This window comes from Streptomyces sp. NPDC024555 (assembly GCF_055559335.1).
This window is the reverse complement of the sequence record NZ_JBVHKV010000020.1, coordinates 56,192-111,735: the sequence shown is the minus strand read 5'-3', so window position 1 is coordinate 111,735 and position 55,544 is coordinate 56,192. Positions and strand designations below refer to the sequence as shown.

Genomic DNA, 55,544 nt, shown 5'->3' with positions numbered 1-55,544 from the left:
GTGCGGGGTGGTGGTACCGGCGCCCAGAACGGTGCTGTACAGGTTGAGGAGTTGTTCGCGCTCGCCGAGGCGGCGTCCGCCGACCTCGGTGGTGGCCAGCCGGGAGACGATGTCGTCGCCGGGTGTGTGCCGTTTCGCGTCGATCGCGGCGCGGAAGCAGCGGAACAGGTGGTGGTGGGCGTCGGCGAGCACGGTCTCCGGGGGGTCGCCGCGGGAGACCAGCGGGTCGGAGGGGGCGATGCTGGCGGTGGTCCAGCGGGCCAGGTCGTCCCAGTGCTCGGGCAGGATGCCGATGACCTCGCCGAAGGCCAGGGCGGAGAGGCGCTGGAGGTCCCCGGCGACGTCGTGGGTTCCGCCGGCCAGCCAGGGCGCGACGAGTGCGCGGATCCGGCGGCGGATCACGGGTTCGGCCGCGCGGGCGGCGGGGGCGGACAGCAGGGGGGCGACGGCGGCGCGGATCTCGGTGTGGTCGGGCGGGTCCATCAGCGTGATGGTCAGGCCTCCGGCGGAGTCGCCGCCGGCGCCCACCGAGTCGAGGATCGTGCCGTACTCGGAGCTGAACGTCTCGTGGTCGCGGAGGATCTCGCGGACCTCCTGGTGGCCGGTGACGCTCCAGTAGCCGGGGAAGTCGCCCTCGGGGGCGGTCCACACGACCGGGTTCTCCTGCCGCAGGCCGGCCCACACCCCGTGCAGTGAACCGTCGACATAGGTCCGGGGGTCCGCCATCGACGTGAAAGGGCAGCCGCCGGACGTCCCGGCCGGGGCGTCGGCCACCAAGGCGTCGGCCGCCGGGGCGTCGGCGAGGTCGAGGCGCATGGCTCAGCCCTCCGTGCCCGCGCCGGCGCGGCTCTCCAGCAGCGCGGAGAGTTCGGCGACGGTGGGGCCGCGGAAGAAGTCCCGCGGCCGGACGCCGTGTCCGGCCTCGGCGAGCACGGCCAGCAGGTCCACGGTGCGCAGGGAGTCTCCGCCGAGCCGGAAGAAGTCGTCGTCGACGCCGACCCGGTCGATGCCGAGGACATCGGCGAAGGCACCGGCCAGCGTGGACTGCAGCGCGTTCTCCGGTGCCCGGAACTCGCCGACGTCCAGGGCGTCCCGGCTGGCCCACGGGGCGTCCAGGGCGCCGCGGTCGAACTTGCCGTTGCGGTCCAGCGGCATCGTGTCGAGGATCTCGACCACTCCGGGGACCAGGTGCGGCGGCAGCCGGTCGCCGAGCCACTGGCGGACGCCGCCGGGTGTGACCGTCCGGCCGGGTGTCGCGGAGACGTAGCCCACCAGGCGGTTCCCGCCGGGGGCGGGGACGGCCAGGGCCACTCCGGCGGCGATGTCGGGGTGCTGGTTGAGGCAGGTCTCGATCTCTCCCAGTTCGACGCGGAAGCCGCGGATCTTCACCTGGCGGTCCGCGCGGCCGTGGAAGGTGAACTCCCCGTCGGGGCGGCGGGCGGAGAGGTCGCCGGTGCGGTAGACGCGCTCCCCGGTGCCGGCGGGGTCGGGCACGAAGCGCAGGGCGGTCCGGCCGGGTGCGCCGAAGTAGCCGCGGGCCAGTCCGGCGCCGGAGAGGCAGAGTTCGCCGGTCCCGCCGTCCTCGACGGCTTCCAGACCGGGGCCCAGCACCCGCATGCCCATGCCGGTGAGCGGGGTGCCGAGCGGGACGGCGTCGTGGTCGGCGTGGGGGTCCACGGTGTGCAGGGAGGCGAAGACGGTGGTCTCGGTGGGGCCGTAGGCGGCCAGGACGCGGGTACGGGCCGCGATCGCCCGCACGTGCTGCGGGGACAGCACGTCGCCGCCGGTGAGGATCGTGCCGGCCATGGCCAGGCCCTCGGGGTCGTGGTCGGCCATGGCGTGGAACAGTCCGGTGGTCAGGAACAGCCAGTCGGGGCGCCGCTCGCGCAGATGGCCGCCGAGGCGTTCCACGGTGACCGGGCCGGACGGCACCACGTCGACGGTGGCGCCGCGGCACAGGGTCACCCAGATCTCGAAGACCGAGGCGTCGAAGGCGGTCGGCGCGAGGTGGGCGACGCGCTGCCCCGGACGGACGGCCAGCCGTGCGTCGTCGCCGGCCAGGGCCAGCACGTCCGCGTGGGTGACGGCCACGCCCTTGGGTTCGCCGGTGGAGCCGGAGGTGAACACCAGGTACATCAGCTGTCCGCCGTGGCCGGCCCGGTGGGCGGCCGGTGCGGCGGGCGCGTGGCCGCGGACCGGGACGACGGGCACGCCCCGGTCCGGGAAGGCGCCGGTGTCGGGGCCGGCCGTCACGACGGCGGAGAGACCGGCCCCGGACGCGATGCGCTCCAGCGCCTCCGCCGGGTAGGACGGGTCGAGCGGCACATAGGCCGCCTGAGCCTTCAGCGCGGCGAGGGCGGCGATCACGAAGTCGGCGCCGCGCGAGCAGTGCACGCCGACCCGTTCCTCCCGGCCGATGCCGGTTCTGAGCAGGGCGGCGGCCAGGGCGTCGGCCGCCGCGTCGAGTTCGGCGTAGGTGACCGGTCCTCCGTCGTACAGGGCCACCGCACCGGGGGTGCGTGCCGCACGGAGCGCCACGGCACCGTGCACGGTGCCGGCCTGCGCCGGGGTGACGGTCCGTGAGCCGCCGTCCGGGGTCGGCAGGGCGGCGGGGAGAGGGGAGACGGCGGTCGTCAAGGGCGTCATTTCTCGATCACGCTCCGATTCGTCCGGTTGTGGTGTGCCAGTGTTCGAGGGCGATCTGGGCGAGGATGTCCGCGACGCGGCGCGCGGGCGGCGCGAGCTGCCGGTCCCTGCCCACCAGATGGATGTAGAGGCGGTCGGTCAGCGGGCGCCAGCTGGCCGACGCGGGGTTCCCGCCGGTCATCAGCACGTGCAGCGGGCCGCCGTGGTGGACGGGCCGGTGTCCGGCGCACACCGTGTGGTTCTCGGTGAACCGGCTCAGTCCGTCGGCCAGCGAGGCCGGGGTGGGCGCTCCGTCGCCGAGGGCGTCCGCGAGCATGCGCAGCAGGGCGGTCTCGTCCTGTTCGGCCAGATCGCGGGCGGTCCAGGGCGGCGGGGCGCCGAGTTCGGCGGCGTACCGGCGCAGCAGTGTCTCCCGGCCGGGGGCGGGGGGCTGGAAGGGTTCGGTGTCGATGACGGCCACCGGTGCGAGTTCCCGGGTGCCGGAGGCGGCCAGCCGGGCCATCTCCTGGGCGACGAGACCCGCGCATCCCCGGCCGGCGAACAGGGTCGCCGCCGTGAGGACGGAGCGGGGCAGGGAGCGCAGCGACTCGGCGGCGAGCCGGGTCACGTCCCGGCCCGGGGGCCCGGCGAGCCGCAGTTCCATCACCTGGAACTCCGGGGGGAGTTGGGCGGCGAGCGAGTCACCGGCGTCCGGTGATCCGTCGAGGCCGGGTGCGATCACGACGGTGGGCGCGCCGGTACGGATGCGGGCGAGCGCGGTCCGCACGGCGGGGGCGGGTCCGGGGGCGCGGCGTCGGCCGAAGGCGGCGCCGGTGAGGATGTCGAGGGGGGTGTCGGGCTGCCGGGTGACGTCCTCGGCGAGCCGTGTGTACGCGTCGGCCATCGCGGTCACCGTGGCGGTGTCCAGGGCGGCGGGGTCGTAACACCAGGCGAGGCGGAGGCCGTCGTCGTCGGCGGTGGCCCGCATCCACAGGTCGTACGGGGCGGGGGCGTCGTCGAGGGGGACGGGCTCGGCGTCCAGGCCGCGGAAGCCGGGCGGGCGGTGCAGCGGGTAGCGCATGCTGAAGGCGGCCGGTGCGCGGTGCCCGCCGGTGCCGAGGGCGAGCCGGTAGGGCAGTTCCTGGTGGGCGAAGTCCTGTTTGGCCGCCTCGTTGGCGGCGAGGGCGGCGGCGGCGAATCCGGTGCCGGGGGTGAGCGGGAAGGGCACGGGGAGCATGCCGTTGAGGCGTCCGACGGTGTCCTGGAGTCCGGGCAGGAGCCGGGTGCCGGCCGCGGGGACGCCGACGATCGTGCGGTCGGTGCCGAGTTGCGTGCCGGTGGTCCAGGCGAGGAGCACCAGGAGGTTCAGCCAGTCGGCGGTGCCGAGTGCCTTGCCGAGTGCGGTGAAGGCGTCCGCGACGGGGCGGGCGATGCGGCGTTCGACGACGGCGCTGCGGCCGGGTGCTCCGGCGTCGGCGGGGGCGGGCACGGGGAACGCGAGGCCGGTGGGGGCCCCGTCGAGGCGCTGCCGCCAGTGGGCGGTGTGGGCGTCCCACCGGCCCTCGGCCTGCCGCCGTCCGAGCATCCGGACGGCCTCGCGGATGCCGTTGGGTGCCGGGCCGGGCGGCGGGCCGCCGGTCTCGGCGGTGTAGGCCTCGCCCAGTTCCCGCAGCAGGATCTGCCAGGACCATTCGTCGACCCACAGCGGATGGGCGGCGAGCAGCAGCAGATGCTCCCCGGCCGACTGGCGGACCAGGGCGGCGCGCAGTCCCGGTTCGGCGTCCGGCCCGGCGGTGGCGACCAGGGTGCGGGCGGCGTCGGCGAGCCGTCCCGGGTCCACCGGGCCGGAGCGGACGAGGGCGGTGCGGGGTGTGTGCGACAGGGCCAGTTCGGGGCGGCCCCGGCCGGAGACGCGCACGGTGCAGCGCAGCCCCTCGTGGCGCGCCACGAGCAGGTCGAGCGCCCGTTCGAGGGCGGTTTCGTCGAGCGGCCCGGTCAGCCGGAGCCCGACGGTGGAGAGGTCGCCGACGGCGGCGCCCCACATCTCCTCCTGGGCGGCGGTGAGCGGCGGGAGGCCGGGGGCCGCCGTGACCGTACGGAGGTCCTCAGCGGTCATGGCCGGCTCCCACGGTCTCCAGGGCGGCGGCCAGGGAGTGGGCGACACCGGCGACGGTGGAGTCCGCGATGAAGTCGCCCACGGGCAGTTCCACACCGAAGATCCCGGGCGCGGTGGTCAGCATCCTGATGGCTTCCAGGCTGTTGCCGCCGAGTCCGAAGTAGTCGTCGTCGGGTGCGGAGGGCTCGCGGCCCAGGGCGGGGGCGAACAGTTCGCGGGCGACCCGCTGTTCCAGTTCGCTGAAGCCGCCGCCGGCCCCGGTGCCGTCCTCCGGCCGGGTCTCGGAGAGCCGTTCGGTGAGGGCCTGCCGGTCGACCTTGTCGGTGAGCGTACGGGGCATGGCGTCCAGGACCAGGATGCGTTCGGGCACCATCCAGGTCGGGAACCAGGCGGCGAGGGCCCGTCTGACCGCGTCCGCCGAGACGTCCCGGCCGGTGACGACGGCGGCCAGCAGCTCCCGGCCGTCGACCCGGAAGACGTCCACGAGGGCCTGGCGGACCGCCGGGTCGCGGCGCAGGACGTTCTCGATCTCGCCGGGCTCGATGCGCACCCCGTTGACCTTGATCTGCCGGTCGCGGCGGGACAGGTAGAGCAGGGTGCCGTCCGCCTCCCTGCGGACCATGTCGCCGGTGCGGTACATCCGTCCGCCGGGTTCGCGGGAGGCGGGGTCGGGGACGAAGACGAGGGCGGTGGCGGAGGGCGCGCCCCGGTAGCCGCGGCCCACGACGGGCCCGCCGACGCACAGTTCGCCGGCCGCGCCCGCGGGGGCGGGGTCGAGCCGGCCGTCGAGGACCCGCACGTCGGCCTCGCCGATCCCGTGGCCGAGCGGCACCCGGGGCGCGCCGGCCGTGCCGTCGGGGCCGGGGAGGCAGGCGGTCGCGGCGACGGTGGCCTCGGTGGGTCCGTAGCCGTGCCAGAAGGCCAGACGGCGGCTCCACCGGTCGGCGAGCGCGCCGGAGCAGGGCTCGCCGCCGGAGAAGACGAGGCGCAGTCCGGGGACGTCCTCGGGGTCCATCAGTTCCAGGACGCTGGGCGGGATGTCGGCGACGGTGACGCCGTGGTCCCGGATCATCCGGGTGAGGGAGAGGACGTCGGCGCGCTCCTCGCGTCCCGCGACGACCAGTTCGGCACCGGCGGCCAGGGCGGTGAAGACCTCGAAGACGGAGGTGTCGAACGCGAACGAGGAGAACTGGAGCACCCGGTCGTCCGGGGTGATCTCGAAGAGGTCGCGGATCGAGGTGACGAAGGAGGCGACCGAGCCCTGCTCGATCATGACGCCCTTGGGCTCTCCGGTGCTGCCCGAGGTGTGCAGCACGTAGAGCAGTTGCCGCGGGTGGGCGGCGCGCGGTGCGAAGGCGGGGGCGGTCCCCGGTGGCGGGACGTGGACCGGGGCCGCGCCGTCCAGCGTCTCGCGGACGCCCGCGCGGTCCAGCGCGGTGTCGCCGCGCTCGCGGGAGGCCGGGTCGACGGGGACGTACGCGGCGCCCGCGAGGAGCACGGCCAGGACCGCGACGACGGTCCCGGCCGTGCGCTCGGCCAGGACGCCGACCCGGTCCTCGGGGCCGATGCCCCGGGCCGTCAGGCGCTGGGCCCCGGCCTGTGCCGAGGCCCAGAGGTCCCGGTAGGTGAGGACGGTGCCGTACCGGTCCCGTACCGCGACCCGGTCGGGGTGGGCGGCCAGGCCGCTCCGCAGGAGGCCGGGCAGGTCACGGTCGCCGGCCGCGGCCGGGTCCTGGTTCGTGGTCATGTCAGCCGCCGTTCTCCGCGGACTCCAGCCAGCGGCGGACGCTGGCCGGCCGCATGTCGGTCCAGACCCGGTCGATGTGGGCGAGGCAGTCGCCGCGCAGTCCCCGGAATCCGGCGGGCTCCCAGCCCGCCGGTATCTCCCGGCCCTCCGGCCAGATCGAGTACTGCTCCTCGTCGTTGCGCACGACGTCGAAGGAGAGGTCGTCGCGGTCGAAGACGCTGACGTCGAACTGCTCCTGGCCGGACTGTTCCTGACCGGCCGTCATGGACGTGGTCATCAGGCCTCCCCGGCGTCGTCGCCGAACATGGCGGACATGGTCTCGTGGCTCTGCTCCCGGTCGAGGTCGGCGAGGCCGCCCCAGCAGGTGTTGAGGATGGTGCGGGTGACGTCCCGGGTGAGCGGGGTGGTGCGGTGCAGGGTCGTGTCGCTGCGCAGGAGGTAGATGTCGCCGGTGCGGAAGGTCCAGGTCTTCGGCTCGGTGGCGGCGAGCCACTTCTCGACCTGCGGGTCCTGCTTGTTCCAGTGGCTGTGGGGCACGGTCTGGAGGGCTCCGCCGGCCTCGTGCTCCGGGACGTCGAACAGCCAGATGAGGGTGAACGGGAAGTCGCCCCAGTGCCAGCCGTGGGTGTCGCCGGCACGGTGCTGGCGGGTGATGACGTACTGCTCGTCGTCCCACGGGCAGTCGATGACCTCCTCGCCGGCGATCCGGCCGAGGAACTCCTTGAGCGCCGGGGAGCGGTAGATCTCGGGGATCAGCGTGGCCCCCCGGTGGATGCTTCCGCGGTTGACGGTGCTCATCGCCCGCAGGGTGTTGCCGGTCGCCGGGATCTCGATGTCGATGCGGCGGGCCGCGGAGACCAGCTCGTCGACCTCGGCACTCAGGGACTGGAACAGGTCGTCCGGCACCAGGCCGGTCAGAAGGGCGAAGCCGTCCTCGGCGAACGACCGGGTCAGCTCGGCGGTCTTCGCGGGGCTGAAGCGCTGCGCGAGGTGCGCGCCGATCCGGGCGTCGAGGGAGACGGTTTCAAGGGTCTCGGAGGTCACTGCGGTTCTCCAATCGGGAGGACCTGTGCGGTCCGTGGGCGGTGAAGGGTGGAACGGTGGTGGTCGGTGGGGCGCGGGCCCGGGGGGGGCCGGCCGGTGCGCTGCGGGCCGGAGCCGTGGGCGCCGGCCGGTGCGGGGCGCGGCCCGGTCGGTCAGACCCGGGCGAGGGCCGACGCGCCGGCGGTCGTGGGCGGGGCGGCGCCCGCGGCGGTCGCCGCGTCGCCCAGGAGCCGGGTGGCGAAGCCGGGCAGCAGGCCCAGTTCGTGGAGTCCGCCGATCCGGTCGGCGAGCTCCTCCGGGGTGTCGCCGGCCACGGTGAGCCGGCTGGTGGCGTAGACGCCGAGTTCCCGCACGATCAGCTGGGGCCCCGGGTTCGGGACCTCGACCACATGTCTGAGGGCGGGCAGCGCCCCGGGCGGCGCGGGTGCGTCGTACCAGGAGAAGACGGGTTCGGCGGCGGCCAGCGCGGCCATCCGCAGGGTGCCGGACACCCGGGGGTTGATCTCCAGGACGTGCGGTTCGCCGTCGTCCCCGACGAGGTACTCCACTTCGAGGAAGCCGTCGGCCCCCAGGTCCCGGGCGAGACGGGCGGCGGTGCCGGTCAGGTGCCGGGCGAGGCCGGGTCCGACGGCGGTCGGCCCGCACAGCCGGGTGCGCCGCCACGGCGGCACCAGCTCCCTGCTGGTGGGGCCCTTCCACACGGGGGGCAGGGCGGTGACGCCGCCCGGCCCGGCGAAGACGTTGACGGAGTACTCGACGCCCTCGCGGTACAGCTCCCCGTACTCGTCGTCGGCCGGCCGCTCGGTGGTGAGCCCGAGGCGGATGCCCTGGCTCTGGGTGCCCGTACGCCGTTTCCAGACCGCCTCGGTCTCGGCGGCCGGCCAGCCCGGAACGCTGTGGCCGGGGGCGCTCCAGGCGGGTGTGGCCACCTCGTTGCGGTGCAGGAACGCCTTCATCTCGACCTTGTCGAGGGCCAGGGCGACCGCGTCGGCCGACTGGCAGCGGACGGCACGGCCGGCCCGCCGCAGCTCCGCGGCCCAGCGGACGTCCCTCGCCAGCGTGTCGTGGTCGGAGACGAACACGAGCCCGGCCCCGTCCGGGACGTCCCGGACCGTGTCGAAGCCGGCGTCCTTCCCGGCCACGACGAGCCGCGGGGCGGTGAGGTCCGCCGCGCAGAAGTGGGGCAGCCAGGCCGCCACACTCTCACCAGAGATCACATAGACCTGGGACTGCATCCGGTCATCCCCGTTCTGCGGTGCCGGCGTGCCGGAACGCCGGGTGCTGCGCGGCGGTGAGGGCCGCCGCCTGACAGAACGGAGCCTGGACAAGGCGTCTACGACTGATCTATCGCGGCCGCGGCCCGTCGTAGAACGCGCATAGAGACCCTCCCGAAGCTCGTGCCCGCAGCAAGCCGCCGCTGACGTTCCAGGAGCTGAGATGAGCGTCGACTCGATCGCCTATGCCGAGCTGTACGTCCAGGACCACGCAGAAACCGTTGCCTACTTCACCTCCGCGATGGACTTCACGCCCACTGCGGCCGCCTTCGCCGAGCCTGGCCGCGCCGCCCGTACGTCGACCCTGCTCACCAGCGGGTCGGCCCGGCTGGTGATCACCTCCCCCAGCCATCCCGCGGACCATGTCGCCGCCCATCTGGCCCGTCACGGCGAGGGGGTCGCGGACATCGCCTTCGGCTGCGCCGATGTGACGGCCGCGCACCGGCGCGCGGTCGCGGCCGGTGCGACGTCGCTGTTCCCGCCGTCCCGCTCGGGCGGTTTCGCCCGGGTCGGCGGGTTCGGCTGCGTGCGCCACACCCTGGTGGCCTCCGCCGCCGGCGCCATGCCGCCCGGTGTCTGGACCGCTCTCCCGTCGGACGGGGAACGCGGCAGGGTGCGGGCCCTGGACCATGTGGCGGTCTGCCTCGACGCGGGGACCATCCGGACCACCGCCGACTTCTACGACCGGGCGTTCGGCCTGGAGCGGTTCTTCTCCGAGTACATCGAGGTCGGTGACCAGGCCATGGAGTCCGTGGTGGTCCGCGATCCGGCGGGCGCCGTCACGTTCACGCTGCTCCAGCCCGACACCTCGCGGGCCGCCGGCCAGATCGACGCGTTCCTCACGGCGAACGGCGGTCCCGGCGTCCAGCACCTGGCGTTCCTCGTGGACGACGTGGTCGCCTCGGTCCGCTCCTTCACCGGCCGCGGCACCCACTTCCTGACCACACCGGACCCCTATTACGACCGCATCGCCGAACAGAAGGCCGCGCCCGAGGCGCTGATCGAGGACCTCCGCTCCACGCACGTCCTGATCGACCAGGACGAATGGGGCCACCTCCTGCAGATCTTCACCCGCTCCCCGCACCGCGACGGCGGTCTGTTCTACGAGCTGATCCAGCGCGAGCAGGCCCGCGGTTTCGGCGGCGGCAACATCCGGGCCCTGTACGAGGCCGTCCTGCGCGCCCAGCCGGCCCTGGCGGAGAGCCGGTGACCAGCGCGACGCAGCCCGCGGCCGCACCCTCCCCGGCCGGGGCACCGCCCCCGGCCGCCGTGCGGCCCAGGACCGCGGCCGGGTACCGCGAGGCCGCCCGCGCGGTCCTTCCGGCCGACGTCTGGGACTTCCTCGAAGGCGGGGCGGACGAGGAGGAGACGCTGCGGAGCAACACCGAGGCGTTCCACCGGGTCCGTCTGCGCCCCCGGATGCTCACCGGAACCACCGTCTGCGACACCTCGGTGACGGTGCTCGGGCAGAGCTGGCCGGTCCCCGTCGGGGTGGCCCCCACGGCCCACCACGCCCTGTTCCACGAGGCGGGCGAGAGCGCCGTCGTCTCCGGCGCGGCCTCGCTCGGGCTGCCGGTCGTCGTCAGCAGCCTGGCCGGGGCGGCCCTGGAGGAACTGCGCGCGCTGACCGCCGCGCCCCTGTGGTTCCAGCTGTATCCGCTGCGCGACCCCCGAGACACCGAGGCGCTGGTGCGCCGCGCGGAGTCGGCGGGGTGCGACGCCCTGGTCGTCACCGTGGACGCGCCCCGGCTGGGCCGCCGTCACCGGGACCTGGCCAACGGCTTCCGGGTGCCCCCGCACATCCGCCCGGCCAATCTGCCGGGGAGCCCGGACACCTCCGACCCCGCCGGGCACGCCCTGACCGCGTTCCGCCCCGGGGCCGACTGGTCGCTGCTGCGGGAGCTGCGCCGGCTGACCGTGCTGCCGCTCGTCGTCAAGGGCGTACTGACCGCCGAGGACACCGAACTGGCGGCCCGTCACGGCGCCGACGCGATCGTGGTCTCCAACCACGGCGGCCGGCAGCTCGACGGGGCGCCCGCCACGCTCGACGTCCTGCCCGAGGTCGTCGACGCGGCGGCCGGCCGGTTCCCGGTGCTCCTCGACGGCGGCGTCCGCCGGGGACGGGACGTCGCCGCCGCGCTCGCCCTGGGCGCGGACGCCGTCCTGGTGGGCCGCCCGGTCCTCGAAGCGCTGGCCGTGGGCGGACGGGAAGGCGTACGGGACCTGCTGACGCTGCTCTCCGAGGAGTTCGAGAACACCCTGTTCCTGTCCGGCCGCCCCCGGGCCGCCGCCCTCACCCCGGACCTGCTGGCACCCCCGTACCGCCCGGTCCGGCAGCCGGCGGGCCCCGCAGTTCCGGCTTCCGCTTCCGCCCCGGTCCCGGTCCCGGCTCCGGCCCCGGTCTCCGGGGGCGAGAAGGTGATCGACGCGGGGGACCTCCACCGCAGCCTGGGCGATCCGGTGCTGCGCACGATGACCTTCCTGAACGAGATCACCCAACGCCACCCGGACGCCGTCTCCTTCGCCCCCGGGCGTCCCCGTACCGAACTCCTCGACACCGGTCAGGTCCTCGACGACATCCGCCGCTATCTGGACGACGTCGAACGGCAGCACGGCCCGGAGCACCGGCGGCGCACCCTCCTCCAGTACGGTCCCAGCTCCGGTTTCATCCGCGAGCACATCGCGCGGATGCTCGCCGTGGAGGAGGGGCTGACCGTCGACCCGGACTCGGTGGTGGTGACGGTCGGCTGCCAGGAGGCCCTGTTCCTCACCCTGCGCGCCCTGTTCGCCTCGCCCCGGGACGTCCTGCTGCTCCCCGAGCCCTGCTACGTCGGGGCGACCGGCGCGGCCCGGCTGCTCGATCTGAACGTGGCCGCCGTCCCCGACGGCCCCCCGGAGGGCCTCGCCGCACGCGTCGCCGCCGTGGCCGCGGCCCAACGGGACCGGGGCATGCGCCCGGTGGCCTGCTACGTGGTGCCCGACGCCGCCAACCCGCAGGGCACCACCCTCGGCCTGGGCACCCGGCGGCAGTTGCTGGACACCGCCGCGGAACACGATCTGCTCCTCCTGGAGGACACCCCCTACCGGCCCTTCACCCTGAGCGACCACGTGCCGACGCTCAAGGCCCTGGACCGCGACCGCCGTGTCGTCCGGCTCGGCACCTTCGCCAAGTCCGCGTTCCCCGGCGCCCGTCTGGGCTACGCCGTCGCCGACCAGCGGGTGGACGACGGCACCGGCGGCCATCCGCTGGCCGACGACCTGGCGGCCGTCAAGAGCATGATCACCGTCAACTCGTCCGCGCTCAGCCAGGCCGCGGTGGGCGGTCTGCTGCTGCGGACCGGCCATGACCTCCACACCGCCAACGCCCGCAGCCGGAGCAGCTATCACGCCGCGCTGCGCCGCGCCCTGGAGACCCTGGAACGGCTCTTCCCCGCCGGGCACCGGGAGGCGTGCGGGGTGTCCTGGAACCGGCCCGACGGGGGGTTCTTCCTCACCCTCACCGTGCCGTTCGCCGCGGACGACGCCCTGCTGGAGCTGTCCGCCGAGCAGTACGGAGTGATCTGGACGCCCATGCGGTACTTCGCCGTCGATCCGTCCGCCCCCGGCACGCTCCCGGTGCGGGACCGCACCCTGCGGCTGTCGTGCAGCGCCCTGGAACCCGAGCAGGTCGAGGAGGGGCTGGAACGTCTCGCCCGGCTGATCGGCGATCGGACGGCCGGGCGGTCCCGGGTTCCGGACCGGGTCCGGGTGACGGGAGGAGCCGCCCGTGCCCACCGCTGACCCGCAGCCCCCGCCGCTCCTGCCGGACCTGGTTGCCGCCTGGGGGGAACGCGCCCCCGGCGCCCACGCCGTACGGATGGGGGACGACGTGCTCGGCTACGCCGCTCTGGACGGGCTCGCCCGGCGGGTGGCGGCCGGTCTGCTCGCCCTCGGCGTCCGTCCGGAGGACCGGGTGGCCGTGCTGGCCGAGCGCGGTGTGCTCACCCCCGCCCTGTTCCTGGGCCTGTGGCGGGCCGGCTGCGTCCTGGTCCCCCTCTCCCCGTCGCACCCCGCCGAACGCACCCGCCGGGTGCTGGCCGACAGCGCTCCCCGGCTCCTGGTCGCGGAGCACGCGCCGGAGCAGGCCGGGGCCCTGCCCGTGGTCACGCCCGCGGAGCTGCTGCGCGCGGATCCGCCCGCGGGCGACCTGCCCCGGCTCCATCCGGACCAGCTCGCCTATCTCCTCTACACCTCCGGATCGACCGGCAGCCCCAAGGGGGTGGCGGTCGCGCACCGTTCGCTGGCCCACTGTCTGACCGCCGCGGCCGCCGACACCGGCATCGGCCCCGGCGACCGGCTGCTGGCGGTGACCGGGTGGACGTTCGACATCGCCTTCCTGGAGACCTTCCTGCCGCTGGTGTCGGGTGCGGAGACCGTCCTGGCCGACTCCGGCACCGCTGCGGACGGCCGCCGTCTGGCCGCGCTCCTGGACTCCGCGCGCCCCACGTTCCTGCACGCCACCCCCGCGCTGTGGGAGATGCTGTTCCTGGCGCGCTGGGCGGGCGATCCGCTGATGCACGCGCTGTGCGGCGGCGATGTCGTCGCTCCCCGGCTGGCCGCCCGGCTGACCGCGTGCACCGCGTCGGTCCGGCACCTCTACGGCCCCACCGAGACGACCATGTTCGTCCTGTCCCGGACGCTGACCACCGGACCGCAGCCGTCGGTCCTGTCCGCCGGCACGCCCCTTCCCGGCGTGACCGCGACCGTCGCCGGCGGGGACACCGGTGAGGTCCCGCAAGGAGTGACCGGGGAACTGTGGGTGGGCGGCACAGCCGTGTCACGGGGCTACTTCGGCCGGCCCTCCGCCACCGCCGCCCGTTTCGTGCCCGACCCGCGCGCCCCGGGCGGACGGCTCTACCGCACCGGCGACCTGGCCCGACGGCGGCCCGACGGCGACATCGAACTGCACGGCCGCCGGGACGTTCAGGTCAAGATCCGCGGGCACCGCATCGAGCCCGGCGAGGTCGAGCACGTCCTCACCCGGCACCCGGGCCTCTCCGCCGCCTGTGTGGTGCCGGTCGACGCCCGGGGGGAGACCGTGGCCCTGACCGCCTTCCTGTGCGTCCGGTCCGCGCAGGATCCCTCCCGGCTGATCGCCGAGGTCCGGGAGCGGGCCTCGGCCTGTCTGCCCGAGGTGATGCGCCCCGCCGATTACGCCGTCCTGCCCGGACTCCCGCTCACCGTCAACGGGAAGGTCGACCGCGCGCTGCTGCGGAGCCTGGCCGCCACCCGGCGGCCCTCCCCGGCCGCGCCCGCGACCGGCCCCGGCACCGTACCGGCCCCGGTTCTGCTGCCGGAGCGGACCCGTCTCGTGCGGGAGGGCCACGCCGGTCTGCCGGCCGCCGTCTTCCTGGCGGACGGCCCCGAGGAGGAGCGGGACCTGCGTGACTGGATCGCGTCCGTCGAACCCGGACGGGCCGTCTGGCTGGCCGGAACGTACGGGGCGGGCGCGGCCGGGAGCGACGAACGGTACGAGGCGACCGCGGCCGGGAGCCCCGAACCCTACGGGGCGGGCGCGGCCGAGGACTTCGAACGGTACGGGGCGACCACGGCCCGAAACCCCGAACCGAACGGGGCGAGTGCAGCCCGGGACCTCGGACCGAACGGGGCGAGTGCAGCCCGGGACCTCGGACCGAACGGGGCGACCGCAGCCCGGGACCCCGAACCGTCGGGGCCGTCCGGTCCGTTCGTTCTGGCCGGGCTGCGCGGCGGAGCCGCCGAGGCCCTGCGGATCGCCGGGCGGGCCTACACCCACCACGGACAGCGGCTGCCGGTGGTGGCCGTCGACCCCACCGGGCACGGGGCCGCCGCGCCCCCGCCCGGTCTCGTCCACCGGATCCACCTCGCCGGTCCCGGCGACACCCCGGCGGTGCTCCCCGCCGCCCGGCCTCGGCGGACGCTGACGCTCCGCCACGACGGGACCGGCCGTCCGTCCGCCGACACCGCCCGCCGTCTCGCCGCCCTGGTCTCCGCCCTCGGCTGACCGCCCCGCCCCGCCCGCTGTCGGACCCGCCCCGGAAAGGAGGCCGCCTCCATGCCCACCGTCCTCGCGCCCGTGCATCTGGAACTGCCTACCGACCGCTCCCCGCTCGACCCCTTCCGGCCGGGGCGGTGGACGGTGCCACTGCCCTGGCCGGCCGCACCGCATCCGGACGGTGTGCCGGCACCGGCCGCGACCGCCCTGCTGACCGCGCTGCTGAGTGAACTGACCGGCGCGGACACGTTCCTGCTCACCGGCCCCCGCCCGACGGACCCCGGCAGGCCCGCGACGCTGCACCGCTTCCGGGCGCCCCGGGGCGAACGCCTCTCCGGTCTGACCGCGCGGGCCGAACAGTCCCTGCGCGAACCGGTGCCCGGCCTCCTCGCGGACGGCCCGGGGAACCCGCTCGGAGACCGGCCCGCCGGAACGGCCGTGGCCGGCGTGGCGTGCGGGGCCGGCGCGGATCCGCTCGCGGAGGCGGATCTCGGACTCCTCGCCCAGGACGGCCGCTGGGTTCTCTTCGCCTCCGCCGACCTGTGGAACCGGGACACCGCCCGCCGGTTCGCCGCCCGGCTCACCGACCTGCACGACGCCCTCGCCGAACCGCACGGCGACGGGCCCGCCTCCTGGCGGTCGGTGGCCTCGCTGGTCGCGGCCGTCGCGGCGCGCACCCCGTACGCCCCCGCCGCCGAACAGGACGGGAGGGTCCTCACGTACGGCGAACTGCGCGCCCGTTCCTCGTCGCTGGCCGGGCGGCTGCGGGCGGCGGGCGTGGGGCCGGAGTCCCTGGTCGCCCTGCGCCTCGCCCCCTCGCCCGATCTGCTGGTCGCGCTGCTCGGGGTGCTGGAGGCGGGGGCCGCGTTCATGCCCCTGGACCCGCGCAGCCCCCGGGACCGCACCCAGGCCGTGCTGGACGCCTCCGGGGCCCGGGTCCTGCTGTCCGACGACGGCCAGGACACCGCGGAGGAGCCGGTGTTCACCGGTCTGCGCCTGCCGGTGGACGCCGGTGTGCCCGGTGGTGCGCCCGCCGCTCCGCGTACCGTCCACCCGGGCCAGCTGGCGTGTGTCTTCCACACCTCCGGCACGACCGGCGGCCCCAAGGGCGTGATGTTCACCCAGCGCGAGCTGGCCGGATTCGCGCTCGCCATGGCGGAGGCGTTCCGGCTGGGCCCCGACGACCGGATCCTCCAGCTCGCCCCGGCCGGGTTCGACGTGCTGCTCGAAGAGGTCCTGCCGGTCCTGGTGACGGGCGGCACCGTGGTCCTGTCCGGCACGCCGGTGCTGGAGAGCGGCGCCGACCTCGCCGACCATGTGGAGCGCCACCGGGTGACCGGCTTCGAACTGACCGCCCCCTACTGGCAGGAGTGGGTGGCCACCCTGACCCGCGAAGGCCGCCGGGTTCCCTCCTGCGTGCGCTTCGTCGCCATGGGCGGCGAGCGCGTCCTGCCCCAGCACGTCACCGCCTGGCGGAGCTTCGGCGTTCCGCTCGTCCATGTGTACGGGCTCACCGAGGCCACCTGCACCACCACCACGTACCGTCTCGAACCGGACGCCTCCCCGGACGTCCCGACTCCTCCGCTCGGCGCGCCGCTCCCCGGTCTCGCGGTCCACGTCCTGGACGCCGGTGCCCGTCCCGTCGCCCCGGGCGCCACCGGCGAGCTGTACGTCCAGGGCGGGCTGGCCCGCGGCTACCTCGGCCGCCCCGGCGCCACCGCCGCACGGTTCGTGCCCTCCCCGTACGGTCCTCCGGGCTCCCGCTGCTACCGCACCGGGGACCTGGTCCGCACCACGGGCGACCGGGTCCTCGAATACCGGGGCCGCACCGACCAGCAGGTGAAGATCCGCGGCTTCCGCATCGAACTCGCCGAGGTGCAGGCGGGCCTGGCCCGCCATCCCGCCGTCGGCCAGTGCGTCGTCGTCGTACGCGAGGACCGGCCCGGCGACAAGCGGCTCGTCGCCTATCTGGTCACGGCCGACGGTGTGCCGGTGCCCGACGCGCGCGAACTGCGTGCCCACGCCGCGGGCGTGCTGCCCGACTACATGGTGCCCTCCGCGTTCGTGGTGCTGCCCGCGCTCCCTCTCACCGTCAACGGCAAGTTCGACCGCGCCGCCCTTCCCGCGCCGGGTGCCGCCCGTGCCGGGACCCCGCCGCCGCCCGAGCCGGCGTCCGGCCAGGAGCGGGCGGTGGCCGCGCTCCTCGCGGACGTCCTCGGTGTCGACGCGGTCGGTCCGGACGACGACTTCTTCGACCTGGGCGGCCACTCCCTGCTCGCCATCCGGCTCCTGGCCCGGATCCGCGCCGACTTCGGCACCGACCTCGCCCTGCGCGGCTTCTTCCAGGACCCCACCGCCCGGGGCCTGGCCCAGAGCCTCGCCCTCGGGCAGTCCCGCGACGACGACTTCGGTGTGCTCCTGCCCCTGCGCCCCGCCGGAACGGACACCCCGCTGTTCTGCGTCCACCCGGTCACCGGGCTCGGCTGGTGCTACGCGGGGCTCGCCCGCCACCTCGATCCGGCCACGCCGCTGTACGCGCTCCAGGCCCGCGGCATCACCGCGCCCGGCCGTCAGCCCCTCGATCTCGACGAACTCGTCGACGACTACCTCGCCGAGATCCGCGCCGTGCAGCCCCACGGCCCCTACCGGCTGCTCGGCTGGTCCCTGGGCGGCAACATCGCCCACGCCACGGCCGTACGGCTGCGCCGCACCGGCGAACAGGTCGAACTCCTGGCCCTGCTGGACTCCTTCCCGGCCCACACCTGGGACAGCACCGCGGCCCCCGGGGCCCGCGAACAGGACGACGACCTCTACGACACCGTCCTCGCCGAGTTCGGCGTCGACCCGCGGTCCGGCGACACCGCCCCGGCCACCGGTGTGGACCCGGACGTGATCGCCGCCCTGGCCACGACGGCGGAACGCAACGTCCGCCTCGTGCGCCAGGCCCGGCCCCACCGGTTCGACGGGCCGGTCCTCCTGTTCACCGCCACACGGAGCGACTGGCAGGGGCTGCGCAGCCCCGCCCTGTGGGACGGCCTGCTCCGCGGCCCCGTCACCGTGCACCGGGTCGACTGCACGCACGAGGACATGACGGGCCCGGCCCCCCTCGCCCTGGTCGGCGAGGTGCTCCGCGGCCACCCGGCCGCGCAGACCCCCTGAAGGCCCGGAACGGACACGAGAAAGGCTCGCCCCCATGCTCACCCAAGCCCCACAGGCCGTCGTGCCCGCCCCCGGGCGCACCAGAACGCTCGAACTGCGTGACGGCGAGGCCACCGCGGTCCACGCCCTCGCGGAGCGCACGGCCCGCGTGCACCGGTCCGTCGACGACCCGGTCTTCCTCCGCGAGGTCAATGTCATCGCGCACGAACTCCCCCGGCGTCTGAGGTCCTTCCTCAACCAGGCGCGCCTCGACGACACCGGGCACGCGGTGGTGGTCTCCGGCCACCACGTCGACCATGCCGCGATCGGCCCCACCCCCGCCCACTGGAGCGAGACCGACACGCCCCGTACGCGTACCCACGCCTTCCTGCTGATGCTGGAGGCCGCGCTGCTCGGCGACGTCATCGGCTGGGCCACGCAGCAGGACGGACGGCTCGTCACCGATGTCCTGCCCACCCCCGGGCAGGAGGACAGCCAGATCAGCTCCAGCAGCCACGCCGCGCTCGGCTGGCACACGGAGGACGCCTTCTCGCCCTCGCGCGGCGACCGCATCGGGCTCTACTGCCTCCGCAATCCCGACGCCACCCCCACCACGGTCTCCTACCCAGCGCCCGAGGCGGTCGACGGAAGGGTGCGCGACATCCTGCGCCAGCCGCGCTTCGTCATCGAACCCGACCCCTCGCACGGCCTGCGCGGCCGGGCCCCCGCGCCCTCCCCGGTGGCCCTGCTCACCGGCCCCTGGGACGCGCCCGTGCTGCGCATCGACCGCGATTTCACCTCCGCCCTCCCCGGCGACGACGAGGCCGCCGCCGCCCTGCGGGAGCTGATCGCGCACCTGGACGCCAATCTGTACGAGCTTCCGCTCCGGCCGGGTGACGTCTGCTTCGTCGACAACCGGAACGTGGTCCACGGCCGTTCCCCCTTCCGGCCCCGTTACGACGGCACGGACCGCTGGCTCAAGCGCGTCAACCTGGTGGCGGACCTGCGGCGGACCCGGCCCGAACGCTCCAGCTCCACGACCCGGACGGTGGGACGATGAAGAACGCCCTGGGAGCGATCGCCCCCGCCCTGCTGGAGGACTGGTTCCGCGACCGCTACTTCGCCGCCACCACGGACATCTCCAGTTCGGGTGTGGAGAACTGGACGCTGGGGCAGCTCCGCGCGCTGCTGGACATCCCCACCGCCGACCTGGACGCCATCGCGTTCCGGGACAGCCCCTCCTGCGGCCACGAGGAGCTGACCTCCGCGATCCGGGACCGCTACCCGGCCCTTCCGGGGCACCGGATCATGGTCACGCACGGATCCAGCGAAGCCCTCTTCCTCGCCCTGGCGGCGCTGTTGCGCCCCGGCGACGAGGTCGTCGTCCCCGCCCCCGCCTACCAGTCCCTGGTCTCCACGGTGGAGGCCCTGGGTGCCCGCCCCGTGCCGTGGGAGCTGTCCCCGGACCACGGATTCGTCCCCGACCTGGACCGGCTGGCCCGCCTCCTGGGCCCCCGGACCCGGCTCGTCGTCGCCAACTTCCCGCACAATCCGACCGGGGCCACGCTCACCCGGTCCGCGTACGACGACTTCCTCGGCCTGATGGCCGGTCACCCCGCCCATCTCCTCTGGGACGGGGCGCTGGCCGAGCTGGGCCACGACGGCGAGCGGCTGCCCGACCCCGCCGGGATCCTCGAACGCTGTGTGTCCACGGGCACCTACTCCAAGGCCTTCGGCCTCCCCGGGCTGCGCATCGGCTGGTGCGCGGCCCCGGCCGCCACCGTCCGCGACATGGTCCGGCTGCGCGACTACACCACGCTCAACTCCTCCCCCGTCAACGAGTTCCTGGCCGCGCGGGTGATGCGCCACGCCGACACGGTCCTGGCCCCCCGGCTGCGCACCGTGCGCAGGAACCGCGAGCTGCTCATGGCGTGGGCCCGGGAGCACCCCCGGCTCGTCGACTGCCCGCCGCCCGCCGGCGGTGTCACCGCCTTCCCGGCGATCCGGACGGTGACCGACACCCGCGCCCTGTGCGAGCACCTCGCCGCCGAGCGCGGCGTCCTCGCCGTCCCGGGCGACTGCTTCGGCCACCCCGACCGCGTCCGCATCGGCTTCGGCGGCCCCACCGACGAATTGACCACCGGACTCGACGCCCTCACCACCGCCCTCACGGACCTGCTCGCCGCCGCCTGAACCGCCCTCGGCCGCCGTCCCCGGGCCGGGGTCGACGGCCGGGGTCGGCGGCCGGGGTCGGCGGCCGGGGTCGGCGGCCGGGGTCGGCGGCCGGGTGTGCCGTCAGAGCCTCAGCTCCCCCACGATCTGCCCCTGGAGCGCGCCCACCGGCCGGAATCCCAGCCGCCGGTAGAACCCCTCCGGACCGTCGTCGCCGGGGAGCCACAGGACGGTGATGCGGTCCCGTCCCCGCCGCCGGGCCTCCTCGCACACGGCCTCGACCGCGAACCGGCCGCATCCCGATCCCTGCGCCCCGTCGGCGATGTTGAGCCGCCATATCCCGCACCGGAACGCGTCGACCGGGCTGTCCGGGCTGAAGCTCGCCATGACGAACCCGACGAGTTCCCTCCCCCGGAAGACCAGCCGGGGCCAGGCCGCCTCCCCGTGCACATAGGCGTCGGCGAGCGACCGCACGACGGGTGCGACCAGGTGTTCCTGGCCGTCCGTCACCTTCATCGCACAGGCGGCGTCGACGGTGTGGGGGGTGACCTTCTCCAGGCGCAGTGGTGAATTCATGCCGGCGAGCGTAGGAGCGCCTTCTCTCGGGGCTCTATGCCGCCGCTGCCGGGAGCGGACGAACGGGTGCGGTCGCGTGGTCAGTGACGGGGCAGGGCCGGTTCGCCGTCGGTGGCCTGCGGAGGTACGGGGTCGGCCGCCGCACGGCGTGACGTCGGCAGGTCCCGGGCGCGCCGGACCGGCGAGAAGAACAGGATCAGCGCGGCGAGCGGCACCCCCGCCGTCGTGACGGCCATGGCGGTGCGGAGGCCGAGCGTGGTGCCGAGCACACCGCCGAGCAGTGCTCCGAGGGGGATCGTTCCGTAGCTGAGGAAGGCGGTGCTCGCGGTGAGGCGGCCGAGGAGGTCCGGCGGACAGTAGCGCTGCTGGAAGCTCGCCTTGGTGATGTTGCCGGCGACGACGCCCGCGACGACGCTGAAGCCACCGACGACGAAGAGCAGGGTGCCGGGGCCTTCGGTGGTGAGCGGGATGAGCAGGCCGAGCGTCGGGAGCACCAGCTCGAAGAGGAGTGTGGCCCGCGCCGTGCCGATCCGGTCCGCGACCGCGCGTGCGGCACAGGCCCCGGCCACGCCTCCGGCGCTGGTCGCGGCGACGAGTGCGCCGACCGCCCCGGGCGTCAGGCCGACGGTCCGGACGAGAAAGACGACCTGGATCGACTGGTAGCCCATGAGAGCCAGGTTGGAGGCGGCTCCGAAGAGGGTGAACGTGCGGAACCAGGGGTCGCCGGCGATCAGCCGCAGGCCCTCGCGGACGTCGTCGGCCAGTGAGGCGGACCGGCGTCCGGCCGCGGTGGCGCGCGGCTCGCGGTGCCGGATGCCCGCGAGGCACAGGAGGGAGACGAGGAAGGTGGCGGCGTTGGCGAACATCCCGTTCACCGCGCCCGCCAGCTGGGCGATCAGGCCGCCGGAGCCGAGTCCGGCGATCTGCGCGGCGGAGGCGCTGCCGTGCAGTTTGGCGTTGCCTTCGGGCTGGTCGCGGGCCTCCAGGATGCTGGGGAGGTAGGCGCTGTAGGCGGTCTGGAAGAACACCGCCGCCGTGCCCGCCAGCAGCGCGACGGCGAGCAGCAGTCCGATGCTCAGCCGGCCGGACCACGCGGTGACCGGGAGGGCGGCGAAGAGGACGAGGGAGACCGCGGCGGAGGCGAGCATGACGGGTCTGCGCGGCAGCCGGTCCACCCAGGCGCCGGCCGGGAGGCCGATGATCAGCCAGGGGGCCCAGGCGGCGGCGCTCAGCAGGCCGACCTCGAACGTGCCGGCGTGCAGGGTGGAGACGGCGGCCAGCGGCATCGCCACCCCGGTGACGGACGCGCCGAATTTGCCGGCCGTCTCACCGCACCACAGCAGACGGAAGTCACGGTGGCGGCGGAGGAGGCCGCCGCGCGGTCCGTGGCTCATGCGGAGCCACGTTCCCTGCGGGGGAAGGACTGGAGCTGCACCACGACGGGGAGCGCGTCCGGGTCGGGCTCGGCGTCCGGGGCGGGCGTGTGACGGACGACGACGGCCATCAGCTCCGCGTTGAGCGCCTCCAGCTGCCGCGGGGTCATCCGCAGGTCGCTCCAGTCCGAGACGGTGCCGGCGTTGCGCCAGGTGTCGTCCCAGTCCTCGGCGACGTAGTTCACGACCCGGCTGAAGTGGTGCTGGAGCAGTTCGTGGAGGTAGACCGACAGCGCGCCCCGGGTATCGGGATCGTCGCGGAAGTCGGCGGTGTTCAGCTCGTTCGAGACGTCGACCCTCTTCCACCAGCGCTCGCGTTTCGTTCCCCGTCCGGTCTCCTCCTCGATGAAGCCGTGCTCGGCGAGGTGGCGCAGGTGCCAGCTGATGGTGCCGGTGTTCTCCCCGAGGCGTTCGGCGAGCCGGGTGGCGGTGGCGGGACCGTCCAGGCTGAGCAGTTCGAAGATGTTCATCCTCAGCGGGTGGGCCAGCCCCCGCAGGCTTCGCGCGTCGAGGCGCCGGGTGGGCTTGGCGGACGGTGGCGTGCGTGCGGGTTCGTCGGACATACCGACACCCTAAGATGCAGAGACTCCTCTGCATAGGAATCTCTGCAGAGAAATCTCTGCATGATGTCCGCGCGACCGCACCGCCGCCCGTGCAGCCGCCCGGCGCCGGGCGGCGGTACTCCGTACCGAAGGTGGGTAGAGGGCTGTCGGCCGCGGAGCACGGTGCCTGCGGTTCCGGAGGACCGCCCGAGGGGGAACCGTGGCGCTGTCGGACCAATTGCCCGCACTGATCGGTGTGGTCGTCGGGTCTCTCGGCTCGTACGCGACGCAGAGTCTGACCGAGCGCCGCAAGTGGCGGCGTCAGCGGGACGAGCGGTGGGACGAGAAGCGCTTCGAGACGTACGGCCGGTACGCCAATGCCCTCAAGGCGCAGTTGCGCATCGCTCAGCGCATCGGTGCCGCGGTCGGCTTCTCCGACGTGGCCGATCCGCTGGAGCCGGCGGAGGGTCTGCCGCTGCTCGCCGAGGCGGAGTCGCAGCGGGCGACGGAGTGGGAGTCCGTCCTGCTCGTCGGCGACGCGGCCACCATCGCGGCCGCGCGCCGCTGGCACGAGTCGGTCTGGACGGTCGAACTCCTCATACGGGAGGGGCCGGTCGACGCGGGGATGTGGACCAGGGCCCACCAGCTGGCGAGCGCGGCGCGCGACGGCTTCTATCTGAGCGCGCGGAAGGACCTCGGCATCAACGGGGCTCCGCCGCCCTCGGGGCAGTGGCCGCGGCAGTGGCGGGCCGAGCTGTCGGGGTGAACGCGTCCCGGCGGCCGGCCCGCGGGCGGGATCTGCGCGTCAGCGGGTCACCAGGCCGCCACGACGCGGTAGCTCCGCTTGGCCTCGGGGAGGTTGCTCTGGGCCAGGGTGCCGCTGGCCCAGGCGCCGCCGGTGCAGTCGGCGCCGGCGTAGAGGAGCACGGACGCCGCGCCGTTGGCGATCTGGATCGAGCGGACGGGCTGCGCCGTGGTGTGGCAGGTGCCGAGGTCGTCGAGGTCGGGGTGGAGAGCGGTGCCGGTTCCGTTGGTGCCCGTGTAGAGGGAGGCACCGGGCTGGAGTGCCGGCCAGGTCGCGGCGTCCGCCGTGCCGGCGCCGAGGGCGGCCAGCGCGGCGGTCATGGTCACCGTTGCGGCGAGGGTGCGGAACGTGGTGGTGGGGGTGGGCATGCGGACCGCCTTCCGGGTACGGGTGCGGGCTGTGCCGGTGGGCACAGGGGGCCGGCGAATTCGGCCGCCGCCGATCATTGCACGCTCAACCATTTTTGGGCAGACCGCTTCCACGTGCGGGAATGCCGTTCCCGGACGGTCACTTGCCCTGCGGATGCTCCGTCAGAGGGCTGCCGACGATGCTTCGGAGGGTGTCGACGTACGCGGTGAAGGCCCGGCGGCCCTCGGGGCTGAGCTTGAGCCAGGTGCGGGGGCGTTTGCCCACGTATCCCTTGCGGATCTCGACGTAGCCGGCCTTCTCCAGGGCGGCGGCGTGCTTGGACAGGACCGAGTCGCTGATCTCCAGACTGTCGCGGACGAAGCCGAACTCGGCCTCGGTCGCGGCGGCGAGCAGGGAGACGATCTGGAGGCGGGCGGGGGCGTGGATCACCGGATCGAGGTTCACCGGACCACCGCCCCTGCCGCGTGGGCGGCGACCTGGTCCTCGGCCCAGCGGGTGGTGGCGGCCGCGTAGAGGGCGGCGACGACGCCCGCGACGGCCTTCTGCCAGACCTCGGAACCGGTGAGCGTGCCGACGGCGGGCGGAACGATCCCCCAGACCACGCAGATCGAGGCCATCCACAGAAGCATCCGGACCCCGGCGCCCACGGTCCAGGTGCGGGCCCGCCATCTGACGCGGGTTCTGGCGGCGAGCGTGCCGGTGAGCACGGCCAGGCCCACGACCGCCGCCGAGGTGAGCACCGCCTGGGCCGTGCCGTCCTGGTCCGAGGCGATCCCCGCCGTCGTCCCGAGCACGATGACACCCGGCAGGTACCAGAGCGGAAGCCGCTGGCCGGCATAGGCCTTGCGCTGGACCCGGTCGATCTCGGCCAGCGCGTCGGCGGCGTTCGGAGGCGTGTCCATCAGTCGCACCTGCTTCCTCGTGAAGTACTTGACGCTATGGAAAGTACCCACTCTCTTTCCATAGCGTCAAGTACTTTCCCTCAGCGAGGACGAGGAGCCGGCGAACACGACCCCGGCCCTGTCACGGCGCGGACACCTTCTCGACGACCGTCTCGTCCGGGCCGACGGGACGGCCCTCGGAGTCCAGGACCTCCAGGGGGCGCAGGGGCCTGCCGAGGCGGCGGTCGAGCAGTCGCGAATGGGGCTCCTCGGGCGCGAAGAAGTTCCCCTCGCCCCACTGCCGCAGCGCCACGATGACGGGGAACAGGGCGCGGCCCTTCGGGGTGAGCACGTACGCGCGATAGGCGCTGCCGTCCTCGGCGGGCACCGATTCCAGGATCCCGCCGGCCACCAGGGAACGCAGCCTGGCCGTGAGGATGTTCTTGGCCACGCCGAGGCTGCGCTGGAAGTCCCCGAAGCGCCTGCTGCCGTCGAAGGCGTCGCGGACGATGAGCAGGGACCACCAGTCACCGATCGCGTCCACCGACCGCGCGACAGGGCATTCGCTGTCGTCGAGACGCGTCCTGGTCACCATGGTTCCTCCCGCACATCCCCGCACCCATTCTGGTTGCAACATGCTACCAACACGGCTACCGTCCTGCCATCAGGAGTAGTAGCAAGATGCAACCAGAAGGAGTGGGGTGCCGATGTCCTGTCAGAACGGGACCACGGACCGCCGATCCGGGAACGGAACCACGCACGAGGGCGACGACGGCGACGGCGCGAGCGGGAGCGGGAGCAGACAGGGGTACGGATCGGGGTTCGTCCTCACCCGCAAGGTCACGGTGCTGTTCGCCGTCGCTTCCGGGGCGGCCGTGGCCAACGTCTACTTCTCGCAGCCGCTCCTGGTCACCATGGGCCACGACCTCTCCATGAGCCCGGGACTGGTCGGCAGCGTCGTGACCCTCACCCAGATCGGGTACGGGCTCGGGCTCTTCCTCCTCGTCCCGCTCGGCGACACCGCCGACCGCAGGAAACTCGTCGTCGCCCAACTGCTGCTCCTCACGGGCGCGCTGATCGCGGTGGCCGCCGCGGGGACGGCAGCGGTCCTGCTGGCCGCCATGGCCGCGACGGGGCTGTTCGCGGTCGTCACGCAATCGCTGGTCGCGTTCGCCGCCTCACTGGCCCGCCCCGGGGACCGCGGACGCGTCGTCGGACTGGTCACCAGCGGCATCGTCACCGGCATCCTGCTCGCCCGCACCGTCTCCGGTCTCCTGGCCGATCTCGCCGACTGGCGCTCCGTCTACCTCGCCTCGGCCCTGCTGACCGCGCTGCTCGCCCTGGTGCTGCACCGCGTCCTGCCCCCGCACACCACGGACCGGCCCGCCGCCCTGCGCTACGGGCAGCTCCTGCGCTCCACCGTCACCCTCTTCGCCCGTGAACGGCTGCTGCGTCTGCGGGCGCTGTTCGGCCTGCTCGTCTTCGCCGCCTTCAGCACCTTGTGGAGTAGCGTCGCCCTGCCTCTGAGCCGGCCCCCGTACTCCTTGTCCCACACGGCCATCGGCGCCCTCGGGCTGATCGGCGTGGCGGGCGCGCTGGCCGCCTCGGTGGCGGGACGGCTCAACGACCGCGGACACTCATCGCGGACCACCGGCACGGCCCTCGCGCTGCTCACCGCCTCCTGGCTGCCGCTGTCCCTCACCCCGGGCTCGCTCTGGGCCCTGGCCGCCGGAGTGGTCCTGCTCGACCTCGCCGTACAGGCCGTCCACGTCACCAACCAGACCGTCATCTACCAGGTGCACCCCGACGCGGGCAGCCGCCTCATCGGCGGCTACATGATCTTCTACTCCGCGGGCAGCGCCCTCGGCGCCCTGGCCTCGACCTCGCTCTACGCCGCCGCCGGCTGGGGCGCCGTCTGCGTCCTGGGGGCCGCGTTCAGCGGCCTGGGCCTCCTGTTGTGGGCCGTTACGCGCACCCGGGTCCCGGAGGCGCGGCCCGCCGGGCTCCGCGCCTCGCACCCGAAGCCCTGAGAGCAGGCGGCCCGCCCGCGCCCCAGCTCAGCGCAGCACCGCCGCCAGCAGATCCGTACCCAGCGCCGACAGGTCGGACAGGTTCAGGGAGTAGCGCACATAGCGGCCGCGCCGCTGCGCCGTCAGCAGACCCGCCCGGCGCAGAACGGCGAGGTGCCGGGAAACCTCCGGCGGTGAGAGCTCCCAGAAATGGGCCAGTTCACCGTTGGTGTGCGGGCCCCGGGCGAGCGTGCGCAGCAGCCGCAGCCGCACCGGATGGGCCAGCGCCTCCAGCCGCAGGGTGACGGTCTCCAGGGACACCGGACCGGCCGGGGCCTCCGCCACCGGGTACTGCAGCACCGGATGCCACCCCGGCGTGTGCACGGCCACCAGATGGGGGCGGCCGAAGACGCTGGGTATGAACGTGACCGCCGCACCGCGGGCCGCGGTCGCCTTGTCCTGGACCTTGTCCACCACGATGTGGTCGCCGTCCGGTGCCAGGGCGACCGCTCCGGAGACCGAGGCCAGCGCCGCTGCCGGACCCTGCCGCCTCAGCAGTTCGTTCTTCAGGCGCAGATCGGCCGCGATCCGTTGCGCCACGCCCGCCCACGCCTCGTCGAAGAACGCCTCCCCGCACGCCTCAAGGGTCTCCCGGACCCTGGCCCGGACCGCCGCCGGATCGGTGAGCAGCCGTTCCGCGAACGCCTCCTGGAGACCGCCGCGGGCCTGGGCCACCTCCAGGGCCTTCTGACGCGCCGCCGCGTCGGTCAGGGGCGAGGATCCTGTGAAGTGGACCCGGTTGCTGCCGCACGTGGTGACGAGGGCTGCCCTCACGTACGTCTCGTCGTCGAGCCGGTCCACCTCGTCCAGTTCCTCGGCGAGCGTCCTCCGGGGCCGCGCGGGGATCAGGAAGTCGGCCTGCGAGGACCGCCACAGGAACTCCGCCTCCCGCAGCCGCTCGGCCAGTTCCGGGCGCAGCCCGGCCCAGGTGTCCGCCGCCCATCGCGCGTAGTGCGGGTGGTGGACCGGCTCGGCCAGCACATGGAGCATCGCGGTCAGTTCGGCCAGCGGGGACGCGGCGAACCGCACACGCTCGGACGGCAGACCGCTGATGTCGATCCTCAGCGTCATCCCCCCATCATCACGACCCGGGGGACCGGTGTGCGGCGTCGGTTGACGCACATAGTCAACCGACGCCGCCGGACGTCCGCCCCGGGCGCACCGTCTGACTCCATGACGTCCACCACCGCCGTTTTCCGGCCACGCTCGCTCGTCCGCGCCTCGGGAGGCCCCCGCTATGCCGTCGCCCTGGCCGTCGACGCCCTCGGGAGCGGTCTGCTGCGGCCCTTCCTGCTGCTGTACGGCATCACCGTGCTGGACCTGTCCGCGCCGGTCACCGGGCTCGCCATGACCGCGGGCATCGTCGCCGGACTGGCCTGCATGCCCGCCGTCGGCCGCTGGCTGGACCGCGGTGCCCGCAGTTCGGTGGTGGCCGCCTCGATGCTCGTACGGGTGCTCGGCGCCGTCCTGCTGCTGGCCGCGCCCTCCGGCCAGGTCTGGTTCTTCGCGGTTGCCGCGCTGTTCCTCGGCATCGGCAACCAGGCCTGGCCGGCCGCCCACGCCGCGCTCGTCGCCACCCTCGCCCACGGCCGGGAACGCGACAACGCCCTCGCGGCCGGACGGGCCCTGCGCAACGCGGCCCTGGGGGTCGGGGCGCTCCTGGCCACCGTCTGCCTGGCGGGCGGGGCCACCGCACTGCGGGCCATGGCGGGCGCCACCGCGCTCGCCTACCTCGCTGCGGCCGCGCTCGCCCGGTCGGTCCGTGTGCGGGCCCGCCCGGCGGGTGTTGCCCAGGCGGAGGTGGCCGGGGCAACACCTCCGCCCCGGATGGGCGCCCTGCTCGCCGCCAACGTGATGTACGTGTTCTGCCTCAACGTGCCCGAGATCGCCCTCCCTCTCGTCCTGGTGACCCAGTTGCACGCCTCCTCGGCCTGGCCCGCCGCCGTGTTCGTGGCCAACACGGTGCTCGTCGTCACGCTCCAGGTACCGCTCACCGTCCTGATGGGCCGCTTCCCCCGCCGGACCGTGCTGGCCTTCTCCGGCACGGTGCTGACGGTCTCGTACCTGGGCTTCCTCGTCGCGGCCTCGCTCGGCTCCGGCTGGGCCGTCCCCGCCGTCGCGGCGGTGTCCGTGGTCTGCACGCTCGGCGAGATCCTGTACGCGGGGAGCGCGACCGCCCTCGTGACCGTTCTCGCCCCCGAGCGGATCCTGGGCCGCGCGCTCGCCCGTTTCCAGCTGTCCACGGGGTTCGGCCTCGCCGTGTCACCGGCCGTCATCACCGCACTCGCACCCCGGGGTCCGGCGGTCCTATGGGGCGCCCTCGCAACCGGAACGCTCCTCTCCGCGACCGCCGTGGCCCGGGAGAAGGACCCGGTCGCGGCATCCGCTCATCATCGAACACCTGAAGAGGGATCGAACATGTAACCGTGCCGACTCATCCACCGGGCACCCTCGGGGTGGCGCCCCACCGGAGGGACTGAAGAACGGGGACCGAAGGCGGCGTTTCGGTCCCTCTTCAGTCCCTCCGACAAAACCGCAGGTCAGAGAGGTGCACTGGTCAAGAGGGAGGGTCCGAAGGGACTGAAGGGACTCAACTTCCCTGTTCTAGCGATTACGGGTGCGTGTGTATGCGTACGCGCGTGACAAACCCCCCTTATACGTATGTATTTACCCCTCGTTTCTCTGAGCCGTTCATAACTACGGACTCTCAGTCCCTTCAGTCCCTCGGTTTTGGGGCCAAAACGCTCTGAGCTGGGCTTTTACCGGAGGGACCGAAGAGGGACCGAAACGGTCCAGTCCCTCCGTTCTCCGTTCAGTCCCTCCCGTCGGTCCCCCCGGCCGCCGGATTCGGCGCGTGTCGCCGACACGCCCGGCCCGGATCCCCCTTGAGAGTGATGCGGGTGCCGCCGCGTTCGCGTAGCACTGGGTACGGGAGGGACTGAAGGGACTCGCGGAGGAAACACTCCCTCCCTCCCGGAGACTGCTGTTGTAGGCTCTGACCCGATTGGAAAACTCAGTCCCTTCAGTCCCTCTGCCCGGCAGCCGAACTGCCGTGACCTGCGCCTTTCTTCCAGAGACTGGCAGGGACCGAACAACCTGTTGGCCCTCGGCAAGGACGATCAGCGTGCCGCGTCAAAGCGAGACCAGTGGCCCGCGTGCAGCGGGAGCCACGAGTCCCTTCGACATGGCCCGTTGGTGCGCGGGCAACGGCTGGCCCGTCCACCCGCTGGCCGCCGGGCGCAAGACGCCCGCGGGCAACTGCCCGGCCTGCCGCCAGGAACCGCACCGCCCGCAGGACTGCCCGTGCCTCCCGGCCGGCCGGTGGTGCCACGGCTTCCACGCGGCGACCACCGACCCGGAACGGCTGGCGGCCTGGTGGGGGGTCAATCCCGCGCTGGGCGTCGGGGTCTCGTGCGGCCCGGCCGGTCTCGTGGTCCTGGACGTCGATGCCCACAGCGCCGAAGTGCCGCACCGCGACCGGCTGCTGCCGGGCATTCCCATCCACGACAGCGTCGACCTGGCCGGGCTGGCCTCCGGCTTCGACACCCTGGCCCTCCTCGCGGCGCTGCGCGGGCGGCCGAGTCCGGCGGACGACGCGTCGACCCTGCGGGTCCGTACGCCCTCCGGAGGCCTCCACGTCTGGTACCGCACGGACCCCGGCGGGCCGGGCTACCGGTCGTCGGTCGGCTCCAGCCCGAAGGTCGCCCTCGCCTGGCAGGTCGACGTCCGCGCGGCCGGCGGCTACATCGTCACCCCGGCGACCCGCACACCGGCGGGTACGTACACCCCGGTCGGCCCGGCCCGCTTCCCGGCCCCGCTGCCCGACTGGCTGGCCGCCGAACTCCGGCGCACCGGCCATACGCCCCGTCAGAGCCCGTCCCAGCTCCCCGCACCCCGCTCCCGACCCCAGACCGCCTCCAAGGGCTCCCAGCGCGCCCAGAGGCTGCTGGAGCCCCTTCTCGGGGCGGTCGCGGGCTGCGCGTCGGCAGCCGAGGGGACGGCGTTCACGGAGAAGCTGAACCGGGCCGCGTACACCGCGGGAGGGCTGGTCGCCTCCGGGCACCTCTCCGATTCCGAGGCGCGGGCCCTGCTCGCCGCTGCCGCCGACGCCGCGCGCCCGCACCGCAGCCGGCACAGCCTGACCGTCATCGCCTCCGCCCTGTCCGCCGGGGCAGCCCGCCCGTTCCCTCTCGAAGGACGCCCATGAGCAGCGCCGAGAGCAGCCCGCGCTTCGACGCCACGGCCGCCGCGCAGCAGATGCTCGCCCTCGAAGCGGAGGGGGGCCTGCCCGGTCTGCCCGCGCAGCAGAACGCCTCCGTGGTCAACGAGCCCGCCCCGGTGTCCGGGCGGCTGCCCGCGCTTCTCACCGACCGGGGCAACGCCAAGCTGTTCGCGGTCATGTTCGGCGACCAGTTCCGCCACGTCGAGGGGCTGGGCTGGTACCACTGGGACCAGTACCGCTGGAAGCGCACCGGCGGCGAGAAGGCCGCGGTCTGGGCGGCGGGCGACCTGGCCGAGCAGATGCCCGCGACCGACCCCAGCGGCCAGTACAGCGACCGCGAACTCGCCGCCCACCGGCGCCGTTCCATGTCGACGCCCGGCATCAAGGCCATGCTCACCCAGGCCAAGGCCTCCCCCGCGCTCGCCCTCGACCCCGATGTCCTGGACGGCGACCCGTACGCGCTGTGCACCCCGGCCGGGGTCGTCGATCTGCACACCGGCCGGCTCCACAAGCCCGACCCCGAGGGCGACATGCACTCCCGGGCCACCAGCGTGGCTCCCGAGGCGACGCCCACCCCGCGCTGGCACCGCTTCCTCCACGACACCTTCGGCGACGACGCCAAGGGCGAGGAGACCATCCACTTCCTGCACCTGCTGCTCGGCTACTCCGTCACCGGGGACGTGGGAGCCCAGGTGCTGCCCTTCCTGTACGGGACCGGTGCCAACGGCAAGTCCGTGCTGCTGGACGTGATGACGCAGATCCTCGGCGACTACGCGCAGGCGGCGCCGCCCGGCTTCCTGATGGAGAAGGGCAAGTTCTCCGAGCACTCCACCGAGCTGACGGAACTGCACGGGCGGCGCATCGTCGTCTGTTCGGAGCTGAAGCCGAACGACAAGTTCGACGAGTCGCGGGTGAAGCTGCTGACCGGCGGCGACCGGATCATGGCCCGCCGGATGCGGCAGGACTTCTTCAGCTTCAACCCCACGCACAAGCTGTGGCTGCTGGGCAACCACCGCCCCGAGGTCGGCACCGGCGGCCACGCCTTCTGGCGCCGCATCCGGCTCATCCCCTTCGAGCGCGTCGTCCCCGCCGCACGCAAGATCGACAACCTCGCCAAGGAGCTGGTGCAGAGCGAGGGGTCCGGCATTCTCCAGTGGCTCATCGAGGGCGCCCAGCTCTATCTGGCCACCCGCGACCCGCTCGACGGACCCGCCACCGTCCGGACGGCCACGGCGGCCTACGCCACGACCGAGGACCACATCGGCCGGTTCCTCACGGAGTGCTGCACCACGGCCGCCCCGGACCTGAGGGTGGAGCAGGGCCTGTTGTACGCGGCGTACTGCGGCTGGTGCAGTGCCGGTGAGGGCATCCGGCCCGCGACGGCCCGTGCGTTCGCGACCCGGGTCCGCCAGGAGCTGTCCCTCGCCTCGCCCGCCGACATGATGAAGTCCAGCGGCAAGAAGTACTACCCCGGCCTCGGGCTCCTCGCCGACGAGGACTCCAGGACCGGCCATGTCTGACCCATGCACCCGGCGGGCACCCGCCGGCCCGGCCTACCATGGACACGGTGCCCCCACCCGGGAACGTGCTCACACCCACCCCGGCCCTCTCCCGGCCGGCCGAACGACAAAGGGGCTGCAGCCATGAGCTCGCTGCTGAACGAGAGCGACCTCCACCACGAGAGCGCCGTGGTCTGGCTGGAGAACCCCGACAACCTCGACTACGTGCGCCAGGCCCTCGACAAGACGACCCGCCGTCGCGGCAAGCCCCGTTACGAGCGGGACGGGCGCATGGTCGGCTACACCGAGCTGGAAGCCCACACCGAGGCCGACCCCGACAGCGGACTCCATCTGCGCCGGGTCTTCTTCCTGCTCCCCCACGACCGCGACGCCGACCCCGACGGCCCGTACCACGAGGGTGCCCCCGGCGAGGCGGTCGACCCGAGCACCATCGAGCCCAAGCGGGTCGGGGACAAGACCCCCCGCTCCCAGCGCGGCCTGGCCGCGACGGCGGACGCCGCCAACTGAGGGGCGCCGGGGAGCGCAACGGCTGAGGGCGGGCTATTACGACGTAATAGCCCGCCCTCAGCCGTTGCGTCGTTCCGTCACCGGGTCCGCCGCCGAGGCCCTGGCCGATTGAGGACTGTCACAACTAACGCCTCGATGGATTGACATGCGTGGAGAGTTAGTAAGCTGACTCCCATGACTCCGTCCTCCCCCGGCGACCGCGAGAAGGTCGTCTCCAAGCTGCCCCCCGTGCTGCAGCAGGATCTGAAGGTCCGGGCCGCCCAGTACGACATCGACATCCAGCACGCCGTCGAGGCCGGCATCAAGGCCTGGCGGCGGCTCGGTTCGAACCTGTCCCCCATCGACACGGCCGGGGCCAAGTCCTTCGCCACGTTCCTCCCTGACGGGCAGTGGGACGCGTTCCGCGCGGACTGCGCCGCGCGCGGGGTGTCGCTCATCCAGGGGCTCGCCCAGTCCGTCGTCATGTGGCTGGAGACCAACCCGGCGCCCACCACGGTCCGTCCCGAGCACCCCAAGCGCATCATCACCTGCAACCAGAAGGGCGGGGTCGGCAAGACCGCGATCGCCGCCGGGACCGGCGAAGCGCTGGCCGAGGACGCCGACGCGCTGCACCCGGTCCGCATCTCCAAGCACTTCGCGGCCGCGCTCTCCGGGGACGACGAGCCCTCCTCCCCCGACCACGAGGACCTTCCCGGACTCGGCATGCGGGTCCTCCTCGTCGACTTCGACCCGCAGAGCCACCTCACCAAGCAGCTCGGCCACCAGCCGCTGCCCCTGGAGGGTGACAGCCTCACCAAGCACATGGCCGGCGAGGCGATGGGCCGCCTCGCCGACCTCGTCGTACGGATCGAGGACCCCCGGTTCGGCGACCGCCTCCATCTGCTGCCCGCCTGTACCGACGCCTTCCTCCTCGATGTGAAGCTGTCGGGCGTCCGGGCCCGCGAAGCCGCACTGGAGCGGGCGCTGTCCGCGATCGAGGGCGACTACGACGCCGTCATCATCGACTGCCCGCCCAGCCTCGGGCTCAGCATGGACGCCGCCGCGTACTACGGCCGCCGGCGCCAGGGCGAGGCGCCGGGCAACTCGGGCGTCCTCGTCGTCGTCCAGGCCGAGGACAGCTCCGCCGACGCCTACGGGCTCCTCACCTCGCAGATCGAGGACCTCCGTACCGACATGCACCTCGAACTCGACTACCTCGGCATCGTCGTCAACCACTACGACGCCCGCCGCGGCTACATCGCCACCTCCTCGCTCAGCTCGTGGATGGACATCAAGGACCCCCGGGTCGTCGGGGTCATCGGAGACCTCAAGGAACAGAAGGAGGCCGTACGCGTGAAGCAGCCCCTGCTCGCCTACTCGCCCCGCTGCGACCAGGCCGTCGGCCTGCGCGCCCTCGCCCGGGAGATCTCATGAGCAAGGCATCCCGGCTCGGCGCCGGGGCCTCCTTCGGCCAGACCCGGTCCATCAGCGCCCGCCGCGCCGCCATCAACGAGGTCACCGCCGCCCCGACGGAGGGCGCCCCGCCCCCGGTCGACCTGCCCCTCGACGTCATCAGCCTGAACCCCGACAACCCGCGCTCCGACCTCGGCGACCTGACCGACCTCGGCAACAGCCTGCGCGACCACGGGCAGAAGACCGCCATCAGCATCATGGGCCGGTTCGCCTACCTCGAAGGCAACCCCGGACGCGAGGACGATCTGGAGCAGGGCACCCGGTACGTCGTCATCGACGGCAACTCCCGCCTCGCCGCGGCCCGTGACGCCGGCCTCACCCGGATCAAGGTGATGCTCGACGACAGCCTGGGCGGCAACGCCGACGAGATCCTGGAGTCGGCGCTCGTCGCCAACATCCACCGCCAGGAGCTCAACCACCTCGACGAGGCCAGGGCCCTCGAACAACTGCTGAGCATCCACGGCACCCAGGAGGCCCTGGCGGCCCGGCTCCACCGCTCCCAGGGCTGGGTATCCCAGCGCCTCGCGCTGCTGACCCTGACGCCCGCCCTCAAGGAGAAGCTCCAGTCGGGCGAGGAGTCCGCCGCCAATCTGCGCCTGGTCGGCAAGAAGAAGCCCGAGGAGCAGGAGGCCCATCTCCAGCGTCTGAAGGCCGCCCGCGCCAGGAAGACCGGCGCCGCCCGGGAACCGCGCCCCGCCGCCGCGTCCGCCCCTCTGCCCTCGGCCGATCCGCACGTCCTGACCGCGCTCATCATCGCCCAGCTCGACGTACCGGCCCGGCGCAAGCTCACCGAACTGCTCGTCGACTACAAGATCGAGGAGTCGAAGCGGATGAGGGCCGAACAGGCGGAGGGAGCGGTGTCCGGGGCGTAGCGCGGTCCCGCCGTATTACGCCGTAATACGGCGGGACCGCCCCGGGCGATGCCGTCGAGGGCCCTGGGCCGAAGGCCGGGAGCGCTACGGCGCGGACGGGCCGGCCGGCCTCAGATGCCGGGTGAAGAACTGGGCCGCCGCCTCCCCGGCGTGCTGCGGGACTCCGGTGTGGCCGCCCATGTTGGCGTTCAGGGACTTCTCCTCGGAGCCGAAGGCGTCGAACAGGTCCAGGGACGCCTGACGGTCGTTGCCCTCGTCGTCCCACTGGAGCAGGACGTGCAGCGGAATGGTGACTCTCCGGGCCTCGTCGAACATGACGCGGGGCACCAGGCTTCCCGCGAACAGTCCGGCGGCGACGATGCGCGGTTCGACCACCGCCAGGCGGATGCCGATGGAGATCACCCCGCCCGAGTAGGCGACCGGACCGCCGATCTCGGGCAGTGCCAGGCAGGCGTCCAGCGCGGACCGCCACTCCGGGACGGCCTGGTCGACCAGGGGAAGGATGAGCGCGTCGATCATCCCGTCGCTGACCGGCTCCCCGGCCTGCATGGCCCGGCGCAGGTCGGCACGGGCCGCGTCGAGCGCGGGCAGGGCGGGCCGGACGCCGCACCCGGGGAGTTCGATGGTGGCCGTGGCGAAGCCCTGCGCCGCGGAGTACCGGGCGCGGTCGAGCAGCCGGGGATACATCCGGCCGAGGCCGAGCGTCGGGTGGCCGAGGAGGATCAGGGGTACCGGGTCGGAAGCGGACGCGGCTTCGGGCGTCCAGAGGATGCCGGGGATGTCGCCGAGGAGGAATTCCCGTTCGAGGACACCGTCGTCGAGACGCTGCTCGGAAGTGAAACGCATGGTCGTGCCTTTCGGGAGTGCACTGGAACGGCGCTCCCGGACGACCTGTTCTATCGTCCGACCGTGACCCCGGAGGGGAGCACCCATGTCAATACTGTGTTCACGGGTACCACCTCCTCGTTGTCTCGCACGGCCTCCGGGAATGTAGCAGGGGACGGCCCCGGCCCGCCAAACCGTGCCGTCCCGGCCGTCGCGCCGTACGCCTGCGCCGCCCCCCCCGTAACCCCGTAACCGCCGTGGCCTCCGGCCGGGACGTCGGTCAGCCGATGCCTTCGACGATGCGGAAGTCGCGCTCGACACCGTCGGAGAGGGCGGCCAGCGCCTCCTGGTAGGCCGCGCTCTCGCGCGCCGCGACGGCCTGCTCGAAGCTGTCGAACTCGACCAGGACGGTGCGTTCGGCGATCCCGGCGTCATGCGCCTGGACCGGACCGCCCCGGACGAGGGTCCGGCCGCCCGCGGCTTCGACGGCCAGGCGGGCCAGCTTGTTGTAGGCGGCCAGTTTCTCGGGGTCGGCGATGGTGCGGTAGACGCTGACCCAGTAGCCCTTGGGCATGGAACCTCCAGTGGAACGCGGGCGGCCGACCGGCGCCGCGGTGCTCTGCGGGTGCCGCCGTCGCGTTCGTTTCGGAATCGGAATCGCCGGATGGACGCTAGTGCTTCGCCTATCGAAACACCATCGCCCTCGGCCGACGGCTGCGCGCCGCCCCGGCCGGGAACGGCACCCCGTGACGCCCTCCGCGGGGGCGCGTCCGTGGAGGCGGTGCGTAGTGTGTCGCGGGCCGAGGGGCGTCGATCCCGGGGGGACCAGTGGGCCGCAGCAGCATGCCGATCGAGAACAACACGGACACCGTGCTCTGCCTCTTCCTCGAACCGTACTGCGAGGACTTCTGGATGAAACCGGGCGAGAAGCTCACCGTCCGTTCCGAGGCACCGGGTGTCGACGTCTGGTTCGACACCTACATCTCCAAGGGCTGCATCACCGTCTGGCTGTACGAGGACGGCGACGGATACAAGATCGTCGGCGATTACGTGGTTGTCGACGCGAACGGCATCCGGCTGGACTCCGGATACCAGCGGCCCGACGGCCAGCGCTGGTCGGCTGCCGGCCCGATCATCGACTGACGCGCCACCGCCTCCCCGGCGCGTGCCCCCGGTCCGGTTTCGTCCGCCCGGTCGCACATGTCCGTGAGGCATGAATTCCTCTGGGATGCAAATACTCCGGAGGGCACATGAATACGCGGAATGCAAATAGCGCGCAGGGCATGAATTATCTTCGCCCGCAACGTTTCTGACGAGAAATTAAATCCTTGACGGCGCCGCCGGAATTTGTTTATGGTCCAGCCGTTCACGTTTTCGTCGATCGGAATGCGAAGGTATTCATGACGGAGTCCCCGGCATTGCCCACGTCCCGGCAGCGGCTGATCCTCGCCGTGCTGATGGTGTGTTCGTTGTTGATCTGGCTGGACAACACGGTTCTGAGTACGACGCTGGAGACGCTGGCCGACCCCGGGCGCGGGCTGGGGGCGGACCCCGGTCAGCTGCAGTGGGCGACCGGTGCGTACACGCTGGCGTTCGCGACGCTGATGTTCACCGCGGGCGCGCTGGGCGACCGGTTCGGGCACCGGACCGTGTTCGCCGCCGGGCTGCTGGTGTTCGCCGGGTCCTCGTGGTGGGCGGCGTACGCGGGCGACGCGGGGCAGCTGATCGCGGCGCGGGCGGTGATGGGCGTGGGCAGTGCGCTGATCACGCCGGCCACGATGGCTCTGCTCATGTGGACGTTCACCGGACCGGCGCGCGCCGCGGCGATCGGGATCTTCTCGACGTCGGCGGGTGTCGGAATGGCGGTCGGTCCCGTGCTGGCCGGATTCCTGCTCGATCGTTTCTGGTGGGGTTCGGTCTTCCTGATCAATGTTCCGGTCGCGGTGGTGGCGCTGGTCGGACTCCTCGTACTGGTGCCGAATTTCCGCAGCCCGACCCGGCGGCCGCTGGATCCGGCGGGAATGCTGCTGTCGGCCGCCGGACTCGTGGCCCTGGCCTACGGGCTGATCCGGGCGGGGCAGGTGTCCGCGTGGACGCGTACCGACGTCTGGGTGCCGGTCGTCGCCGGTCTGGTGCTGCTGGCCGTGTTCGTGGTCGTCGAACTCCGGGTCAGGGCTCCCGGCTTCGATCCGCGCCTGCTCGCCCGACGCGTGTTCGGGGGCGGGAACGCGGCGCTGGGACTGCTGCTCTTCGCGGTGGCCGCCGTCACCTTCTACAACGCCTTCTATCTCCAGGGGGCGCTCGGGTTCTCGCCGATGAAGGCGGGACTGGCCAACGCCCCGACCGCGGCCGGTGCGCTCGTCGGAGCGCCCCTCGCCACACGTCTGGTGCGCCGCTTCTCCCTGCGTCCCGTCGTGGTTCCGGCCATGGCCGCGGCCGCGCTGAGCATGGGCGGATACGCGTTCCTGGGGCTTGAGACGCCCCTCGTGGCGATCGAGGTCCTGCTCCTGGTCCAGGGGTTCGCGGTCGGCATCGTGATCGGCCCCGTCACGGCCGCGCTGGTCGGCAACCTGCCGCTGGAACAGGCCGGTTCGGGTTCGGCCGTCACCAACACCGTGCGGCAGACCGGCAGCGTGATCGGCCTCGCGGTGGGCGGCACCGTCATGTCCCTCGCCTACCGGCAGGCCGTCGAGCCCTCACTGACGGGCGTGCCCGGCCCAGTACGGGAGCAGGCCCTGGTCTCCGCCGAACAGGCCCGCCACGTCGCCGCCTCCGCCCACCGGCCCGCACTGGCCCAGGTCGCCGACCACGCGTTCATCCACGCCATGCACGTCGGAGCCGTCTGGATCGCGGGCATCGCCCTGCTCGGAGCGGCCGTACTGCTGGTGGCGCTGCCCTCCGCCGGAGCCCGCGGGGCAGGCGACGGGAAGAAGCGGAGCGTGCCGCGGACGGACCGTGAGGCGGCCCCCAGTTCCGTGTGAGTCCGGTGCGGACAGCGGCCGGGAGGCGTCGATCGCGTCCGATGCCTCCCGGCCCGCTGGAGGCTCCTGGGTCATGCCCCGGAGACCTCCGACACGGCCTCGGGCACGGGCTCCGGCACGGGCTCCGGCACAGGCAGGCACTCGGCGAGCAGGTCGAGGATGTCGCGCCAGGCGCGCCGCGCGTGCCGTGCGTGGTAGCCGACGCCGGGAACGGTGGGGTGGTCGACCGTCGGGTGGTGGAAGGCGTGCAGGGCGCCGCCGTAGACCGTGAGCCGCCAGTCGACGTCCGCGGCCCGCATCTCGGCGGTGAACGCCTCCCGCTGCGCGGGCGGCATGATCGGGTCCTCCGACCCGACCCCGGCCCACACCGGGCAGCGGATGCGCGCCGCCTCCCCCGGCCGGCCCGTCGTCAGGGCGTTGACCGTCCCGATCGCCCGCAGGGCGGCGCCGTCCCGCCCGAGTTCCAGTCCGACGGCGCCCCCGGTGCCGTATCCGACGACGGCGATCCGGTCGGGGTCGGTCCGCGGTTCGGCCCGCACCGCGTCGAGCGCCGCGCGGCCGATGTCCCGCATCCGGTCCGGATCGGCGAGCAGCGGCAGGCAGCGGGCCAGCATCTCCTCGGGGTCAGCCAGATAGCGCCCGCCGTGGAGGTCGAAGGCCAGCGCCACATAGCCCAGTTCGGCAAGCGCGTCGGCCCTGCGGCGCTCCACGTCGCTGAGCCCCATGCCCTCCGGCCCGATCAGCACCGCGGGCCGGCGGCCGGTGCCGGCCGGGAGCGCGAGGTGCCCGGTCATCGTCAGCCCGTCGGCCCGGTACGTCACCGTGCGCGTCGTCATCGTCGCCATGCACCCGACCGTAGTGACCGTCGAGCCCGGTCCGGCCGGTGTTCCGCCGCCGGCGGAACGGGGCGGGTGTGACGGAGCGGGTGTGACGGAGCGCTTCACCGGGCGGGTCAGGCGCCTCGGCCGGCGGCCATGGTGGGGAGGGGGCGCCAGTCGGCGGGGACGTCACGCATGATCAGGGCGCAGTCCAGGGTCGCGCTCCCCGGTGGGAAGCGGTCCGGGTCGTCGAAGAAGGACGACGCGGCGGAGCGAACCCGGGCGGCTTCCACGTGCCAGGCGTCGGTGCGCAGTTCCATGCCGTCCAGGTGGCGGCCGGAGCGGGTGGCCGAGTAGCCCTTGGCCCCGTCCCGGAAGAAGCGGGAGGCCTCGGAGAGATCGGCGAAGAGCTCGCTGCCCCGCAGTTCGTCGGACGGTTCGACGGTGACGTCCACCCGGGTGTCGCCGTCCCCCGTCGCGAAGGCCACACGCAGCCGGCCGGGTGTCTCGTGCACCTCGAAACCGGCGCGGCCGTGCTCGCCGGGGAAGACACGGCCTCCGGCCCAGACGTTGAGCCGGGAGGCGGTGTCGCGGCGCGGGATGTAGACGCCGGTCTCGACGCCGTCCGGTCCGTCCCATTCGACGGCGATCCGGTGCGCCGCGTTCTCGCTGCGCAGTCCGAACGCCTTGGGGACCCGGACCGGCCGGACGCTTCCCAGCCGCAGGAGGCAGATGCCCGCGACCGCGTGGCCGTGCACCAGTTGCGGGCGCAGCGGCTGGGGAAGCAGACGTGCCGCGGTGTCCGGGGCGACGCGGTAGTTCACCAGAAGCCGTCGTTCGACGACGCTGGACAGGCGTGGCTGTCTCATGATCCCTCGCTCTGCGATCCGGGGCGCCATGCGGTGTGGCGCAGGATGATCTGCTCGGGGCAGACGGCGCTGAGGAACCGGCCGATGGAGGTGGCCAGGCGGTCCTCGGCCAGTGTGTAGAGGATCCGGTTGCCGTCCCGGCGCTCGGTGACCAGTCCGGCTCCTTTGAGCACGCCGAGATGCCGTGAGATGGACGGCGCGCTGATCGCGAACCGGCTCGCGATCTCGCCCGCCGCGAGCTCACCGCCTCTGAGGTCTTCAAGGATCTGGCGCCGCGTGGGATCGGCGAGGGCGCGGAAGGCCCCCGCTTCCTCCTGAGCATCTGTCATGTGAGGTATTTAGCATATGAGCTAAGTACCTAACAAGGGGGTCGACTGTGACTGAGCGCTTTGGTTGGCCAGTTGAGCGCATCGCGACACAGCTCACACACACGACAGGGGGCTCGGGCGCAGCCGAGAACCAGGCTGGGAAAACGGATCGACGGCCCTGCGCTCCACAGGCGAAGATGCGGGGCCATCGCTCACCCTGCTCGGAGGGCCCGTGGGATCCAGAGATGCCGACATCGATTTCACTTTCACGTGCCCGAGCACCGTGCGGGCCGTTCTGGACGCGCTCACCGGAGCGGGCTGGTCCGCGGTGGTACCGCCTGAGGGCGTCTCGTACATGCTCAACGATGCGGACGACATGCACGACTGGTACAACAGCGCGCCCGACGACATCGGCGAGATAGTAACGCTGCTGGACGCGCCGGAGAACCTGCCCTACGCGGTGGCCCTCGACGTCTACCACCAGGAAGCGGGTACAGGCGGCATGCTCATGTTCCTACCCGGCCGCACGGACGTCTCCTTCGTGCCCACCATCGACCGTCGCCGCATCCCAGCAGCGCCGGAATTTACCGACCTCGCCTGGTACCTGCACTCCCTTGTCCCGGCCCTGGTCCCGGCAGGGCTCGAGGGGTACAAAGCCACAGAGGTCCGCTACTGACAAACGCCAGCTCAGCCTCAGCAACGGGCGAGGCGGGCAAGCGCGGCGGGTCTCGGTCCTGGTTCCCGCACTCAACAGGCCAAGTACATCGCTCAGCGGCTGGCTGGAACGCTCAGTCACATCTGAGCCGCAGCACGGTAATTGTCACCAGCGGGACGGGCTGAGCTGGTGAACAGGAACGGCCGAAGCAGCCTGGTTGTCACAGGCGAGGCATCCGACTTGTCACAGACGCGCAATGGGCAACCTTCCTGTCACCAGGCCGAGACGTGACGCTCGTCCCGGTCGGCTATGGAGCTGCCTTGCGGAAGAGAGACAAGAGGGACCGGGCTGGCAGGGCGCCCGGGTCGAAGAACTGCGTGGCCAGAGCGGGCGGCACAGCCTTTCCCTGCATACGGACCTCGTGGCAGGTGAAGCAGAACGCCGCCTCGAACAGCGCCAGGTCGAGGGAGTCGTCGTACGCCCGGACGCTCCAGCCAGGCGAGAAGCCGCATCGGTGCTGTTCACTGCCGGGCAGGCTCTCGATCAGGACCAGGGCGGCGGCAGCTTCGCTCCCGGCCCAGTGGGCGACCACCGTGCCTGGGTACGGGTCGTCTCGTTCAGTGGGAAGGGCGGAGATCCGGACGACCTCGATCAGCACGATGGCGGCAACGGCTTCGGCGGGGAGCTGCATGTGCGCAGTCTGCCCGCCGGGGAGGCGGCCGGGTAAGGCGCACAGATGCCTTCGACAGGCTCAGACCGGTGTCAGTTCGATCGACCCGAGGCAATCCACCGCAGAAGTTGCACCGGCACGAAGTGACAACACACCTGCCCCAGTGACAACCATCGCGCTTCGGCTCAACACCGACGGGCTGCGCCGACCTCCGCGGCCGGGGTCAGTACCCGAGATCCAGGTAGTCGATGTCCTTCAGCTCGACCTCCTGGAGGTCGCCCGCGCGGTGGCCGCCGTCCTGGAAGTAGACCTCCTTGAGGCCCTCGGCGACGATCTGGCGGAGGTGCTGGTCGGCGGCGCCCTGGTCGCGGGCGTCGAAGAGGCGGCGGGCGTAGCTGGGGGGGAGGTGGACGGTGAGGCGGCGGAAGCGGGGTTCGTCGGTGGAGCCGGTGGCGGCGCGGTAGCCGAAGGAGGCGCGGGTTTCGACGGTGATGCCGCCGGTGCTGGCGGCCTGCCGTCGGCGGCGCTTGCGCACCTGGGGCTGCCAGCGGGCGCGGACGGCGTTCTCGATGCGTGCGGCGACGTCCTGAGGGGGGTTCTTCCGGGCGCCGCGGCGGTAGCGGTTGACGGAGTCGGCGGTGACGCCGAGTTCGGCCGCCACGGCCTTGGCGCTGCCGAGCCGGCGGAGCAGGAAGTTGATGCGGCCGCGGAGGGTCTTGGGGGGTTCGCGGGTGAACCCCTCCTGGTCGGCCCGCTCGATGGCGTTCTCGATCTCTCGCACGCTGGTCGGCTTTCTTCGGTGGTGGGCGGCGGGCTATTCGCCGTCGTCGAGGACGGCGTTGCCGCCCTTGATGAGGCTGGCCGGGTTGTGGCCCTGTTCCATCATGTCGACCGCCCACAGCATGGTGCGGACGCCCTCCAGTTTCGCCAGTCCCGGGGTCGGGCCGAGGCGGAAGCCGCCCGGCTGCGGTTTGCCGGAGGCCGCGTACGGGAGGAAGTCCACGGGGCTCTCGCCCGGCGAGGGGTAGACGACGCAGTCGGACAGCACGGCGAGAGGGTAGAGGCCGGTCATGTCGGCCATCTTGTAGAGCTTGCGGTGCATGCTGATCCGGGCCTTGGAGATGACGGCGGCGCGGATGTCCGGGCGCCAGGTCGGGCGCTGCATGGCGGGCCAGGGCTCGCCGGGCCGGTAGTTCCTGCCCTGCGGGTTCTGGAACAGCTTGCCGATGCCGCCCTTGATCGTGCCCTTGATCGCGGCGAGTACGGCGGTGAGGGCCGGGTCGATGTCCTTGTGCCGTTCCATCGCCGCGAGGAACCGGGCGTCGTCCAGGTCCTTGGTGACGCCGAGGTCGGCGAGCGTGTCGACGTACGCGTTCTTGAGGCGGTCGTGCCACGGGTCGAGGTAGGCGCCCGTCTCGCGGCGCAGATACCCCTCCAGCGGCGTGACGTTGTAGCCGAGCTCCTGCGCGTACGCGACGGTCTGCGTCTGGTACCAGGCGGGGCCCGTCGGGCGTTCGCCGGTGGGGGTGAACGGTGAGGGCAGGCGGGGGTCGATCTCCACGTGGGAGAGGTCGACCAGCCAGGAGCCGGGGATCTTCGGGGAGAACGCCGGTGCGTGGAAGTGGTCCGGGGCGGACAGGCCCACGGGGAGCCGTGCGGCGGCGGCGAGGAACGCGGTGTTCAGGTCGAGGCCGACGGCGTACGGCAGATGGCACTCCTCGTCGCTGAGCAGTTCCACGGGCCGCACCCACTGGTACGCCTCCTCGCGGAGGAAGCCGCCCTGCCAGTTCGCGTGGAAGACCGCTGGGTGTTCGGGCTGGCCCTCCGGCGGGGCGGGGTCCATCGGTTCGGTGCCCAGGGAGCCGGGGTTGTGGCCGGAGACCCAGTTGCCGCTCGTCTCGTCGCGCACGGCGCGCGTGGGCGGGCGCAGCTCGGTCATCAACTCAAGGCCCGAGACGGCGGTGGAGCCGCGCGGGGTGGTGACCCGCTGGGCGTACAGGCCGAGGACCCGGGCGATGTCGGCGGGGTCCATGGCGCTGACGCCGGGCCAGGAGCGTTCGTCCAGCGCGTCCCAGGGCAGCACCGCCAGTTGCACGCACTGCCGCTGGGCGCCCTGGGCCGTGCGGTAGATCCGCGCCCAGGGGCCGAAGCCGCGCTGGGTGAGCTTCCACTTCGCCTTGAGGATCTGCCTGACGACCGGGTGGTCCTCCTCCAGCCGCAGGCCCCGCCGGTCCTCCAGGCGTTCGGGCAGCCCGAGCCGGGTGGCGGCCGAGGCGGTGAGGACGATCAGCGGGTCGGCGTCCTTGCCGTGGCGGTGCAGTTTCGGCGCGCCGAGCCCCGCTTCGCGCAGCGTCCACTCCACCAGTTCCACCACGGACTCCGCCGGGCAGTCGAGCACGATGCCGTCCACCCCGTACGCCGAACCGTCCCCGTCCAGCACGGCCAGCGGCCCGTGCGGGAAGCGCGGGTCCAGCGGCGGTCGCGTCGCCTTCCGTACGACCGGGCGGGGCGCCGGCGGCGTACGGCGGGGCGCGGCGGCCGGCGGCTCGGAGGCGGCGGCCCCGGGGGACGCGACCGGTGCGGGGGCCGGGGCGGCGGCCGACGGCTCGGCGGTCGGCTCGGCGGTCGGCTCGGCCGGCGACGGGGCCGGAAGCTGGGCCTGGGCCTGGGCCTCGGGCTGGGGCGAGGTGGTCCGCGAGGACGTGTGCCGCCCCGGGGCCGACGGGGCGGCGGGCGTCCCGCCGTGCGCGGGGTACTTCGCCGCCCAGCCGTTCAGCAGCCGCTGATACGCCTCCAGGCGCGGGGACTTCGGCTCGGAGCGGCCGTTCTCGTAGTTCTTGACCGACTGCGTCGTCGTCTTCAACGCGGCCGCGAGCCGGGCCTGCGTGATCCCGGCGGCCTCGCGCAGGCGCGCACGTTCCGAGGGCGGCGGGAGCTGGGGTTCCTCCTGCAGCAGCGCGTCGATGTTCGCGAACAGTTCTTCCTCGGATGCCATGCGTCTGTACCTCCAGCGCGGAGATTAGCAGACGTTAACCCTGTTTTTAGCCCATAAATTTAACCCTGTCGGGTGGATGGCGTGCCCGCACTCCGTGATGAGTGTGTTCTCGTTGGCCCTTGAAGGTCGCAGCTGGCCCGTGCCTGCCCGCCCCGGCTCTTGAGGTTCCTGAGCTGGGCGTTAGCCTCAGCGGATGATTCCTGAGCCGCCGCCGAAGGTCATCACGCGTCTTCGTGACGGGCGGATCCACGCCTACGTCGTGCGCGCCGGCGTCTACGGGACGCTGGAGCCCGCAGCGATTTTTCAGCCGCGGGACGGCGAGGAGGCCGTAGCGTCGGTGGTCCGGCCGGATTTGGAGCGGGTCGTCTACACAACGCTGAACGGAGTCGTCTGCCTCACCCGCGCCGGCGACCTCATGTGGGCCTCGGACTTCGAACCGCGCTCTGACGTACGCCGTGGCCACCGGCCTGGCTGTGCGCTGTCTCTGGACGGCCGGACGGTATGGGTCTACCGGCCGGACGCTATGGCGGGACGAGGAAGGGGGGACCAGTGGGTCGTGCACGATGCCGACAGCGGTGCGGTTCTCGCCCGCCGGGAGCTGGAGACGGTCGGGCACGGCGCCTTCCACCATGTGCATCCCGTGGACGGCAGCGTCTACCTCGACATCGGTGAGGGCCAGGACGGATCCGTCATTCTCCGGAGCACGGGCGGGGCGGACAGCGAGCCGGAATTCGTCACGTATCCGTGGTCGGACCGCTGCCTGATCGACCTGGCTCCGTCCGGGCGCCAGTTCATGACCGTGGACCATGGGCAGGCGGACGTCGCCTTCCATGACCACCCCAACGGGGACGTGCTCTTCACCCTCCCCGTCGAAGCCTTCGGGTACGACCCGGAGGAGTCCTTCGTGGAATGGAGCGGCGGCTACCTGACCGAGGACACGGCCATCGTCAGCCTCGGCGGTGAGAGTCAGGACGAAGAGGAGTGGTTCCGCTACCACCTGGTCGACGTACGCACGGGCACCCTCGGCGGCGAGCTCACCGCTGAGGTGAGCAACCCGTACGAGCTGGTGCCTCTGGGCGACGGTTCCTGGCTCACCGGCGGCCTCGGCGGCGACCCCGTCCGTCGGTCCAGCACTCCGCAGCCGTCGGCACCGCCGCAACCGGCCGCACCGACCTCTCCGTACGAGAGGCGGCAACCGTGACGGCAGACCGCCCCGAGTGCCTCTGATTCCTCGGGCGAGCGCTGAGCCGGAGCCGTGGTCAGGCATGCAGGGTGGGCCGGTAGATGAGTTCTTGGGTGTGGCCGTCGAGCGTCCGGCTTTCGAGCAGCTCAAGATCGAAGTCGGCCGCGCCCTGGAAGACGGGGTTCACTCCGGTCCGGCCGTTGATGACGGGGAAGAGCGTCACCTGGACGCGGTCGACCAGACCGGCGGCCAGCAGCGCCCGGTTCAGCGACAGACTGCCGTGCGAGCGCAAGGGCACCTCGGATTCCTCCTTGAGGCGGGCGACGATGTCGACGGGGTCGCCGCTCATGACGGTCGCGTCCGGCCAGTCGAGGGGTTCGGTCAGCGTGGTGGACACCACCGTTGCAGGCATGCTTCTCATGCGGGTGACCCAGAGGTCAGCCAGTTCGGACTCCTCGATGCCCAGGGCCAGCATCTGCGCGTGCGCACGGTACGTGTTGGCCCCGAAGACCATCCGCTGCTCCCGGTCGTACAGGGCGAGGCGTCGGTCGAGGAGCTCGGGACCCTGCTTGCCCCAGTAGCCGCCCCAGTTCCCGGCGTGGGCGCCGTAGCCGTCGAGGGTGGAAAAGACGTCGAAGGTGTAGGTAGCGCTCACCGTGCTCTCCTCCAGAAGCAGCCACTGTCAGACGTTTATCACTGTCCCGGTGTTCACGCCGGTCATCACGCCGCAGGGCACCGACACCGGGTGTCAGTCGCCCCGCGTACCGTCTGCCCATGGCTATGCAGAGTCCCCCTGGGCAATCGATACGTGACTTCTCGACCTGGCAGCCCGTACTGAGGCTCCTGCGGGCCGCCAAGGCGGGGAAGGCGGGCGGAACCGGTAAGGCCGGTGGCGAGCCGGTGCGTGTGGCGGGTCGGATCGGGCGGGGCAGTTGGAGTCTGGCCCTTCCGCACCGCGTGCCACCGCCCGGTCGGGCCTCCCAGGTCGAGGACATGCAGGAGGAGATGGACGCGGTGCGGCGGGTGCAGACGGCGATGGCGGCGGTGGGCGTCGACGACGTCTCGTTCTCGGCGACGGTCGAGCCGGACGGGGCGGCGGTGCTCCGGCTGCTCGGGCCCAGCCCGGCGGTGGAGCCCGGGATCGGGACCCCGCATCCCGGTGCGCTCGTCCTGGTCGAGGGGGCTCTTCCCGAGCCCTGGCGGCGTCTCCCCGACGCGACGCCCGGAGCGAAGCCGGCCCCCTCGGCCGATCCGGAGTTGCTGGAGCGGACGCTGCGGGAGCGGATGCCCGACGCCGTCGGCGCGACGGAGGAAGAGATCGCCGCCGCCGAGGCGCGCCTGGGCATCCGCCTGCCCGAGGAACTCAAGGTGCTCTACCGGGTGACCCGGGCCCGCTGGGAGGACTGGGGCAACGACTACGACACGGCGGTCGGTGTCTTCGACGCGGTGCGCTGCGAGCTCTCCTCCGTGGACGAGCTGTACGCGGCCGAAGCCTCGACCCGTCACTGGTCCTGGCAGTTCGCGGCCAAGGAGGCGGTCGACACCCGGCCCGACGACTCCGTACAGGGCGTCGTCGGCTCCCCCGGGTGGATCGTGTTCGGCGAGAACGGCGGAGGGGACCGGCTCGCGGTCGACCTGACGCCCGGCCCGTGCGGGCACACCGGGCAGATCGTCCTGATCGGTCACGAGGAGAGCGCGGGCGCCGAGTTGCTGGCCGACTCGCTCACCGACTGGGTGCTGGACCGGAAGGCGCGCACGCGCCGGGGTCGCGGCGAGGAGCCGCCGCTCGTGGCCCACGTCAATCACGTGAGCATCAGGAGTGTCCGGGAAGCCGCCCACCCCGGCCTGGAAGTCCTCTCGGTCGGGGTGTGGGACGGCGCGCCGTTCAGCCTCGCCCCGGTCATCGGGCTTCCGCGTCTGCGCACCCTCGCCGCGTACGCCGGAACGCTCGCCGATCCGCGGGAGATCGCCCAGCTCACCGGACTGGAGTTCCTGGAACTCGGCCCGGAGGACTGGCGCGTCCTGCTGGATGCCGGTGCCGTCCCCCGGAGCCTGTCGGCCGCGGCCATCACGGCGTACGGGGACCACGACCCCCTGCCCGTCGTGGCCGTCGCCAACGAGATCCTGGCTCTCTGGGACCGGCCCCAGATCATCCAGACCGTCCTGGAAGGAGACCTCGGGCCCCTGGTGTAGGCGCGCGGAGCCAGGGGCTTTCGCACCGGTGACGGCGGGACCGGTGCGAAAGGCCTCGCTCCGGTCCCGCCGTCACTCCCCGGAAAGGACAGGACAGGCGGTCAGTTCGGGAAGACCGCTGCCAGCCAGTCCTCGGCCGTCTCCGCGCGCAGCAGGGCGCGGCGCTTCTCGGACGGGGCGGTTCCCTCGGCGTCCGGGCGGAGGGCGGCCTCGATGGCGCGGGCGGTCTGGTCGAGGTCGAACGGGTCCAGGGTGCGGGCGAACGGGGCCAGCTGGTCGTGGACGCCGGCGTTGGCGGACAGGAGCAGGGAGGCCGAGTCGTCCAGGAGCCAGGCGGCCTCCTTGGCGAAGAGGTTGAGGCCGTCGTAGGTCGAGTTGACCATCGCGGCCCGGCTCATGAGGAGTGCGGCGATGACGCAGTTGCGCGAGTCGCGGCCCTTGCCGGGCTTGAGGAGGGTGGCGACGGGGCGGTCGGGGGTGCCGAAGCGGTCATTGACGCGCCGGATCGCCTCCTCGGTCGCCCGCTGGTAGGCGAGGTGGCGGGCGGAGGCGCGGCTGGGGGTGGTGCCCACGGCGAGGAACCAGGTGGTGTCGGCGAGTTCCGGGGAGCGTTCCAGGGCGGCCTCGAAGGCGGCGAACCCGCGCGGCATGTTCTTCCACAGGTCGATCCGGTCGGCCCGCACCATGACGCGCCGCCCGTCCGCCATCGCGGCCAGCCGCTCCGTCCACGCGGCCGTGGCGGGTTCGTCGACCATCGTGTCCAGGACGTGGTGGTCGAGCGGGAACGGCGAGGACACCAGCCGGGTGCGGTGGCCCCGGTGGACGACGGTGTCGCCCTCGACGACGGCTCCGGGCAGGAACCGGGCGCAGCAGGCGGCGAACGCGTCCGTCCAGCGCCGGGCGTGGAAGCCGACGGTGTCGCAGGCGAGCAGCGACTCCAGGATCCGGGTGCGGACGGGCTGGGGCAGGACGGTGAAGTAGTCGGGTTCGCACCACGGGGTGCCGAGGAAGTAGGCGAGCCGGCTGCGCCGGTCCGTCCTGGCCGCGGTGAAGAACTCCGGGACGAGCATGAGGTGCGGGTCGTTGATGAGGATCATCTCGTCCGCGGTGTCGTCGGACAGGGCGGTGAGCCGTTCCGCGTACATCCGGTTGACCGTCACATAGCCCGACCACGCCTCGTCGAGGGCGCTGTCGAAGACGGGCTCGACCGAGGTGTCGTGCATGTAGTGGAGGAGCCCCAGCAGCAGCTGGATGGAGATGGTGTCGTAGTGGTGGCGGCGCAGGTCCTCGTCCAGGGCCATGGGGTGCAGGGTGACGCCGCCGTCGAGGACCACCGACACGGGCAGGTCGCCGCCCGGGGGCGCGGTGAAGATCCAGTCGCCGCCGTGGGCGTCGAGCAGGGCGTTCAGCATGGGGACGAGGCCGCCGGCCGAACGCGGGTTGAGCCGCCCGTCCGTCCACTGGGGACAGCTGTTGCTGCAGGTCAGAAGCTTCATGTCGGCATCCTTGGGGTGGTGGGGAGCGAGCCGGTGGCGGGGCGTCGGAGCCGGGCGAGGGCGAGTGCCGTCAGGGCCAGGGCGCAGAGCCCCAGGAGCTGGTATCCCCAGAATCCGGGGAGGGCGGCCACGAGCGGGGCGACGACCACGGCCGCGGTGCCCATCGTGGCCTCGCCGATTCCCTCGACGTGGGGGCGGAGCCGGCCGGGGACGGCCTGGGTCAGCAGGGTGCTGGCGCCGACCACGCCGAAGTTCCAGCCGAGGCCCGCCAGGACGAGGTGGGTGGTCGTCATCGCGGTGGGGCCGGTGCTGAAGCCGCCCAGGACACAGGCGACCAGGGAGATCACGGCGCCGGTGAGGACGACCGGCACCGCGCCGTGCCGGTCGGCCAGCCGGCCGACGAGGGGGGCCGGGGCGAACATCCCGATGACGTGGAGCGCCACGAGGGAGCCGACGGTGCCGGTGCCCGCGCCGTGCCCGCTGAGGTGCACCGGGGTGATCGTCATGATGCCGACCATGATGAAGTTGGCCCCGGCCAGGGCGCTCAGGGCCACGACCGCCGCCGGTTCGCGCAGCGCGGTGCCCAGCCGGATGCTCCCGCGCGCGGGGCGTACGCGGGAGACGAGCACTCCGGCGGCCCGTCCCAGCACCGGCGTACGCGGTGAGCAGCCCGCCGCCAGCAGGAGCGCGGAGCCGCCGAACGCGGCCACGGCGACCAGGTACAGGCCGCACAGCGTCGGCAGTCCCAGGCCCCGGGCGACGGTGCCGCTGGGGCCGAGGAGCAGGGGGCTGATCACCGCTCCGAGCGCGGTGGCGAGGAACACCGCGCCCAGGGCCCGGCCCCGGCTTCCTTCGGGGACGGCCTGGGCGGCGGTGTAACGGAGGAGGAAGAGCGAGGAGTTGGCGGTGCCCAGCAGGACGCTGCCGGCCAGCATCCAGGTGAGGCTGCCCTCGCGGGCGGCGAGGACGACCACCAGGGCGCCGAAGGCTCCCAGGACCATGCCGAGGGCCAGACCGCGGCCGCGGTGTCCGCGGGCGGCCTGGTGCGAGACCAGGAGTGCTCCGGCCGCGGAGCCGGTCAGGTGCAGGGCGACGGGCAGTCCGGCGACCGAGGCCGTGCCCGCCAGTTCCGTGGCGAGCAGGACGCCGGCCGTTCCGCCGGCGGCGAGGCCGAGGCCGGCCAGGGCGGTGGTGCCGGCGACGAACGCCGGTACCCCCCGCCACGGGCCGTCCGGTCCGGCCGTGTGCGGCGGCCGGTCCGGGGCGGCGTCACCGCCCACCGGTGATACGCGGGTGGGGCTGAAACCCTCGTGGCGGTTCAGGGGTACGACATCCTCTCCTGCGGGGTGTGCTCCGGGCCGGTGCCGCCGGTCCGGTCTCAGGCCGCGATGGTCTCGGGCATCGGCCCCGACTCGTAGGAGCAGCGGCCGGCCATGGTGGCGTGCCGCATGGCCAGGGCCATCTTCATGGGGTCCTTGGCCTGGACGAGCGCGGTGTTGACGAGGGTGGCCGCCGCGCCCATGCCCATGGCCTGGGCGACGTGGTGGGCGGTGCCGAGCCCGCCCTCGACGATCACGGGGATGCTCAGGGCGTCGATGATCTCCTGGATCGGCTGCGGGTCGACGATGCCGCGCCCGGAGGCGACCGGCGCCGCCATGACCCGCAGCGCCGAACAGCCCGCGTCCTGGAGGGCCATGGCGGTGTCGAGGTCGGGGAGGATGAACGGCAGCAGCGCCCAGTCCTTCTCCCGGAGCTCGTGGGCCGCCTCGATGGTCTGGCGGTTGTCCGGCATGTTGTCCTCGCCGCGCACGTCCAGCTTCAGGATGTCGATGCCCCAGGAGTCGCGCAGCACGTCGGCGGTGCGCAGGGCGCCTTCCTTGGAGCGGGCGAACGAGGTGGTGCCGATCCAGGTGAAGCGGTCGAGGTCCAGGACCGCGTCGAGGTCGGACAGCAGGAGGCTGCTGCGGCGGTTGTCCGGGTCCACGGTGGTGATGAAGATGTCCGCGTCGGTGACGGTGAGGACGTCCCGCACCACGGATACGGAGTCGTACTGCTCGATTCCTACGATGAGCCGGGAGCGGAACTCGCGGGTTCCGATCCGCAGCCAGGGTTCCCCGCGGTGGTCGATGGAGGCCGGGCGCTGAATGGTCATGAAGGATTCCCATCAGAGTGGATGGCGGAATGCCGCGAGCAGCAGTTCTTCATGGTGCCGCAACATTTGACATCGGACTCCGAGGGAGTGTCAGCCTTTCCTGTCCGCACTCTTTCGATCCCGGTGGAGCGGCTTCGCGTCCGGCGGAACGGCCGGCCGCTCCCCGGACTCAGGCGGCCGGTGCGAGGATGTAGCCGCGGCCCCAGGCGGTCTGCAGGACCAGGCCCAGCGGTTCGATGCGCCGGCGGATGCGCATGATGTGCAGGTCCAGGGCGTTGCGGCTGATGCAGGCCTGGCGTTCGCCGAGCCGGCCCAGCAGTTCCTCCCGGCACACGAGCGCCTGGAAGGAGCCGGTCAGGCTGTCCAGGAGCGCCGTTTCCACTGGTGAGACGGGTACCACGCGGTCGCGGTACTTGAGCGCGCCGCTCGGGTCCACGGTCGGCACGGTGTACGGGTACGACTTGGCGCGCAGCGCGGTGACGCGGGCCCGCAGGTCGGCGTTGCTGATGGGCGCCCGTGCCCAGTCCTCACGGGCGTCGGAGCAGATCGGCGCGGGTCCGCCGCCCTCCACGATGAGGAGGCGCAGGATGCCTTCCTCCATGTATTGGCGCCTTTTGGCCGATTCCGCCGGCCAGCGCAGCAGTTTGACGTCGGCTTGATCCTGTCGCACGAGGAATCGCACCCCCGGTCTCGTATTCCGTCATGTGGGACTCATGGGAGGACTTCGTTCGCGGCCGTCTCCAGAAGTACTCCGGAGCGGCGCGAGCGTATCGTGCGCATGAATGACATGGCTGATTCGAAAGCGCGGGACGAGTGCGGTTCCGCCGAATGCGGGGTCTTTCTCAAGGCGCTGTGGAGCGGTTTTCCAGTGGATCTCGGAGCGGGGAATTCCGGTACGCCGACGGCGTGTCGGTCCCGCCCGGTCAGGGGCGTGCGGGACGCCCCGCGACGGCCTGCCGGAGCGTCAGGCACTCCTCCAGGAAGGCGAGGACGCGCACATGGTAGTCGCGGGCCGTGCGGCCGAGGCTGATGTTGTGGCCCGCGTCCGGAAGTCGTTCACTGCGGGCGGGCGCGGATTCCAGCCGGTCCAGCAGGGCGCGTACGGCGGCCGGGTCGCAGCGCCACCACCGCTCGTGCTCGGCGAAGGTGAAGCGCACCGGGACGCGGACGCGGGGTGCCAGCTGCTCGTATGCCCGGGGCCAGTCCGGTATCGCGCGGGCCTCGTCGGCGGGGACGGGGGTGATGAGGGGGTCGGCGGCGCGGAAGGTGCCCGGCGGGTAGAGGGCCAGGGGTCCCCAGTGCATATGGTGGGAGAGCCGGGCGCCGGAGCCGGCCAGTTGCCGGGCGCCCGGGGCCCATTGGCCGCCGATGCCGGAGACGTCCACGCCGAGCAGGTTCCCGCCCGTCCACCGCGCGGCGGTGAGCAGGGCGATGCCGCCGCCCAGGGAGTGCCCGACCAGGAGGACGCCCGCGCCGTACGGCCGGTCCGTCAGATGGGCGGCGAGGGCCGCGTGCAGCAGGTCCGCCTGGGCGGACAGGTCCGTGCCGGACGGCAGCCGGGCGGCGGAGGCGCCGTAGCCGGGACGGTCCAGGGCGAGCGCCGCGTATCCGCGGGAGGCGGCGAGGGTGAGCAGCGAGGTGTCCGGGTCGGCGCGGCCGTCGAAGTAGCCGGCCCGCATGCCGCCGCCGTGCAGGGCCACCAGCAGGGCGCGCGGTGCGCCCGCGGGTTCGGCGAGCAGGCCGGACAGGGTGATGCCTCCGGCGTCCAGGGTGACCGCGCGCGCCGGGGCGGGGGCGGTGGTCGCGGCCGCCGAGGAACGGGCCGCCTCTCGGTCGTGGTCCACGGGGTCTCCTGTGCTGCGTCGGGCCGGAAACGACGGTGACCCCCGGCGCCGTCGGGGCGCCGGGGGTCACCGGTCCGCGGCCGGGGGGACCGCGGGAGGGAGAGGGTCTGGGAGCGGGCCGGTACGGCCTACACGGGGACGGCGGTGAGGTCCTGGTCCTGCTTCGTCTGCTCGTCCTGGTTCGGCCGGGGCAGGTTGTTGGTGAGCATGATCAGCACCCCGGCCAGCAGCAGGATGCCGACGGTCCACCACACGGCGGTGGCGTAGCCGTGCACCGCGGCCCGGTTCACGGCGTCGGCGCCGCCGCTGTGCGAGACCAGCCAGGCGGCCGTGGTGGAGGCCGCGATGGTGTTGAGCAGGGCCGTGCCGATGGAGCCGCCCAGCTGCTGCGAGGCGTTGATCATCGCGGAGGCGACGCCCGTCTCGTGCTCGGCGACCCCGTGGGTGGCCAGGCTCATCGCCGGGGTGAAGGCGAGCCCGAGACCGATGCCGAACAGCAGCTGGCCGGGCAGGACGAGCAGGAGGTACGAGGAGTTCACGTCCAGCTGGGTCAGCAGGAGCATGCCGAGCGCGGCGACGAGGAAGCCGGGGCCCATGATCCAGCGCGGCGCGGTCCTCGGCATCAGCCGGCTGGCGATCTGGCCCGCGCCGATCAGCATGCCCGCCACCATCGGCAGGAACGCCACCCCGGAGACGAGGGGGCTGTAGCCGCGGATCTCCTGGAAGTAGTACGTCAGGAAGAGCAGCAGGCCGAACATGGTGATGACGGCGAGGGCCTGGGAGGCGAAGACCCCGGCCCGGTTGCGTTCGGTCACGATCCGCAGGGGCAGCAGCGGGGCGCTGCTCCGCTTCTCGACCACGACGAACAGGGTCAGCAGGACGACGCACGCCGCGAACAGGGAGAGGGTGGGGGTGGCGGTCCAGCCCTCGCTGTCGGCGAGCGTGAAGCCGTAGACCAGGGCCACGATTCCGGCGACGGACAGCAGGGTTCCGGCGATGTCCAGCTTCTCGCGGGCCGGGCGGGTGCCCTCGTCGCGGACGACGGCGACGGCTCCGGCCACCACGACGGCGGCGAAGGCGATGTTGACGAAGAGGGACCAGCGCCAGTTGAGGTACTCGGTCAGGACGCCGCCGAGGATCAGGCCCACGGCGGAGCCGCTGCCGGCGATCGCGCTGAA

Annotated in this window: 49 protein-coding genes (2 of these 49 running past the window's edge); 19 read left to right on the top strand and 30 right to left on the bottom strand. The window is 73.1% G+C overall.

All coding sequences use genetic code 11. The features are described 5' to 3' along the window. The 7 genes from ACZ4FH_RS29820 to ACZ4FH_RS29790 all read right to left on the bottom strand — a co-directional run. On the bottom strand, positions 1–816 hold the 5' portion of the coding sequence (locus tag ACZ4FH_RS29820; protein ID WP_467308772.1) for a cytochrome P450. The gene continues 483 nt to the left of window position 1, outside the view; 816 of the gene's 1,299 nt are visible here — the first part of the coding sequence; its start codon is at positions 814–816; the stop codon falls past the left edge of the window. Between the two features lie 3 nt (positions 817–819). After that, positions 820–2,646: a non-ribosomal peptide synthetase gene (locus tag ACZ4FH_RS29815; protein ID WP_467308771.1), complete on the bottom strand. Its 1,827-nt coding sequence runs from the start codon at positions 2,644–2,646 to the stop codon at positions 820–822. A gap of 7 nt (positions 2,647–2,653) precedes the next feature. Further along, positions 2,654–4,741: a condensation domain-containing protein gene (locus tag ACZ4FH_RS29810; RefSeq protein ID WP_467308770.1), complete on the bottom strand. Its 2,088-nt coding sequence runs from the start codon at positions 4,739–4,741 to the stop codon at positions 2,654–2,656. After that, a complete protein-coding gene (locus ACZ4FH_RS29805; RefSeq protein ID WP_467308769.1) occupies positions 4,731–6,488 on the bottom strand; it encodes a non-ribosomal peptide synthetase in 1,758 nt (585 codons plus the stop codon). The genes ACZ4FH_RS29810 and ACZ4FH_RS29805 overlap by 11 nt, the downstream gene beginning before the upstream one ends. A 1-nt stretch (position 6,489) precedes the next feature. Next, positions 6,490–6,753 (bottom strand): MbtH family protein, encoded by a 264-nt coding sequence (locus ACZ4FH_RS29800; RefSeq protein ID WP_467308827.1) that lies wholly within the window; start codon positions 6,751–6,753, stop codon positions 6,490–6,492. An 11-nt stretch (positions 6,754–6,764) separates the two neighbouring features. Continuing rightward, positions 6,765–7,532, bottom strand: a complete 768-nt coding sequence (locus tag ACZ4FH_RS29795; RefSeq protein ID WP_467308768.1) for a HalD/BesD family halogenase — start codon at positions 7,530–7,532, stop codon at positions 6,765–6,767. A 152-nt stretch (positions 7,533–7,684) separates the two neighbouring features. After that, positions 7,685–8,767, bottom strand: coding sequence for an ATP-grasp domain-containing protein (locus ACZ4FH_RS29790; protein ID WP_467308767.1), 1,083 nt, complete (start codon positions 8,765–8,767; stop codon positions 7,685–7,687). Between the two features lie 202 nt (positions 8,768–8,969). On the opposite strand from ACZ4FH_RS29790, the gene hppD reads away from it, so the two are divergent. The 6 genes from hppD to vioD are packed head-to-tail and all read left to right on the top strand — an operon-like array spanning position 8,970 to position 20,150. Further along, complete coding sequence (hppD, locus tag ACZ4FH_RS29785; RefSeq protein WP_467308766.1) at positions 8,970–10,016, top strand: 4-hydroxyphenylpyruvate dioxygenase; 1,047 nt, start codon at positions 8,970–8,972, stop codon at positions 10,014–10,016. Further along, complete coding sequence (locus tag ACZ4FH_RS29780; RefSeq protein WP_467308764.1) at positions 10,013–12,586, top strand: aminotransferase class I/II-fold pyridoxal phosphate-dependent enzyme; 2,574 nt, start codon at positions 10,013–10,015, stop codon at positions 12,584–12,586. The genes hppD and ACZ4FH_RS29780 overlap by 4 nt, the downstream gene beginning before the upstream one ends. After that, positions 12,573–14,828 carry an amino acid adenylation domain-containing protein gene (locus ACZ4FH_RS29775; protein WP_467308762.1) on the top strand — a complete coding sequence of 752 codons (2,256 nt, stop codon included), beginning with the start codon at positions 12,573–12,575 and terminating at the stop codon, positions 14,826–14,828. Before ACZ4FH_RS29780 ends, ACZ4FH_RS29775 begins: the two co-directional genes overlap by 14 nt. 51 nt (positions 14,829–14,879) lie before the next feature. Continuing rightward, positions 14,880–17,978 (top strand): amino acid adenylation domain-containing protein, encoded by a 3,099-nt coding sequence (locus ACZ4FH_RS29770; RefSeq protein ID WP_467308761.1) that lies wholly within the window; start codon positions 14,880–14,882, stop codon positions 17,976–17,978. Positions 17,979–18,012: 34 nt separating this feature from the next. Next, positions 18,013–19,017 (top strand): guanitoxin biosynthesis L-enduracididine beta-hydroxylase GntD, encoded by a 1,005-nt coding sequence (gene gntD / locus ACZ4FH_RS29765; RefSeq protein WP_467308759.1) that lies wholly within the window; start codon positions 18,013–18,015, stop codon positions 19,015–19,017. Continuing rightward, the gene (gene vioD, locus ACZ4FH_RS29760) at positions 19,014–20,150 is read left to right on the top strand and encodes a capreomycidine synthase (protein ID WP_467308757.1); all 1,137 of its coding nucleotides are present in this window, start codon (positions 19,014–19,016) and stop codon (positions 20,148–20,150) included. The genes gntD and vioD overlap by 4 nt, the downstream gene beginning before the upstream one ends. A 102-nt stretch (positions 20,151–20,252) precedes the next feature. On the opposite strand, the gene ACZ4FH_RS29755 is transcribed toward vioD, so the two are convergent. From ACZ4FH_RS29755 to ACZ4FH_RS29745, 3 genes are all read right to left on the bottom strand, one after another. Next, positions 20,253–20,705 carry a GNAT family N-acetyltransferase gene (locus ACZ4FH_RS29755; protein WP_467308756.1) on the bottom strand — a complete coding sequence of 151 codons (453 nt, stop codon included), beginning with the start codon at positions 20,703–20,705 and terminating at the stop codon, positions 20,253–20,255. A gap of 80 nt (positions 20,706–20,785) precedes the next feature. Continuing rightward, on the bottom strand, positions 20,786–22,099 hold the full coding sequence (locus ACZ4FH_RS29750) for an MFS transporter (RefSeq protein WP_467308754.1): 1,314 nt from the start codon (positions 22,097–22,099) through the stop codon (positions 20,786–20,788). Continuing rightward, positions 22,096–22,701 carry an ArsR/SmtB family transcription factor gene (locus tag ACZ4FH_RS29745; protein WP_467308753.1) on the bottom strand — a complete coding sequence of 202 codons (606 nt, stop codon included), beginning with the start codon at positions 22,699–22,701 and terminating at the stop codon, positions 22,096–22,098. The genes ACZ4FH_RS29750 and ACZ4FH_RS29745 overlap by 4 nt, the downstream gene beginning before the upstream one ends. Positions 22,702–22,900: 199 nt before the next feature. Here ACZ4FH_RS29745 and ACZ4FH_RS29740 point away from each other — a divergent pair, with 199 nt between their 5' ends. Beyond that, positions 22,901–23,446, top strand: a complete 546-nt coding sequence (locus tag ACZ4FH_RS29740; RefSeq protein WP_467308752.1) for a hypothetical protein — start codon at positions 22,901–22,903, stop codon at positions 23,444–23,446. Positions 23,447–23,493: 47 nt separating this feature from the next. On the opposite strand, the gene ACZ4FH_RS29735 is transcribed toward ACZ4FH_RS29740, so the two are convergent. The 4 genes from ACZ4FH_RS29735 to ACZ4FH_RS29720 form a co-directional block, all read right to left on the bottom strand. Continuing rightward, positions 23,494–23,853, bottom strand: a complete 360-nt coding sequence (locus ACZ4FH_RS29735) for a hypothetical protein (protein WP_467308751.1) — start codon at positions 23,851–23,853, stop codon at positions 23,494–23,496. Between the two features lie 139 nt (positions 23,854–23,992). Further along, positions 23,993–24,298 (bottom strand): winged helix-turn-helix domain-containing protein, encoded by a 306-nt coding sequence (locus ACZ4FH_RS29730; RefSeq protein ID WP_467308750.1) that lies wholly within the window; start codon positions 24,296–24,298, stop codon positions 23,993–23,995. Then, positions 24,295–24,756 carry a hypothetical protein gene (locus tag ACZ4FH_RS29725; protein WP_467308748.1) on the bottom strand — a complete coding sequence of 154 codons (462 nt, stop codon included), beginning with the start codon at positions 24,754–24,756 and terminating at the stop codon, positions 24,295–24,297. The genes ACZ4FH_RS29730 and ACZ4FH_RS29725 overlap by 4 nt, the downstream gene beginning before the upstream one ends. A gap of 121 nt (positions 24,757–24,877) precedes the next feature. Next, on the bottom strand, positions 24,878–25,330 hold the full coding sequence (locus ACZ4FH_RS29720; protein ID WP_467308747.1) for a winged helix-turn-helix transcriptional regulator: 453 nt from the start codon (positions 25,328–25,330) through the stop codon (positions 24,878–24,880). Positions 25,331–25,442: 112 nt separating this feature from the next. Between ACZ4FH_RS29720 and ACZ4FH_RS29715 the strand changes: the two genes are divergently transcribed. After that, positions 25,443–26,765, top strand: a complete 1,323-nt coding sequence (locus tag ACZ4FH_RS29715) for an MFS transporter (RefSeq protein WP_467308746.1) — start codon at positions 25,443–25,445, stop codon at positions 26,763–26,765. A gap of 27 nt (positions 26,766–26,792) precedes the next feature. On the opposite strand, the gene ACZ4FH_RS29710 is transcribed toward ACZ4FH_RS29715, so the two are convergent. After that, positions 26,793–27,875 (bottom strand): DUF5937 family protein, encoded by a 1,083-nt coding sequence (locus tag ACZ4FH_RS29710; RefSeq protein ID WP_467308745.1) that lies wholly within the window; start codon positions 27,873–27,875, stop codon positions 26,793–26,795. Positions 27,876–27,977: 102 nt separating this feature from the next. Between ACZ4FH_RS29710 and ACZ4FH_RS29705 the strand changes: the two genes are divergently transcribed. The 6 genes from ACZ4FH_RS29705 to ACZ4FH_RS29680 all read left to right on the top strand — a co-directional run bounded on the left by ACZ4FH_RS29705 (position 27,978) and on the right by ACZ4FH_RS29680 (position 35,377). Continuing rightward, on the top strand, positions 27,978–29,228 hold the full coding sequence (locus ACZ4FH_RS29705; protein ID WP_467308744.1) for an MFS transporter: 1,251 nt from the start codon (positions 27,978–27,980) through the stop codon (positions 29,226–29,228). 760 nt (positions 29,229–29,988) lie between these two features. Further along, entirely contained in the window at positions 29,989–31,011 is a 1,023-nt protein-coding gene (locus tag ACZ4FH_RS29700; protein ID WP_467308742.1) for a bifunctional DNA primase/polymerase, read from the top strand. Further along, entirely contained in the window at positions 31,008–32,546 is a 1,539-nt protein-coding gene (locus tag ACZ4FH_RS29695) for a DNA primase family protein (RefSeq protein ID WP_467308741.1), read from the top strand. Before ACZ4FH_RS29700 ends, ACZ4FH_RS29695 begins: the two co-directional genes overlap by 4 nt. Positions 32,547–32,669: 123 nt before the next feature. Further along, the gene (locus ACZ4FH_RS29690) at positions 32,670–33,053 is read left to right on the top strand and encodes a DUF6009 family protein (RefSeq protein WP_385110537.1); all 384 of its coding nucleotides are present in this window, start codon (positions 32,670–32,672) and stop codon (positions 33,051–33,053) included. Positions 33,054–33,227: 174 nt separating this feature from the next. Next, positions 33,228–34,466 carry a ParA family protein gene (locus ACZ4FH_RS29685; RefSeq protein ID WP_467308739.1) on the top strand — a complete coding sequence of 413 codons (1,239 nt, stop codon included), beginning with the start codon at positions 33,228–33,230 and terminating at the stop codon, positions 34,464–34,466. Further along, positions 34,463–35,377, top strand: coding sequence for a ParB/RepB/Spo0J family partition protein (locus tag ACZ4FH_RS29680; protein WP_467308738.1), 915 nt, complete (start codon positions 34,463–34,465; stop codon positions 35,375–35,377). Before ACZ4FH_RS29685 ends, ACZ4FH_RS29680 begins: the two co-directional genes overlap by 4 nt. A gap of 84 nt (positions 35,378–35,461) precedes the next feature. Here ACZ4FH_RS29680 and ACZ4FH_RS29675 read toward each other — a convergent pair whose 3' ends face one another. After that, positions 35,462–36,223 carry an alpha/beta fold hydrolase gene (locus ACZ4FH_RS29675; RefSeq protein WP_467308737.1) on the bottom strand — a complete coding sequence of 254 codons (762 nt, stop codon included), beginning with the start codon at positions 36,221–36,223 and terminating at the stop codon, positions 35,462–35,464. A gap of 259 nt (positions 36,224–36,482) precedes the next feature. After that, positions 36,483–36,776 (bottom strand): DUF1330 domain-containing protein, encoded by a 294-nt coding sequence (locus tag ACZ4FH_RS29670; protein ID WP_467308736.1) that lies wholly within the window; start codon positions 36,774–36,776, stop codon positions 36,483–36,485. A gap of 269 nt (positions 36,777–37,045) precedes the next feature. Here ACZ4FH_RS29670 and ACZ4FH_RS29665 point away from each other — a divergent pair, with 269 nt between their 5' ends. Continuing rightward, positions 37,046–37,345 (top strand): hypothetical protein, encoded by a 300-nt coding sequence (locus ACZ4FH_RS29665; protein ID WP_467308734.1) that lies wholly within the window; start codon positions 37,046–37,048, stop codon positions 37,343–37,345. A gap of 257 nt (positions 37,346–37,602) precedes the next feature. Beyond that, on the top strand, positions 37,603–39,183 hold the full coding sequence (locus ACZ4FH_RS29660; protein WP_467308733.1) for an MFS transporter: 1,581 nt from the start codon (positions 37,603–37,605) through the stop codon (positions 39,181–39,183). A gap of 71 nt (positions 39,184–39,254) precedes the next feature. Here the strand turns inward: ACZ4FH_RS29660 and ACZ4FH_RS29655 are convergent, their stop codons facing one another. The 3 genes from ACZ4FH_RS29655 to ACZ4FH_RS29645 form a co-directional block, all read right to left on the bottom strand. Beyond that, complete coding sequence (locus ACZ4FH_RS29655; protein WP_467308732.1) at positions 39,255–40,028, bottom strand: dienelactone hydrolase family protein; 774 nt, start codon at positions 40,026–40,028, stop codon at positions 39,255–39,257. Positions 40,029–40,135: 107 nt separating this feature from the next. Beyond that, the gene (locus ACZ4FH_RS29650; RefSeq protein WP_467308731.1) at positions 40,136–40,870 is read right to left on the bottom strand and encodes a DUF2071 domain-containing protein; all 735 of its coding nucleotides are present in this window, start codon (positions 40,868–40,870) and stop codon (positions 40,136–40,138) included. Next, the gene (locus ACZ4FH_RS29645; protein WP_467308730.1) at positions 40,867–41,199 is read right to left on the bottom strand and encodes a metalloregulator ArsR/SmtB family transcription factor; all 333 of its coding nucleotides are present in this window, start codon (positions 41,197–41,199) and stop codon (positions 40,867–40,869) included. The genes ACZ4FH_RS29650 and ACZ4FH_RS29645 overlap by 4 nt, the downstream gene beginning before the upstream one ends. 211 nt (positions 41,200–41,410) lie before the next feature. Between ACZ4FH_RS29645 and ACZ4FH_RS29640 the strand changes: the two genes are divergently transcribed. Next, positions 41,411–41,854 (top strand): hypothetical protein, encoded by a 444-nt coding sequence (locus tag ACZ4FH_RS29640; RefSeq protein WP_467308728.1) that lies wholly within the window; start codon positions 41,411–41,413, stop codon positions 41,852–41,854. A 286-nt stretch (positions 41,855–42,140) separates the two neighbouring features. Here ACZ4FH_RS29640 and ACZ4FH_RS29635 read toward each other — a convergent pair whose 3' ends face one another. The 3 genes from ACZ4FH_RS29635 to tap form a co-directional block, all read right to left on the bottom strand. Further along, on the bottom strand, positions 42,141–42,524 hold the full coding sequence (locus ACZ4FH_RS29635) for a hypothetical protein (RefSeq protein ID WP_467308727.1): 384 nt from the start codon (positions 42,522–42,524) through the stop codon (positions 42,141–42,143). A gap of 202 nt (positions 42,525–42,726) precedes the next feature. Beyond that, positions 42,727–43,284, bottom strand: a complete 558-nt coding sequence (tpg, locus tag ACZ4FH_RS29630; RefSeq protein ID WP_467308726.1) for a telomere-protecting terminal protein Tpg — start codon at positions 43,282–43,284, stop codon at positions 42,727–42,729. Positions 43,285–43,317: 33 nt separating this feature from the next. Next, a complete protein-coding gene (gene tap, locus ACZ4FH_RS29625; RefSeq protein ID WP_467308725.1) occupies positions 43,318–45,498 on the bottom strand; it encodes a telomere-associated protein Tap in 2,181 nt (726 codons plus the stop codon). Positions 45,499–45,691: 193 nt separating this feature from the next. On the opposite strand from tap, the gene ACZ4FH_RS29620 reads away from it, so the two are divergent. Further along, positions 45,692–46,699 carry a hypothetical protein gene (locus ACZ4FH_RS29620; protein ID WP_467308724.1) on the top strand — a complete coding sequence of 336 codons (1,008 nt, stop codon included), beginning with the start codon at positions 45,692–45,694 and terminating at the stop codon, positions 46,697–46,699. 58 nt (positions 46,700–46,757) lie between these two features. On the opposite strand, the gene ACZ4FH_RS29615 is transcribed toward ACZ4FH_RS29620, so the two are convergent. Continuing rightward, positions 46,758–47,336 carry a dihydrofolate reductase family protein gene (locus tag ACZ4FH_RS29615; RefSeq protein ID WP_467308723.1) on the bottom strand — a complete coding sequence of 193 codons (579 nt, stop codon included), beginning with the start codon at positions 47,334–47,336 and terminating at the stop codon, positions 46,758–46,760. Between the two features lie 119 nt (positions 47,337–47,455). Between ACZ4FH_RS29615 and ACZ4FH_RS29610 the strand changes: the two genes are divergently transcribed. Next, positions 47,456–48,874: an SMI1/KNR4 family protein gene (locus tag ACZ4FH_RS29610; RefSeq protein ID WP_467308722.1), complete on the top strand. Its 1,419-nt coding sequence runs from the start codon at positions 47,456–47,458 to the stop codon at positions 48,872–48,874. Between the two features lie 101 nt (positions 48,875–48,975). On the opposite strand, the gene ACZ4FH_RS29605 is transcribed toward ACZ4FH_RS29610, so the two are convergent. The 6 genes from ACZ4FH_RS29605 to ACZ4FH_RS29580 form a co-directional block, all read right to left on the bottom strand. After that, positions 48,976–50,370: a trehalose-6-phosphate synthase gene (locus ACZ4FH_RS29605; protein ID WP_467308721.1), complete on the bottom strand. Its 1,395-nt coding sequence runs from the start codon at positions 50,368–50,370 to the stop codon at positions 48,976–48,978. Further along, positions 50,367–51,650: an MFS transporter gene (locus tag ACZ4FH_RS29600; protein ID WP_467308719.1), complete on the bottom strand. Its 1,284-nt coding sequence runs from the start codon at positions 51,648–51,650 to the stop codon at positions 50,367–50,369. Before ACZ4FH_RS29600 ends, ACZ4FH_RS29605 begins: the two co-directional genes overlap by 4 nt. Before the next feature lie 98 nt (positions 51,651–51,748). Continuing rightward, a complete protein-coding gene (locus ACZ4FH_RS29595) occupies positions 51,749–52,522 on the bottom strand; it encodes a beta/alpha barrel domain-containing protein (RefSeq protein ID WP_467308716.1) in 774 nt (257 codons plus the stop codon). A 169-nt stretch (positions 52,523–52,691) separates the two neighbouring features. Further along, positions 52,692–53,123: a winged helix-turn-helix domain-containing protein gene (locus ACZ4FH_RS29590; protein WP_467308714.1), complete on the bottom strand. Its 432-nt coding sequence runs from the start codon at positions 53,121–53,123 to the stop codon at positions 52,692–52,694. Positions 53,124–53,445: 322 nt separating this feature from the next. After that, positions 53,446–54,366 carry an alpha/beta hydrolase gene (locus tag ACZ4FH_RS29585; RefSeq protein WP_467308713.1) on the bottom strand — a complete coding sequence of 307 codons (921 nt, stop codon included), beginning with the start codon at positions 54,364–54,366 and terminating at the stop codon, positions 53,446–53,448. 128 nt (positions 54,367–54,494) lie between these two features. Then, positions 54,495–55,544, bottom strand: partial view of an MFS transporter gene (locus ACZ4FH_RS29580; protein ID WP_467308711.1) — the 3' portion only. It continues 456 nt past the right edge of the window; the window shows 1,050 of its 1,506 coding nt (coding positions 457–1,506); its start codon lies beyond the right edge, outside the window; the stop codon is at positions 54,495–54,497.

Excerpts from the sequence above, each read along its gene's own strand:
- ACZ4FH_RS29815 (WP_467308771.1), bottom strand. The coding sequence starts at position 2,646 with ATGACGCCCTTGACGACCGCCGTCTCCCCTCTCCCCGCCGCCCTGCCG.
- ACZ4FH_RS29810 (WP_467308770.1), bottom strand. The coding sequence starts at position 4,741 with ATGACCGCTGAGGACCTCCGTACGGTCACGGCGGCCCCCGGCCTCCCG.
- ACZ4FH_RS29805 (WP_467308769.1), bottom strand. The coding sequence starts at position 6,488 with ATGACCACGAACCAGGACCCGGCCGCGGCCGGCGACCGTGACCTGCCC.
- ACZ4FH_RS29800 (WP_467308827.1), bottom strand. The coding sequence starts at position 6,753 with ATGACGGCCGGTCAGGAACAGTCCGGCCAGGAGCAGTTCGACGTCAGC.
- ACZ4FH_RS29790 (WP_467308767.1), bottom strand. The coding sequence starts at position 8,767 with ATGCAGTCCCAGGTCTATGTGATCTCTGGTGAGAGTGTGGCGGCCTGG.
- hppD (WP_467308766.1), top strand. The coding sequence starts at position 8,970 with ATGAGCGTCGACTCGATCGCCTATGCCGAGCTGTACGTCCAGGACCAC.
- ACZ4FH_RS29770 (WP_467308761.1), top strand. The coding sequence starts at position 14,880 with ATGCCCACCGTCCTCGCGCCCGTGCATCTGGAACTGCCTACCGACCGC.
- gntD (WP_467308759.1), top strand. The coding sequence starts at position 18,013 with ATGCTCACCCAAGCCCCACAGGCCGTCGTGCCCGCCCCCGGGCGCACC.
- vioD (WP_467308757.1), top strand. The coding sequence starts at position 19,014 with ATGAAGAACGCCCTGGGAGCGATCGCCCCCGCCCTGCTGGAGGACTGG.
- ACZ4FH_RS29755 (WP_467308756.1), bottom strand. The coding sequence starts at position 20,705 with ATGAATTCACCACTGCGCCTGGAGAAGGTCACCCCCCACACCGTCGAC.
- ACZ4FH_RS29750 (WP_467308754.1), bottom strand. The coding sequence starts at position 22,099 with ATGAGCCACGGACCGCGCGGCGGCCTCCTCCGCCGCCACCGTGACTTC.
- ACZ4FH_RS29745 (WP_467308753.1), bottom strand. The coding sequence starts at position 22,701 with ATGTCCGACGAACCCGCACGCACGCCACCGTCCGCCAAGCCCACCCGG.
- ACZ4FH_RS29735 (WP_467308751.1), bottom strand. The coding sequence starts at position 23,853 with ATGCCCACCCCCACCACCACGTTCCGCACCCTCGCCGCAACGGTGACC.
- ACZ4FH_RS29725 (WP_467308748.1), bottom strand. The coding sequence starts at position 24,756 with ATGGACACGCCTCCGAACGCCGCCGACGCGCTGGCCGAGATCGACCGG.
- ACZ4FH_RS29720 (WP_467308747.1), bottom strand. The coding sequence starts at position 25,330 with ATGGTGACCAGGACGCGTCTCGACGACAGCGAATGCCCTGTCGCGCGG.
- ACZ4FH_RS29715 (WP_467308746.1), top strand. The coding sequence starts at position 25,443 with ATGTCCTGTCAGAACGGGACCACGGACCGCCGATCCGGGAACGGAACC.
- ACZ4FH_RS29710 (WP_467308745.1), bottom strand. The coding sequence starts at position 27,875 with ATGACGCTGAGGATCGACATCAGCGGTCTGCCGTCCGAGCGTGTGCGG.
- ACZ4FH_RS29705 (WP_467308744.1), top strand. The coding sequence starts at position 27,978 with ATGACGTCCACCACCGCCGTTTTCCGGCCACGCTCGCTCGTCCGCGCC.
- ACZ4FH_RS29700 (WP_467308742.1), top strand. The coding sequence starts at position 29,989 with ATGGCCCGTTGGTGCGCGGGCAACGGCTGGCCCGTCCACCCGCTGGCC.
- ACZ4FH_RS29695 (WP_467308741.1), top strand. The coding sequence starts at position 31,008 with ATGAGCAGCGCCGAGAGCAGCCCGCGCTTCGACGCCACGGCCGCCGCG.
- ACZ4FH_RS29690 (WP_385110537.1), top strand. The coding sequence starts at position 32,670 with ATGAGCTCGCTGCTGAACGAGAGCGACCTCCACCACGAGAGCGCCGTG.
- ACZ4FH_RS29685 (WP_467308739.1), top strand. The coding sequence starts at position 33,228 with ATGACTCCGTCCTCCCCCGGCGACCGCGAGAAGGTCGTCTCCAAGCTG.
- ACZ4FH_RS29680 (WP_467308738.1), top strand. The coding sequence starts at position 34,463 with ATGAGCAAGGCATCCCGGCTCGGCGCCGGGGCCTCCTTCGGCCAGACC.
- ACZ4FH_RS29675 (WP_467308737.1), bottom strand. The coding sequence starts at position 36,223 with ATGCGTTTCACTTCCGAGCAGCGTCTCGACGACGGTGTCCTCGAACGG.
- ACZ4FH_RS29670 (WP_467308736.1), bottom strand. The coding sequence starts at position 36,776 with ATGCCCAAGGGCTACTGGGTCAGCGTCTACCGCACCATCGCCGACCCC.
- ACZ4FH_RS29665 (WP_467308734.1), top strand. The coding sequence starts at position 37,046 with ATGCCGATCGAGAACAACACGGACACCGTGCTCTGCCTCTTCCTCGAA.
- ACZ4FH_RS29660 (WP_467308733.1), top strand. The coding sequence starts at position 37,603 with ATGACGGAGTCCCCGGCATTGCCCACGTCCCGGCAGCGGCTGATCCTC.
- ACZ4FH_RS29655 (WP_467308732.1), bottom strand. The coding sequence starts at position 40,028 with ATGGCGACGATGACGACGCGCACGGTGACGTACCGGGCCGACGGGCTG.
- ACZ4FH_RS29650 (WP_467308731.1), bottom strand. The coding sequence starts at position 40,870 with ATGAGACAGCCACGCCTGTCCAGCGTCGTCGAACGACGGCTTCTGGTG.
- ACZ4FH_RS29645 (WP_467308730.1), bottom strand. The coding sequence starts at position 41,199 with ATGACAGATGCTCAGGAGGAAGCGGGGGCCTTCCGCGCCCTCGCCGAT.
- ACZ4FH_RS29635 (WP_467308727.1), bottom strand. The coding sequence starts at position 42,524 with ATGCAGCTCCCCGCCGAAGCCGTTGCCGCCATCGTGCTGATCGAGGTC.
- tap (WP_467308725.1), bottom strand. The coding sequence starts at position 45,498 with ATGGCATCCGAGGAAGAACTGTTCGCGAACATCGACGCGCTGCTGCAG.
- ACZ4FH_RS29620 (WP_467308724.1), top strand. The coding sequence starts at position 45,692 with ATGATTCCTGAGCCGCCGCCGAAGGTCATCACGCGTCTTCGTGACGGG.
- ACZ4FH_RS29610 (WP_467308722.1), top strand. The coding sequence starts at position 47,456 with ATGGCTATGCAGAGTCCCCCTGGGCAATCGATACGTGACTTCTCGACC.
- ACZ4FH_RS29605 (WP_467308721.1), bottom strand. The coding sequence starts at position 50,370 with ATGAAGCTTCTGACCTGCAGCAACAGCTGTCCCCAGTGGACGGACGGG.
- ACZ4FH_RS29595 (WP_467308716.1), bottom strand. The coding sequence starts at position 52,522 with ATGACCATTCAGCGCCCGGCCTCCATCGACCACCGCGGGGAACCCTGG.
- ACZ4FH_RS29590 (WP_467308714.1), bottom strand. The coding sequence starts at position 53,123 with ATGGAGGAAGGCATCCTGCGCCTCCTCATCGTGGAGGGCGGCGGACCC.